The 57,671-nt window shown below is 33.9% G+C and carries 44 protein-coding genes (1 of these 44 running past the window's edge); 26 read left to right on the top strand and 18 right to left on the bottom strand.

The features are described 5' to 3' along the window. The 4 genes from HNQ90_RS16835 to HNQ90_RS16820 form a co-directional block, all read right to left on the bottom strand. Window positions 1–462, bottom strand: the 5' portion of a protein-coding gene (locus HNQ90_RS16835; RefSeq protein WP_144118095.1) for a transglutaminase family protein. The gene continues 429 nt to the left of window position 1, outside the view; 462 of the gene's 891 nt are visible here — the first part of the coding sequence; the start codon lies at window positions 460–462; the stop codon falls past the left edge of the window. 2 nt (window positions 463–464) lie between these two features. After that, window positions 465–3,026, bottom strand: a complete 2,562-nt coding sequence (locus HNQ90_RS16830) for a circularly permuted type 2 ATP-grasp protein (RefSeq protein ID WP_144118094.1) — start codon at window positions 3,024–3,026, stop codon at window positions 465–467. Between the two features lie 290 nt (window positions 3,027–3,316). Then, window positions 3,317–6,643 (bottom strand): transglutaminase family protein, encoded by a 3,327-nt coding sequence (locus HNQ90_RS16825; RefSeq protein ID WP_144118093.1) that lies wholly within the window; start codon window positions 6,641–6,643, stop codon window positions 3,317–3,319. A gap of 190 nt (window positions 6,644–6,833) precedes the next feature. Then, a complete protein-coding gene (locus HNQ90_RS16820) occupies window positions 6,834–7,874 on the bottom strand; it encodes a GMP reductase (protein WP_144118092.1) in 1,041 nt (346 codons plus the stop codon). 168 nt (window positions 7,875–8,042) lie between these two features. On the opposite strand from HNQ90_RS16820, the gene HNQ90_RS16815 reads away from it, so the two are divergent. Continuing rightward, complete coding sequence (locus tag HNQ90_RS16815; RefSeq protein ID WP_172625932.1) at window positions 8,043–9,416, top strand: ATP-binding protein; 1,374 nt, start codon at window positions 8,043–8,045, stop codon at window positions 9,414–9,416. 10 nt (window positions 9,417–9,426) lie between these two features. On the opposite strand, the gene HNQ90_RS16810 is transcribed toward HNQ90_RS16815, so the two are convergent. Beyond that, window positions 9,427–9,807: a Rid family detoxifying hydrolase gene (locus HNQ90_RS16810; RefSeq protein ID WP_144118090.1), complete on the bottom strand. Its 381-nt coding sequence runs from the start codon at window positions 9,805–9,807 to the stop codon at window positions 9,427–9,429. Window positions 9,808–9,893: 86 nt separating this feature from the next. After that, entirely contained in the window at window positions 9,894–12,641 is a 2,748-nt protein-coding gene (locus HNQ90_RS16805; protein WP_144118089.1) for a putative LPS assembly protein LptD, read from the bottom strand. A gap of 173 nt (window positions 12,642–12,814) precedes the next feature. Between HNQ90_RS16805 and HNQ90_RS16800 the strand changes: the two genes are divergently transcribed. The 9 genes from HNQ90_RS16800 (at window position 12,815) to HNQ90_RS16760 (ending at window position 24,475) form a co-directional block, all read left to right on the top strand. Next, on the top strand, window positions 12,815–13,915 hold the full coding sequence (locus tag HNQ90_RS16800; RefSeq protein ID WP_144118088.1) for an N-acetylmuramoyl-L-alanine amidase family protein: 1,101 nt from the start codon (window positions 12,815–12,817) through the stop codon (window positions 13,913–13,915). Between the two features lie 51 nt (window positions 13,916–13,966). Then, window positions 13,967–14,908 (top strand): MlaD family protein, encoded by a 942-nt coding sequence (locus tag HNQ90_RS16795; RefSeq protein WP_144118087.1) that lies wholly within the window; start codon window positions 13,967–13,969, stop codon window positions 14,906–14,908. A 5-nt stretch (window positions 14,909–14,913) separates the two neighbouring features. After that, window positions 14,914–16,227 (top strand): 4Fe-4S dicluster domain-containing protein, encoded by a 1,314-nt coding sequence (locus HNQ90_RS16790; protein WP_144118086.1) that lies wholly within the window; start codon window positions 14,914–14,916, stop codon window positions 16,225–16,227. Window positions 16,228–16,231: 4 nt separating this feature from the next. Then, window positions 16,232–16,882: a hypothetical protein gene (locus HNQ90_RS16785; protein WP_144118085.1), complete on the top strand. Its 651-nt coding sequence runs from the start codon at window positions 16,232–16,234 to the stop codon at window positions 16,880–16,882. 165 nt (window positions 16,883–17,047) lie between these two features. Next, the gene (locus HNQ90_RS16780; RefSeq protein ID WP_144118084.1) at window positions 17,048–17,839 is read left to right on the top strand and encodes a (Fe-S)-binding protein; all 792 of its coding nucleotides are present in this window, start codon (window positions 17,048–17,050) and stop codon (window positions 17,837–17,839) included. A 74-nt stretch (window positions 17,840–17,913) separates the two neighbouring features. Beyond that, a complete protein-coding gene (locus tag HNQ90_RS16775) occupies window positions 17,914–18,399 on the top strand; it encodes an ABC transporter ATPase (protein WP_144118083.1) in 486 nt (161 codons plus the stop codon). 293 nt (window positions 18,400–18,692) lie between these two features. Then, on the top strand, window positions 18,693–21,611 hold the full coding sequence (locus tag HNQ90_RS16770; protein WP_144118082.1) for a serine hydrolase domain-containing protein: 2,919 nt from the start codon (window positions 18,693–18,695) through the stop codon (window positions 21,609–21,611). Window positions 21,612–21,729: 118 nt separating this feature from the next. Beyond that, on the top strand, window positions 21,730–22,866 hold the full coding sequence (gene bshA / locus HNQ90_RS16765; protein WP_144118081.1) for an N-acetyl-alpha-D-glucosaminyl L-malate synthase BshA: 1,137 nt from the start codon (window positions 21,730–21,732) through the stop codon (window positions 22,864–22,866). 82 nt (window positions 22,867–22,948) lie between these two features. Then, window positions 22,949–24,475, top strand: a complete 1,527-nt coding sequence (locus HNQ90_RS16760; RefSeq protein WP_144118080.1) for a GH3 family acyl-acid amido synthetase — start codon at window positions 22,949–22,951, stop codon at window positions 24,473–24,475. On the opposite strand, the gene HNQ90_RS16755 is transcribed toward HNQ90_RS16760, so the two are convergent. The 3 genes from HNQ90_RS16755 to HNQ90_RS16745 all read right to left on the bottom strand — a co-directional run bounded on the left by HNQ90_RS16755 (window position 24,472) and on the right by HNQ90_RS16745 (window position 27,610). Next, on the bottom strand, window positions 24,472–25,032 hold the full coding sequence (locus tag HNQ90_RS16755) for a hypothetical protein (RefSeq protein WP_144118079.1): 561 nt from the start codon (window positions 25,030–25,032) through the stop codon (window positions 24,472–24,474). The two genes, HNQ90_RS16760 and HNQ90_RS16755, sit on opposite strands and share 4 nt — an antisense overlap. A 169-nt stretch (window positions 25,033–25,201) precedes the next feature. After that, on the bottom strand, window positions 25,202–26,917 hold the full coding sequence (locus HNQ90_RS16750; RefSeq protein WP_144118078.1) for an FAD/NAD(P)-binding protein: 1,716 nt from the start codon (window positions 26,915–26,917) through the stop codon (window positions 25,202–25,204). A 213-nt stretch (window positions 26,918–27,130) separates the two neighbouring features. Next, the gene (locus HNQ90_RS16745; RefSeq protein ID WP_092853146.1) at window positions 27,131–27,610 is read right to left on the bottom strand and encodes a hypothetical protein; all 480 of its coding nucleotides are present in this window, start codon (window positions 27,608–27,610) and stop codon (window positions 27,131–27,133) included. Between the two features lie 135 nt (window positions 27,611–27,745). Here HNQ90_RS16745 and HNQ90_RS16740 point away from each other — a divergent pair, with 135 nt between their 5' ends. Beyond that, entirely contained in the window at window positions 27,746–30,655 is a 2,910-nt protein-coding gene (locus HNQ90_RS16740) for an FAD-binding and (Fe-S)-binding domain-containing protein (RefSeq protein ID WP_144118077.1), read from the top strand. A gap of 73 nt (window positions 30,656–30,728) precedes the next feature. On the opposite strand, the gene HNQ90_RS16735 is transcribed toward HNQ90_RS16740, so the two are convergent. Continuing rightward, window positions 30,729–31,589, bottom strand: coding sequence for a UDP-2,3-diacylglucosamine diphosphatase (locus tag HNQ90_RS16735; protein WP_144118076.1), 861 nt, complete (start codon window positions 31,587–31,589; stop codon window positions 30,729–30,731). A 188-nt stretch (window positions 31,590–31,777) separates the two neighbouring features. Between HNQ90_RS16735 and aroC the strand changes: the two genes are divergently transcribed. Continuing rightward, on the top strand, window positions 31,778–32,848 hold the full coding sequence (gene aroC, locus HNQ90_RS16730; RefSeq protein WP_144118075.1) for a chorismate synthase: 1,071 nt from the start codon (window positions 31,778–31,780) through the stop codon (window positions 32,846–32,848). Window positions 32,849–33,073: 225 nt separating this feature from the next. On the opposite strand, the gene HNQ90_RS16725 is transcribed toward aroC, so the two are convergent. Beyond that, a complete protein-coding gene (locus tag HNQ90_RS16725) occupies window positions 33,074–33,958 on the bottom strand; it encodes a lysophospholipid acyltransferase family protein (protein ID WP_144118074.1) in 885 nt (294 codons plus the stop codon). Window positions 33,959–34,019: 61 nt separating this feature from the next. Between HNQ90_RS16725 and HNQ90_RS16720 the strand changes: the two genes are divergently transcribed. Beyond that, window positions 34,020–34,670 (top strand): rhomboid family intramembrane serine protease, encoded by a 651-nt coding sequence (locus HNQ90_RS16720; RefSeq protein ID WP_144118073.1) that lies wholly within the window; start codon window positions 34,020–34,022, stop codon window positions 34,668–34,670. Window positions 34,671–34,730: 60 nt separating this feature from the next. Here the strand turns inward: HNQ90_RS16720 and HNQ90_RS16715 are convergent, their stop codons facing one another. Beyond that, entirely contained in the window at window positions 34,731–35,555 is an 825-nt protein-coding gene (locus HNQ90_RS16715; RefSeq protein ID WP_144118072.1) for a hypothetical protein, read from the bottom strand. A gap of 246 nt (window positions 35,556–35,801) precedes the next feature. Between HNQ90_RS16715 and lon the strand changes: the two genes are divergently transcribed. From lon to cmk, 4 genes are all read left to right on the top strand, one after another. Beyond that, complete coding sequence (gene lon, locus HNQ90_RS16710) at window positions 35,802–38,252, top strand: endopeptidase La (RefSeq protein WP_144118071.1); 2,451 nt, start codon at window positions 35,802–35,804, stop codon at window positions 38,250–38,252. After that, complete coding sequence (locus HNQ90_RS16705; RefSeq protein WP_144118070.1) at window positions 38,236–38,763, top strand: LysM peptidoglycan-binding domain-containing protein; 528 nt, start codon at window positions 38,236–38,238, stop codon at window positions 38,761–38,763. Before lon ends, HNQ90_RS16705 begins: the two co-directional genes overlap by 17 nt. Before the next feature lie 76 nt (window positions 38,764–38,839). After that, a complete protein-coding gene (porQ, locus tag HNQ90_RS16700) occupies window positions 38,840–39,859 on the top strand; it encodes a type IX secretion system protein PorQ (protein WP_144118069.1) in 1,020 nt (339 codons plus the stop codon). A gap of 144 nt (window positions 39,860–40,003) precedes the next feature. Beyond that, complete coding sequence (gene cmk / locus HNQ90_RS16695; protein ID WP_144118068.1) at window positions 40,004–40,699, top strand: (d)CMP kinase; 696 nt, start codon at window positions 40,004–40,006, stop codon at window positions 40,697–40,699. An 81-nt stretch (window positions 40,700–40,780) separates the two neighbouring features. Here the strand turns inward: cmk and HNQ90_RS16690 are convergent, their stop codons facing one another. Then, window positions 40,781–41,158, bottom strand: coding sequence for a LysM peptidoglycan-binding domain-containing protein (locus tag HNQ90_RS16690; RefSeq protein WP_172625931.1), 378 nt, complete (start codon window positions 41,156–41,158; stop codon window positions 40,781–40,783). A 348-nt stretch (window positions 41,159–41,506) separates the two neighbouring features. Between HNQ90_RS16690 and rpsA the strand changes: the two genes are divergently transcribed. The 7 genes from rpsA (at window position 41,507) to HNQ90_RS16655 (ending at window position 47,348) form a co-directional block, all read left to right on the top strand. Then, window positions 41,507–43,339, top strand: a complete 1,833-nt coding sequence (gene rpsA / locus HNQ90_RS16685; RefSeq protein ID WP_144118066.1) for a 30S ribosomal protein S1 — start codon at window positions 41,507–41,509, stop codon at window positions 43,337–43,339. A gap of 398 nt (window positions 43,340–43,737) precedes the next feature. Continuing rightward, window positions 43,738–44,277: a bifunctional pyr operon transcriptional regulator/uracil phosphoribosyltransferase PyrR gene (gene pyrR, locus HNQ90_RS16680; RefSeq protein ID WP_144118065.1), complete on the top strand. Its 540-nt coding sequence runs from the start codon at window positions 43,738–43,740 to the stop codon at window positions 44,275–44,277. A gap of 54 nt (window positions 44,278–44,331) precedes the next feature. Beyond that, window positions 44,332–44,676: a hypothetical protein gene (locus tag HNQ90_RS16675; RefSeq protein ID WP_144118064.1), complete on the top strand. Its 345-nt coding sequence runs from the start codon at window positions 44,332–44,334 to the stop codon at window positions 44,674–44,676. Window positions 44,677–44,701: 25 nt separating this feature from the next. Further along, window positions 44,702–45,631 carry an aspartate carbamoyltransferase catalytic subunit gene (locus HNQ90_RS16670; RefSeq protein WP_144118063.1) on the top strand — a complete coding sequence of 310 codons (930 nt, stop codon included), beginning with the start codon at window positions 44,702–44,704 and terminating at the stop codon, window positions 45,629–45,631. A gap of 3 nt (window positions 45,632–45,634) precedes the next feature. Beyond that, window positions 45,635–45,967 carry a ribonuclease Z gene (locus tag HNQ90_RS16665; protein ID WP_144118062.1) on the top strand — a complete coding sequence of 111 codons (333 nt, stop codon included), beginning with the start codon at window positions 45,635–45,637 and terminating at the stop codon, window positions 45,965–45,967. A 1-nt stretch (window position 45,968) separates the two neighbouring features. Next, entirely contained in the window at window positions 45,969–46,439 is a 471-nt protein-coding gene (locus HNQ90_RS16660; protein WP_144118061.1) for a DUF3291 domain-containing protein, read from the top strand. A gap of 3 nt (window positions 46,440–46,442) precedes the next feature. Next, window positions 46,443–47,348 (top strand): ribonuclease Z, encoded by a 906-nt coding sequence (locus HNQ90_RS16655; protein ID WP_144118060.1) that lies wholly within the window; start codon window positions 46,443–46,445, stop codon window positions 47,346–47,348. Here HNQ90_RS16655 and HNQ90_RS16650 read toward each other — a convergent pair. Beyond that, window positions 47,345–47,830, bottom strand: coding sequence for a hypothetical protein (locus tag HNQ90_RS16650; protein ID WP_144118059.1), 486 nt, complete (start codon window positions 47,828–47,830; stop codon window positions 47,345–47,347). The two genes, HNQ90_RS16655 and HNQ90_RS16650, sit on opposite strands and share 4 nt — an antisense overlap. A gap of 128 nt (window positions 47,831–47,958) precedes the next feature. Between HNQ90_RS16650 and pdxH the strand changes: the two genes are divergently transcribed. Continuing rightward, complete coding sequence (gene pdxH, locus HNQ90_RS16645) at window positions 47,959–48,606, top strand: pyridoxamine 5'-phosphate oxidase (protein ID WP_144118058.1); 648 nt, start codon at window positions 47,959–47,961, stop codon at window positions 48,604–48,606. A gap of 165 nt (window positions 48,607–48,771) precedes the next feature. Continuing rightward, window positions 48,772–49,269, top strand: coding sequence for a CAP domain-containing protein (locus tag HNQ90_RS16640; protein WP_144118057.1), 498 nt, complete (start codon window positions 48,772–48,774; stop codon window positions 49,267–49,269). 361 nt (window positions 49,270–49,630) lie between these two features. On the opposite strand, the gene HNQ90_RS16635 is transcribed toward HNQ90_RS16640, so the two are convergent. From HNQ90_RS16635 to HNQ90_RS16620, 4 genes are all read right to left on the bottom strand, one after another. Further along, window positions 49,631–51,364, bottom strand: a complete 1,734-nt coding sequence (locus tag HNQ90_RS16635; RefSeq protein WP_144118056.1) for an OmpA family protein — start codon at window positions 51,362–51,364, stop codon at window positions 49,631–49,633. A 97-nt stretch (window positions 51,365–51,461) separates the two neighbouring features. Continuing rightward, complete coding sequence (locus HNQ90_RS16630; protein WP_144118055.1) at window positions 51,462–53,357, bottom strand: OmpA family protein; 1,896 nt, start codon at window positions 53,355–53,357, stop codon at window positions 51,462–51,464. 43 nt (window positions 53,358–53,400) lie between these two features. Next, a complete protein-coding gene (locus HNQ90_RS16625; protein WP_144118054.1) occupies window positions 53,401–54,327 on the bottom strand; it encodes a PorP/SprF family type IX secretion system membrane protein in 927 nt (308 codons plus the stop codon). A 10-nt stretch (window positions 54,328–54,337) separates the two neighbouring features. Further along, on the bottom strand, window positions 54,338–57,671 hold a 3,334-nt coding region (locus tag HNQ90_RS16620; protein WP_183822382.1), incomplete at its 5' end, for a T9SS type B sorting domain-containing protein.

Genomic DNA, 57,671 nt, shown 5'->3' with positions numbered 1-57,671 from the left:
AGCCGCTTCAAAAATAGGGCGATTGGGTTTAAAAGATACTTCGGCGTAAGCTCTAATATCTTTGGATATATTGGCAATTAAAATAGATTCTAATACAAACTGTTTAATATCTAAATGACCTCGATTTTCTGTTTTTAGCGCTGCTAAAGCTTCTATTAAAGTGATTTTTTGACCGCTTTCCGATTTATAAATATCTGGTTCTAGCGTATGGTCGCGTAGTATTTTACTAAGCGCAGTTACTTTTAAGGTTTTATGCTGCTCCTGTATAGAGAACCGCGTAATGGTATTACCAAAAAAATCCAGTTTCTCCGAGAATTCGGTTGGCGTTGGGCTAATTTCTAGTTTATAATCCACCACTTTTTGTCCCAACATATCCTTTGGTTTTATGGTGGCAATATTATGGCAGAAGGTTACACCAACTTCATATATATAACTTGTAGTATGCGATATTTGAAATAACATGGTTATTGTAGTGGAAAGTTTTGGTTGGTCAGTTGTTTTTGAGTGTACGAATGGTTGAAATAGGTATTTGAAACCTCCATAGATGTTTCATGCAATAGCTCGCTAATTTCGGCTAAGGCATCATCTAGATTTTGTCGTATGGTCTGGTCGTCGTTTAATGTTAAAAGATGCTCTATAGTTAAACTTTCAATTTTAGCATGTGCTTTTAAAATTTTGGCTTTACAAGCTGCAACAGCGTTAGAGCCTTCGGAATAGGGGAGTTTGTTAACATCCTTTTCTATACGTGAAATTTTATAGGTTAAAGATTTAGCATAATCTTTATCTAGTAATAACAGTTTAATTACGTTTTCTACACTAAGGTACGAGCGGTAGCTGTATCTGTAAATATTAAGACTTTCGTTACTGTTTAAAAAGGCTTCTAAAACTTCGTATTGTACTTGCTCTTCGTAGTTTATAACCAGTAGCGATCGGCATTTTTCGACATGCATCATCGATTGTTCGGTTTGCAAGCCAATAAAATATAATAATAAGCCTTGGTTTACTAATATGCTTTCTTCAATAAGTGCCATAAAAGCAATAAGGCGTGTTATAATGCGGTCTAGAAATTTTATAAGTTTATTAATGGAAAAGTCTTTAGTTCCTAAAAAGTTTTCCCATTGTTTTTTAATGCCATCAAAAACGCGCCACATGTCTTTAGACCATAAGCTTCGTAACGAGTAATAAGCGTTGTTAAAGCTATTCATGGTTTGTGCTAAGCTACCAACGCGTGTTTCGTCTTTTATTAAAGATAAAATTTCCTTTAAAGGCTCTTTTAATCGCGCTTCGGCACCTTCGCCAACAAACCCAGGGAATGTAGAGGTGATGTTGGTTATAGATTGAAACAGTAAAATTAAGGTATCTGAATCTGATTTACGTGTGGTGGATTTCTCTTGATTCATTCTATTAAGTACCACGCGTAAATAACGAGCGGTTACTAAAGAACGCCCTAAATAGCGCCCCGACCAAAATAGGTTTTCGGCGGTGTTACTCGATAAATCATTAATATCCGAAATAGTATTGTTTGAGGACGAATCCCAAGCGTAATTACGTAACGGGTTTTGAACAGCATCTGAAACTATCCAGAAATCTTTACTTATACCTCCACGTTGATTGGATACAAATATCTTTTTTCTATCGGCTGCCACACGCACTAAGCCACCAGGCATTACGCTGTAACCATCTTTTTTAGCAATGGCAAAGGTACGACAGGATACTTTTCGAGGTTCTAATTTGCCTTTTACAAAATTTGGTGCTGTTGAAAAGGATATTTTTTCTTGAGCCACAAATTGATAAGGTGCTAAGGCAATTTCGTCTTTTAATTTTTTAAGCGCATCGTCGTCCAGAAACTCGCAGAAATAAATATTTTCTCGGTTAGAACGATCTATACGTTTTACCACCAAATCCTTTAAATGCTCTATAACATAATCGAATTCCTTTTTTTGTCCGCACCACCACGATGCAATTTGCGGCAGTATTAAAGGTTCTTTAAAAAAGTACTTGCAAATGGCATTCATAAACGGAATTAAGCCCGAATTATCTAAAATACCAGAACCAATAGGATTTACTACAGCTACTTGTTGCTCTCTTACCACTTCTAGTAAACCTGCAACGCCTAAATAAGAATCTTCTCGTAGCTCTAAAGGGTCCATAAAAGCATCGTCTACACGTCTTAGAACCACATCGACCTGCTTTAGTTTTTTAAGTGTTTTAAGCCATAACTTACCATTACGCACCACTAAATCGCTACCCATTACTAAAGGATATCCTAAAAATGAAGCCAGATACGAATGCTCGAAATACGTTTCGTTATGCGGACCAGGAGTAAGGATAACTATATTAGGGTTGCTCTGGTTTTGCGGAGCCGCATCAATTAGCATTTGTTTTAAATCGTTAAAAAACGCAAGTGGTTGTTTAACATTAATATTTTCGAACATATCTGGCACGACACGGTTAAGCGCATACCTGTTCTCTAGAGCATAACCCATACCAGAAGGCGCTTGCGTACGATCGCTAACTACCCACATACGGCCATCGGGTCCACGAGCTAAATCTAACGAGTAGATTTGTAATTGTTTTGCTGTTTTATATTGAATTTGATCGCATTGACGTAAAAAACCACGGTGTGCTAAAACAACCTCTTCGGGTACAATACCGTTTTTAATTAGTTCGCGCTTCCCATAAATATCTTTTAAAATAAGGTTTAATAATTCGGCGCGTTGTTTAATACCTTTTTCTATGGTTGATTCCCATTCGGTTTGATGGATAACATAAGGTACTACATTTAAACCCCAAGAACGGTTAAGACCATGTGGATCGTTATACACGTTATAGGTTACACCATTTTCTTCCATGAGCCAATTTATCTCGTCTTGTTTAGAGAGAAGATTTTCGGTGCCGACTTCGGAAAATTTGCTTAACAGTGTTTTCCATTCTGTATTAATAGACATATCGGGTTTTAAAACCTCGTCGTAGCCTTTAAAATCAGAAAAGTAATCCTGGAATAATGGTTTAGTTGTAATGGGCATTTTTTGATATTATGGAAATGCAAAATTAATGTAAAATCTTGTTATAAGTACTAAAGATGTGATATGGTTTTTTATTTAAAGAAAATAGCCTGGGATTGCACTGTTTTTGGGTTGTGCGCACCATTGCGTTAGGGATTGAAGTGACATCCTTTTTTTGCTGCCATAAATGGCAAAAAAAGATACAACGGAAAGCCCGACCCTTTTTGGGTAACGCCCAAATTACTAAAGGATGTAATGGTAATAACCATTCCTCATAACACATGACCGCGCTATGAGGAATGGTGTTGACTTTATTTTTTACGCAGATCGAGCGTGTACGGAAATTCGAAATTAATTGGCAGCTCTTTGTAACTAAACTTCTTAGAGCTTTCTTGTTTTTCGACTTTTGATGTGCTTTCGCCACCTTGCATGATGCTTTCCTTTTCTTCGATGGTACCTTGTGTGTGCCCAAACTCCCAGAAACGGTTAATGCGTCGCGATTCTGCTTCGTAACTGTTTACTGGATAACTTTCGTACGAACGGCCTCCTGGATGCGCCACATAATAGGTGCAACCGCCAATGGAGCGTTTGTTCCAAGTATCTACAATATCGAAAACCAACGGGGTATCTACATCGATGGTTGGATGTAACGACGAGTGCGGATTCCATGCTTTGTAACGCACGCCAGCAACATATTCGCCTTTTATACCGGTGCTGTTTAATTGTACTTTTACGCCGTTACAGGTAAGTACGAAACGTTCTTCGATAAAATGATTGACTTTTACTTGAATTCGCTCTACGGAAGAATCGACATATCTAGCGGTTCCGCCACCTGACATTTCTTCGCCTAATACATTCCATGGTTCGATAGCAGCACGTAACTCTAAATGCACATTATTGATTTGAACCATACCGTGAAGCGGGAACCTAAACTCGAAGAATGGGTTGAACCAATCTTCTTGAAATTTATATCCGGCTCGGTTAAGTTGCTCGACAATATCCTTGATATCTTCTCTTACATAATGCTCGATTAGGAATTTATCGTGTAATTCTGTTCCCCAACGTACTAAATCGTGCTCGTATGGTTTTTTCCAGAACCACGCTACTAGCGTTCTTACTAATAGGTTTTGCATTAAACTCATTTGCGGATGCGGTGGCATATCGAAAGCACGAAGCTCAAGGATACCTAAACGCCCTGAAGAAGAGTCTGGTGAATATAATTTATCGATACAAAATTCTGCACGGTGTGTGTTTCCTGTTAAATCTGTTAGTAAATGGCGAAACAATCTATCGGTTAACCAAAATGGGACTTCGCCATCTTTTGGTATTTGACTAAAGGCTATTTCGAGTTCGTATAGATTTTCCATACGGGCTTCGTCTATTCGTGGTGCTTGACTTGTGGCACCAATAAATGCTCCAGAGAATAAATATGATAGTCCTGGGTGATGTTGCCAAAAGGTTAGTAAACTTCGTAATAAACTAGGTTTACGAAGTAAAGGACTATCGGCTGGTGATACACCACCTAAAGTCACGTGATTTCCGCCACCTGTACCGGTATGCTTACCATCGAGCATGAACTTTTCGGTACCCAATCTGGATTGTTTAGCGAGTTTGTATAGCGTTAAGGTGTTATGCGTTAACTCTTCCCAGTTTTTTGCAGGATGTACATTTATTTCGATAACTCCGGGATCTGGAGTGACTTTCATGGATTCTAGTCTATGATCTTTTGGAGGATCGTAACCTTCTAAAATAACCGGGATGTCTAATTTTTTTGCTGTAGCTTCAATGGAAGCAATAAGGTCTAAAAATATTTCGGCAGAGTCCATTGGTGGTAAGAACAGGTATAATTTACCATCTCTAACTTCTGAACATAATGCGGTTCTAATAAAATAGGTGTTATCTATTGGAGCACCATTGTTTACTACATTGTCGTATCGTGTGGCCGCTGTTTTTTTGAAACTTGGTAGTCGTCCTTTTACGGAAAAATTATCGGCCACGAACTGCGGGAATTCGCCATGTTCTGGTTTTCGTATTAAAGAATCTAGGGGTAAACGTAAACCAATAGGGGAGTTTCCGGGTATTAAAAACAAGTGGTTTCTTCTAAAAGTCCAGTCGCTTGTATACCAAGTTCCCATCGAGTTATTTAATGGTAATACATAACCAACGGCTTTGGATTTACCATCCTTAAGAATCTCTTTAAGTTTGTTTTTTACTAATAAGGCACCATCATCTTTTGTAGGATCGACATCTATAGGTAGTTTGCCTTCTTCCCACATAAAATAGAAGGCATCCTCGTAAGTGGGCACTATAGTGGTATCTGTAATTCCTAAATGTTTGGTTAGGGTTTCTAGGAATAGAATATCTGCATTTTCTGGAACTATAGGGTTATCTGCAAACAAGGATAATAATTTCTTGTTATGCCAAATGTTTCTGCCATCTTTTCGCCAACATAATTCTATAGACCAGCGTGGTAAAGGTTCTCCGGGATACCATTTACCTTGTGCTTGATGCAATACACCGCCTTTGGCAAACTCATCGTACAAGCGTGCCGAAAGGTTTTTGGCTAATTCTCTTTTATGCGGACCATCGGCATCGGTATTCCATTCTGGAGATTCCATATCGTCGATAGAAACAAATGTAGGTTCGCCACCCATGGTTAAACGAACATCGCCTTTTTCTAATTGTTTTTCTACTTTAAAACCTAGTTTGTAAATAGCATTCCATTGCTCTTCTGTATAAGGTTTGGTAACTCTAGGCGATTCGAAAATACGTTTTACGGAGTTTTCAAAAAAGAACTCGGTTTCGCAAACATCGGACATTCCGGTAACAGGCGCAGCGCTTTCAAAAGTAGGCGTACAGGCTAATGGAATATGTCCTTCGCCAGCTAATAAACCAGAGGTAGCATCGAATCCAATCCAACCTGCACCAGGCAAATATACTTCTGCCCATGCGTGTAAATCGGTAAAATCTTCTTCGGGACCCGATGGGCCGTCTAATGATTTTTCATCGGATTTTAATTGCACCAAATAACCAGAAACAAAACGCGCACCAAAACCTAAATGGCGCAAGGTTTGCACAAATAACCAAGCATAATCGCGACATGAGCCACTTTTACTATCTAATGTTTCTTCGCAGGTTTGTACACCAGGATCCATCCTGATGTTATAATTTAAGAACTCATATATTTTCTGATTGATATCAATTAAAAAATAAATGGTTTTTCTAGGCGTATAATCTAATGTTTTAAGGAAATCCTGAAGCAGTTTTCCTTTGTCGGTAATTTCTAAATAGGGTAGTAACTCCTTTTTTGTTTCCTCCTTATATACAAAAGGGTATTCTTCGGCGTATTCTTCAACAAAAAAATCGAACGGATTTATGGTTTTTAAATCGGCTATAATTTCCACATCTATAGTAAGCTCAGTCGTTTTTTCTGGAAAAATTAAACGCGCCATATAATTTCCAAAAGGATCTTGTTGCCAATTGAAAAATTGATTCTCGGGTGTAATTTTTATAGAATAAGCTTCTATGGGCGTTCTGCTATGTGGCGCAGGTCTTAACCTAAAAATATGAGGTGATAATGAAACTGGTCTATCATATTTATACTTTGTTTTATGAGAAATTACAATTTTTAACGCCATAGTTGTTATTTAATTATTAGATATTACAATTTAAGGGTTTTATATTAAGAAAACACTTAAAAAGTCTCAGAATTAATAGACTTAAATTATCATTTTAATATTTATACTCACTATAAATGCTAAAATTAAAAATCAATTGATTTTTTGCACTATAATTAAGATTTCACCCATTAAAAATAAGCTTAACTTTTTATTGTGTATAGGTTCTGTTTTCCTGTTCTGCAACCCTAATAAAGGTGGTGCATTTTGTAAGCTCTTTTAATCGTGCTGCACCTACATAAGTACAGGTACTTCGTATACCGCCCAAAATATCTTGTAATGTTTTTTCAACTTTACCACGATATGGCACCTCTACGGTTTTACCTTCGCTAGCGCGATATTCTGCAACGCCACCAACGTGTTTATCCATAGCAGTTTCAGAACTCATGCCATAAAACTTTCTGTATTTTTCGCCATCTCGCTCAATGGTTTCTCCGCCGCTTTCGTCGTGTCCAGCTAACATACCACCTAACATAACAAAATCTGCTCCGGCACCAAAAGCTTTCGAGATATCCCCTGGAATAGCGCATCCGCCATCACTTATTATTTGTCCGCCTAAACCATGAGCAGCATCTGCACATTCTATAATAGCCGATAACTGCGGATAACCCACTCCGGTTTTAACACGTGTTGTACATACCGAACCTGGTCCAATACCTACTTTTACTATATCGGCTCCTGAGAGTAATAACTCTTCTACCATTTCGCCAGTAACTACATTACCTGCAATAATAACTTTATCGGGATATGTACTGCGTGTTTGCTTAACAAAATCTGTAAAATATTCAGAATAGCCATTGGCTACATCAATACAAATAAATTTAAGTTGAGGATGTTTGATGATTATTTTTGATAGTTTATCGGCATCATGTTTACCAATTCCGGTACTAACAGCAATATAATTTTCTATGCCTGCAGGGGCGCTTTTTAAAAAGTCTTCCCATTCATTTAGACTATAATGTTTATGTATGGCCGAAAAAAGTTTGTTTTTTGATAGCGCTTTTGCCATTTCAAATGTACCAACGGTATCCATATTGGCTGCCATTATTGGAATGCCTTTCCAAGTCATTGGGCTATGAAGGAATTTAAACTCGCGTTCTAGGTTAACTTCCGATCGACTTTTTAATGTTGAACGTTTTGGACGAATCATGACATCTTTAAACCCTAATTTTATTTCGTATTCTATGCGCATTAAAGAACTATTTTTTATTAAATGATTAAAGCTTAAATTTAAGTATTTTCGTAATAAGTAAACCACATAATTCTAAATAATAGTCTTGCTAATTCGTATATTTATAGATAAGTTTGTTAAAAGCACTAATTAATGAAAGGATTCCCTAAGTCTATAAAACAATTAAAAATGAAAAAGAAGTTATCTTTTTTCATTTTTGGCTCTATTGCTGCCATTTTACTTATTGGATACTTTTACCTTGAAAAGAAAATTTATGCACAAAGCGCTGCGATATTTTTATTTGTTTTAGCCATATTACAGGTTTTGGCATTGCAATATTTTTTAAAAAATCAGCTTAAAAATGATGTTGTAGAAAAAAATCTTAGGGCCAGAGCCGAAGAGTTAAAAGAAAGCTTAGAACATGCGGATGAGGTTGCAAACCAAAAATCTATATATTTAGCGAACATGATTTATGAGGTGCGTACACCACTAAACACGGTTTTAGGTATGCTGAACATGTTAAGGCAAACAGAACTTAATAGCGACCAAACTGCACAGGTTGAAATAGCCGAATATTCTTCAAAACACTTGATGCAATTGGTAAATATGGTTTCGGATAATCAAGAATCTAACGATAAGGAGTTGGAGTTGAATATGCAAACTACCGATTTAAAAACCGATTTATCGCAACTCTTTAAAATATTAGAATATCAGGCTTGGGAAAAAGGCTTGGAGTTTGAATATAAATTTATATCTGAAGATAGAGGAAAGTTTTTGGTTTTTGCCGATTCGAAAAGAATTCAACAGGTATTAATTAACTTAATTAATAATGCTATTAAGTACACTAATGCGGGAAAAATTTCTATAATAGTTGATCAATCTGTAGGTATTGATAACGATCAAATTATTACCTTTTATATAAAGGATACTGGGATAGGGATGAAGGCGGAAGATGTGAAGCATGTCTTTAATAATTTTGATGGCGTTTATGATAATAAAATCAAAAAGGATTATAGAGGTGGAGGCATGGGCTTATCCATTTCGCATAAATTAGTTGATTTTATGGGTGGGGAGCTCAAGTTGGAAAGTAAAGAAAATGAAGGGTCTACGTTTTATTTTAGCCTTCAGCTTAAAAAGACTTTAAACGTTAAGAAGATTGAGGAAACTAGCGAACCTATATTATCTACTAAATTTAATGTGCTAATTGCAGAAGATAATAGAATGAACCAAAAGGTAATTAAATTCCTTTTAGAGAAGCAAGGTGCCGATTGTACGTTTGCTAAAAATGGTTTAGAGGCGGTGGAGCTATATAAAATATTGGACTTCGATATGATTTTTATGGATATTTACATGCCAGATATGGATGGGTATCAAGCTACAAAACTCATTAAGGAAACCGATAAATATTATAGAAGTAAAACACCAATTATTGGAGTATCTGCCAGTGCATTCGAGAAGGATATTGAAAAAGCAAAACAAGCTGGTATTGATGATTTTTTACCAAAACCAATTGATGTTTTAAGGCTTAAAGATTTATTACAAAAGTTTACAAGTCACCATTAAGCCTTAACTTTTATTTTACGGCTATCATGCTAATTTCTACATTAACACTTTTAGGTAATCTTGCTACTTCTACAGTTTCTCTTGCTGGTGCATTAGCATCATTAAAATAGCTTCCGTAAACGGCATTTATTGTGGTGAAGTTATCCATATTACTAATAAATATAGAAGATTTAATAACGTTTTCAAATGTCATGTCTGCGGCTTCTAAAACAGCTTTTAAATTCTGCATCACTTGCTTAGTTTCTTCTTCTATGGAGTCAAGAACTAATACATTTGTTTCTGGGTTTATAGCAATTTGGCCAGAAGTATATAAGGTGTTACCGGTTAGGATAGCTTGATTATATGGTCCTATTGGAGCAGGAGCATTTTTTGTTGTGATAATGGTTTTCATAATAGTGTGATTTTTAGTTATCCGAAAAAAAAGAATTTTCAGTTTACGTTTTTTTTAGTCTAATAGTATGATGAACCTAAACAGGTTTAGAGTTGAATATCGGCTTGCCTACGTTTTTCGTATTTAAGATCGCTTAAGATACTAGATTTAATACCAATAAAGAAATTCCAAGAACTTCTGGTACTAAAAGGAACCCAGCTAAAATTCATGCGCCAACTTAATAAATCACGTTCAAAACGTAACTGTGTATACGTGAAACCTGCATTTTTTAAATCGTAACCCGATGAACCACCTACAGACCATTTTGTGGACAATTCAATATCACCAGAGAACATAAGAGAGTGTGATGATATTTCATTTTGCCGCGCACTATTACCATAGTTTACAGCATAGGCGACCCTAAAACTCCAGGGTATTTTAAAGTTATAGAGTTCACTAGATTCTTCTTCCTTTTCACCCCGTTTATCCTCTATTTGCTGATTTGAAAAATCTTGAGAAACACCAAACAAATCATCGGCACGACCACCACTACGTCTGTTTTCTTCGAGGTCGGAATCTTTGTCTTTGTTCTTGCCGTCTTTACTAGAAAAAGACCAACTAGCATTCATGTTGGCGTTGGTTAACCTAAAAAGGCTACCACCATTATCAATATTATAGGTGTCAATTCTAGTGTTATTATTATCTAAAGCGTAAGGATCTAAAGTAGCTCCAAAATTTATGCTCATTTTGTTTTTAAACAATTGCGTACCACCACTAACACGAACGGGACTCCATTTTAATGAATCTCCTGCAAAATTATACGAGGTAGAAAAGTTTAAGTTATTAAAAATGGTTATTTTTTTATCCTCGGTAGCTGTACTATCTCTGTCTTTAACTTTTGCTTCAAGATTATTAGAAACAGAAATCCCCATAGAACTTGAAAATGTTTTATTAGGCGTTCCAAAAATGCTTTCTTCAAAACGTGTGAAATCAACATCGCTAGTAGTTAAACCATCTGCACTAACAACCTCGTAAGTATCATAATATTTATCGAAGGCAGGATTAATGTTATAACTAATAGATGGTCTAATAACGTGTCTAATAGCTTTAAGTTTCACGTCTTTACCTTCTTTTTCACGATTAAACATACCGTAAATTGTGGTTCCTAAACTGGTGCTAAAGTTATACGTTCTAAAAGCATCAAAACCATTAACGGTTTCTGTTACAACTTCTCTATCGGTAGTATCATAAGTTTTATCAACGGTTTTAAACGTCCAAACTTCATTAAAACTACTACTAGCACTAGCACTAAAGTATTTAAATAATTTAAAGTTGGTCGATATTGGAATAGAATGTTGAAAACCTGCTTTAGCTTCGTCAAACATTTCTTTTTTAAAGAATAAAGAATCGGTTGTCGAGATTCTGTTCTCTCCACGAATGTTATACTGTAAGTTTATATTCTGTATAATACCCTTTTTAGAACCATTTTTAGAGGCAAACGGATAAACTCTACCAACGCTTCCTTGAAAAGTTGGAAGTGTCATGTTTATTTCTTCAGTATTAGTGTTTTGAGAGTGCGTAGCTGTTACACTATAATTAACCTGTGGTTCGCCCTGAAACGTTTTGGAATACGATACAGAAGATGATAAGGTATTATTTAAAAAGTTAGCAACGTTTACCTGATTAACAGATTGTTGATAGTAAGAACTACTACCTAAGTTAACCGAAGCTGAAAAGCGAGAATTTGGGTTTGCTTTTGAATCTTGACTGTGAGACCACCTTAAGTTATAAATGGTATTCTTAGCGTAGTCTGAAAACCCACGTTCGCTAGTAATCAGGTTTTCATATCTAAACCCGATATTACCACTGTATTTATAGCGTTTTTTGTATTTGTTTTCTAAACGCAGTCCGTAACTACCATTGGTATAATAATCACCTAAAACAGCTAAATCGACGTAATCGTTAATAGCAAAATAATAACCACCATTTTGTAAAAAATAACCTCTTGTATTTTGCTCTCCAAAGGTTGGAATAATAACCCCCGATGTTTGTGTTTCGCTTTGCGGAAAAAAGCCGAAAGGCAACCCTAAAGGCGTTGGAACATCATATATAAATAAGTTAGCCAAACCAGTAACAATTTTTTTTCCTGGAACAATTTTAGCTTTTCTTAATTTTATATAATATTCTGGATCTTCTAAATTACTTGCAGTAGTATATTTTGCATCTTTAACAAAGTAAACCGAATCGTTTTCTTTTTTAGTAAGCTCTGATATTACGGTACCTTCACCTTGTTCTGTTTTTGAATTGTAAATTAAGGCCTTTTGGGTTTCTGTATTAAAAACGATAGAATCGGGCTCAACAACATTACTACCTTGTGTAAAAACCGGTTTTTGACTATAGGCTCCAATAGAATCTGTAATTCCTACAGCGTAAACGGTGTTGGTATTATAATCTATAGTTATACTACCTGCGGTAATATTCATGTCGCCATAATCTATTTTGGCTTCATTATATAGGTAGAGTTTTTGTTTTTTATTACTGAAAGTCGTGTAATCTTTAGCGTGATACTTCACTATGTTTTCTAACAAATCCTTTTTAGGTTTTATAGAATCTTTTGTTATGGTATCCTGTATTTTCTCTGAAGTATTTAAAACATCGAGACTGTCAACACTAGGAACTAAACTATCCTTAACAGTTCTGTTAATGCTTTTTCCTTTTTCAGGGATATCTTGAGAAAAGCTTAACGTGTTGATAAACACAGTAAAACTTAGTGCAAAAAGTATTTTAAAGTTGTTTGTATGCAACGCTTTTAAATGTATTTTTGTAAAAGTATGGCTCGGTTTTTGAAAAGTCAAAATTACATATATTTTTTTGTGATTGATTTAATAATCAACTAAAAATTTAAAATTAAAATAAACCCACTTTTTTAGCCGTTAAAATCAAATAAATAGTTCATTCTATTTTGGCATCAATAAAAGATGCTTTGTATTGATTTAAGCTGCAAACGATTTAAAATAGTATTCATCAAATGAAAACGAACAAGTTATTAATTTTCGTATCTTTTATAATAGTATTAACATTATCTTCATTTATAACAAGTGATGTTCAAACCGCTAGAAATAAGTTTGTAGTTGTGTTAGATGCTGGCCATGGTGGTAAAGATCCTGGAAATTTAGGAAATGGTTATAAGGAAAAGGATATAGCCCTTAAAACCGTTTTAGCCGTTGGAAAGGAATTAGAAAAAAATCCAGATATTAAGGTCGTTTATACGCGTAAAACAGATGTTTTTATCGATTTATTTGTACGAGGTAAGATAGCGAATAAGGAAAAGGCAGATTTATTTGTATCTATTCACTGCGATTCGCATACTTCGCAAGCCTATGGAGCCGGAACTTTTGTTTTAGGAACACACCGTAATAAAACCAATTTTGAAGTCGCTAAAAAAGAGAACTCTGTAATTTTTATGGAGGAGGATTACGAAAAAAACTATGCAGGATTCGATCCTAACTCACCAGAATCGGTAATGAGTATTTTGTTAAGTCAGGAAGAATATTTAGACCAAAGTATCCAATTGGCTGGCTTAATACAGAAAAAATTCACTAGTAAATTAAACAGAAAAGACAGAAAGGTAAAGCAAGCCGGTTTTATAGTGTTACATCAAACGGTAATGCCTAGTGTACTTGTCGAATTAGGTTTTTTAACAAATAAAAGCGAAGGTGCTTATTTAAATTCTAGTAAAGGACAAATTCAAATGGCTAATGCTATTAAAGAAGCTATTTTACAGTACAAGCAAAGTCTAGAAACTAATGTTAGCGATTATCAAATAGGTAATAGCACAATAGAAACAACTTCAAGTAATTCTGCTAATATTACCTTTAAGGTTCAAATAGCAGCAAGTTCAAAAGCTTTAGAAACTAAACCTTATAACTTTAAAGGGCTAAGTACCATTTCTAGAGATAAGGAGGGCGGATTGTATAAATATTTCTATGGTAACACTTCTGATTATGAAAGTATTAAAGGGCTAGAGCGTGAAGCTAAAAACAAAGGTTATAAATCAAGTTTTATTGTTGCTTTTAAAGACGGTAAAAAGATTGCCCTTACCGAAGCTTTAAAATCAGTAACTAATTAGAGGCATTCTTCTTAAATTTATATTAAATTTGTTTATCTAAAGCATTCAATTTTGAAAATAACAAGAGAAGTAAAAACAGGCGTACTCGTATTATTAGGCATCATATTATTATATTATGGTTTTAATTACCTTAAAGGAAGAGACCTTTTTAACTCATCGCTTACGTTTTATACAGAATACGAAAACGTTGAAGGCTTAGTGCCATCTACGCCTGTAACTATTAATGGACTTGCTGTAGGACAGGTTACCAAAATAGGCTTTAAAGGCGATGGCTCAGGAAAACTACTTATAGAGCTTTTAGTAGATAGCGATTTTAAATTCTCGAAAAATAGTAGAGCAGAATTATACGAAACGGGCTTAATAGGAGGTAAGGCTATTGCCATAGTTCCTGCTTTCGATGGCGCTGAAACTGCGACAAATAATACCGTTTTAAAAGGTTCTATAAAAGCAGGTTTAACCGAGTTAGTAAACCAACGCTTAACACCTTTACAAGAAAAAATAGAAATTATGATGGTCGGTGCAGATTCACTACTTAGTAATATAAACGATATTTTCGACGAAAAAACTAAAGCACACCTACAAACAAGTATAGCTGGTTTAAGTTCTACAATAGATTCTTTTAAAAGCACATCAAACTCATTAAACCAATTAATGTTAGCTAATGAAGCTAAAATTGACGCGGTTTTAACAAATGCGGAAAAAGCAACAAGCGATTTAACTAAAATTTCAGGATCATTATCGCAGTCAGATTTAGGACAAACGGTTAAAAATTTAGAATCTACTTTAGCAAATTTTAATACACTTTTAGCTGATTTAGAGCATGGTAAAGGTACTATGGGTAAATTATTAAAGGATGATCAATTGTATAATAATTTAGAAGGAGCAACTAGCGAATTGGAGGCTCTATTATTAGATTTTAAATTACATCCTAACCGCTACACCAGAATTCTTTCCAAAAAAGAAATACCTTACCAAGAACCAGAATCTAACTAAACACTATGGAATATATACCAAACATACTATTTGCAATAGTACTCTTTTTGGGCGTTGGCTTTTTTGCTAAAAACGTACAAAAGCTAATAAGGAATATCAAACTAGGTCAGGATAAGGATGTTAGCGATAACAAGTCGCAACGCTGGAAAAACATGGCTATGATTGCCTTAGGTCAAAGTAAAATGGTACGTCGCCCAATTTCTGGGTTTTTACACGTGGTTGTTTACGTTGGCTTTATCATTATAAACATCGAAGTTCTAGAAATTATAATCGACGGTTTATTAGGTACACACCGTATTGGGTTAAGTGTATTACCACAATCGGTTTATGGATTTTTAATAGGAACATTCGAGGTTTTAGCATGTCTAGTTTTTATTTCAGTAATTATATTTTGGATTCGTAGAAATGTTATAAAAATAGCACGTTTCTGGAAAAGCGAAATGACAAGCTGGCCTAAAAATGATGGTAACTATATTTTGTATTTCGAAATGGTATTAATGACGCTTTTTTTAGTCATGAATGCTACCGATTTACAATTTCAAGCCCTAAACTCAGGTAATGTAATCAGCCAATTTATCACACCTTGGTTTTCTGGGATGTCAGAAGGTACTTTGCATGTTATTGAGCGTGGTGCATGGTGGTTGCATATTGTAGGCATACTAGTGTTCCTAAACTATTTATACTATTCAAAACATTTACACATATTATTAGCCTTTCCAAATACCTATTACGGGAAGTTACAACCTAAAGGACAGTTTAACAACCTAGAGGCGGTAACCAACGAGGTGAAAATGATGATGGATCCAAACGCAGATCCATTTGCAGCTCCTGCCGAAGGTGCCGAAGATGACGTGCCAGCAAAATTTGGAGCTAGCGATGTGCAAGATTTAAACTGGGTACAATTATTAAATGCATATACCTGTACAGAATGTGGTAGGTGTACTAGCGAATGTCCAGCAAACCTAACAGGTAAAAAATTATCGCCAAGAAAAATAATGATGGATACTCGCGACCGTTTAGAGGAAGTCGGTAAAAATATCGATGCCAATAACGGCGAGTTTAAGGACGATGGCAAACAATTATTAGGCGATTACATCACAAACGAGGAACTTTGGGCGTGTACAACCTGTAATGCCTGTGTAGAAGCGTGTCCAGTAAGTATCGATCCGCTGTCTATCATTCTAGAAATGCGTCGCTATTTAGTTATGGAGCAATCTGCAGCACCAGTAGAATTAAATAACATGATGACTAATATCGAGAATAACGGAGCACCTTGGCCATACAATCAAATGGATAGGTTAAACTGGAAAGACGAATAAAACTATGACTCCTAAAACACAAATTATTAAAGGATTTTTATTTAGTGCCGTAATGCTTTTAAGTGCTCTTGGTTTCGCACAAAATAACGAACAAGCACTTAAGGAAGTCAATGAAATAGCCCTACAAATGTTCGCAGACATGAATAATAGGGATTACGATGCTATTATTGACATGACGCATCCAAAAGTATTCGAAATAGCACCAAAAGATGCCATAAAAGATGTTTTTAAAAGCATGTTCGAGGGGAATGAAGATTTTTCAATAAACATACCCAAAACGGTACCTAACTATAAATTATCAGAAGTTTTTACCAACGAAAAAGATAGTGTAAAGTACGTTTTTGTCTCTTACGATATGAAAATGGATATGACCTTTCATAAACAAGAATTCGACGACGAAGCTAAAACCATGATGAAAATCATGATGGCTTCAAAAGGTATGGATGTTACATTTAAAACCAATAATGCACTCGATATTTTCATGAAAGATCGCATCACCATTATCCTAAAGGACAATCACACAAATAACAACTGGGTTATGGTTAATTACGATGCCGATTCCCCGTTATTCTATAACATTGTTCCAGCTAGCTTGCTAGAAAGTGTAAAAACATATAACCAAGATTTAATGTTATTGCGTAAAAAAGAAGAGTAATAAAATAAATTTGGCGTTACCGCAAGGGTCGGGCTTTACGCTATATCTTTTTTTGCCATTTATGGCAGCAAAAAAAGGATGTCGCTACAATCCCTAACGCAGCAACCAACATTTAATAATAATCCTGCAAAGAGTAAAATCAAAGTAGGTATTAAATAAAATATTATGAGCGAATTACTAAAAGTACCAACAATGGCCGATTTTATGGCAGAAGGAAAACAACCCGAAATATTATTTTGGGTAGGATCTGCAGGTAGTTTTGATGATCGAGCAAAAAAAATAACTAAAGCCTTTGTTAAAATTTTAAACAAAGCCAATGTCGATTTTGCCGTATTAGGAACCGAAGAAAGTTGTACAGGCGATGTTGCAAAACGCGCCGGAAACGAGTTTCTATTTCAAATGCAAGCCGTTACAAACATCGAGATTTTAAACGCTTACGAAATAAATAAAATAGTAACCTGCGATCCGCATTCATTTAACTGTTTAAAAAATGAATACCCAAGTTTAGGTGGGCAGTACGAAGTTCTACACCATACTCAGTTTATAAATCAACTTATAGCCGCTGGTAGGCTAGAAGGCTTAAACGATACCTATAAAGGCAAACGTATTACATTTCACGACCCTTGCTATTTGGGTAGAGCCAATAACGAGTACGATGCGCCAAGAGAAGTGTTGCAAAAAACCAAAGCAACACTAACAGAAATGAAAAGACATAAACGTACAGCGTTGTGTTGTGGTGCTGGTGGTGCGCAAATGTTTAAAGAGCCCGAAAAAGGCGATATGGATATTAATGTACTTCGTACAGAAGGCGCTCTAGAAACCAATCCAGATATTATTGCTACCGGATGTCCGTATTGCAATACCATGATGACAGATGGTGTAAAAGCAAAAGAAAAAGAAAGCGAAGTTCAAGTTCTAGACATTGCAGAATTAATTGCAAATGCTCAAGGTTTATAAAAATAAATTCCTGCAAAAGCAGGAATCTAAATTTAAGTTTTAGTTAAAATTAAAACCCCCAATAAGTAAATTAAATGCTAGTAGATTTTATAACATTACCAGAAGAATCAAGAGTTTGGATTTACCAAGCCAACCGTTCATTTTCAGAGGTCGAACTTGAAGAAATCCGAGCTAAACTCGATATTTTTATAGGAAATTGGACAGCTCATGGTAGCGATTTACAAGCAGGGTATACAATCAAATACAAACGTTTTATTGTATTAGCTCTAAATCAAGATGTAAGTAAAGCAACAGGTTGCTCTATTGATTCATCTGTGCATTTTATCCAACAATTAGAAAAAGACTATAATGTCGATTTAATGGATAAAATGAATGTGTCTTACAAACAAGGGGAATACGTTGCTCATAAAACACTTTCAGATTTCAGAAAAATGGCTAAGGATAAAGCGGTTTCTAAAAACACCATTGTTTTCAATAATTTAGTCAACAATATAGCAGAATTTAAAGAAAACTGGGAAGTACCTGCAAGCGAAAGCTGGCATGGGCGTTTTGTTAAATAAGCCTTATTTAAATTATCAATTTTTCATTTTTTGAATGAGCTTCTTTTAGTGGGTAAAACTACTATAATTAGTTTTTTGTGCCATTTTTTAATATTCAGCTATACCATTACCTCAAGTATTTGTATTAAATATGCATCATAAAATCTTAAGCCTAAGGCAGAATTATAAAAATTGTTTTTAACTTCTTTATAAATCTATCTTAAAGTCTTTTAATCTTCTTTTTAAAAGTATTATTTTGGCATGATTATTAGTGTTTACTAGTATAACTAATAATTTCCCTTAACAAATCTTTTATGCGTCATATCTATATTACCATAATTACATGTTTATTTGTATTACCTGTAATTGCACAAAATTCAATTAATCCCTTGTTAACTAAAGACGTTGCTGCTCAAAAAAAGTGGGTAGATAGCGTGTATGCTTCACTAACCTTAAAAGAAAAAGTGGGGCAGTTGTATATGGTTCAGGTAATGTCTAATCAAGATCAAGACACAAAAAATAAAGTGGTGCAAACCATTAAAGACCATCATATTGGTGGTGTTATTTATTCTTTAGGTGGACCTAACAGGCAAGCAAGGTTAAATAACGAGTTACAATCACTTTCTAAAATTCCATTACTTATTGGTATGGATGCGGAGTGGGGTTTAAGCATGCGTTTAGATTCTACGTATGCATTTCCATGGAATATGACACTTGGGGCTATAAAAGATAACAAATTAGTAGAGCAAGCAGGAAGACAAATAGGCGAGCATTGTAAACGCTTGGGTGTACATTTTAATTTTGCCCCAGTGGTAGATATCAATACAAATCCTAAAAACCCTATTATTGGAAACAGGTCTTTTGGTGAAGATAGAGACAATGTAACCGAAAAAGCATTGGCCTTTATGAAAGGTATGCAAGATGCTGGTGTTTTAGCGAATGCCAAACATTTTCCGGGACATGGAGATACCGATCAAGATTCGCATAAAACCTTACCAACAATTAGTTTTAATGAAAAACGTATAGATTCCATTGAGTTATATCCTTATAAGAAATTAATTACCGAAGGCCTATCAAGTGTTATGGTGGCACATTTAAATGTACCAAGTTTAGAAACACGAGAAAATTATCCTTCTTCTTTATCAAAACATATTGTAGCCGACATTTTAAAGGAGCGTTTAGGCTTTAAAGGCCTTATTTATACCGATGCTTTAACCATGAAAGGTGCAGCCGATTTTAGCGAAACAGGAGATATCGATTTAGCTGCTTTTAAAGCTGGAAACGATGTTATGCTTATGTCGGAAAACGTAGGTATAGGAGTTTCTAAAATTATTGAAGCTTATAATAAAGGAGAGATTACCGAAGCACGTTTAGAACATTCGGTTAAAAAGATTTTGAAGGCCAAATATAAAGTAGGACTTCATAATTACGAACCTATTGGACTTTACAATTTATCAAATGATTTAAACAGATTAAAAGACGACATTTTATATGAAGAATTGCTTGAAAACGCAATTACTGTTCTTAAAAGTAAAGAAGACATTCTTCCGCTACGTCGTTTAGAAACTAAAAATATTGCTTACGTAAAACTGGGAGACGATTCAGGAGCACCTTTTCTTGATGAATTAAAAAAATATACCAAAGTACACGAAATTCAATCGGATAATTTGTTCTCCTTAATGAACAAATTAAAACCGTATAATACCGTTATTGTTGGGTTTCATAGATCTAATGATAATCCTTGGAAGTCTTATAAATTCAGTAGCAAGGAATTGATTTGGCTTAATGAAATGGCACAATCGCACACTGTTATTTTAGATGCTTTTGTAAAACCTTATGCACTTTCTGGCTTAAATTCTATTGAGAATATTGAAGGTATTGTGGTAAGCTATCAAAACAGTGAAATTGCGCAGCGTAAATCGGCACAACTTATTTTTGGGTCTTTAGCTGCTAAAGGAACATTACCAGTGTCTATTGGAAACTATTTTAAAGCCGGTGAGGGTATACAATATAACGAGCTTAAAAATTTAGGATATACCATACCAGAACGTGTAGGTATGAATTCTAAAAAATTAGCAAAACTAGACTCCTTAGCAAATTATGCTGTTAACGGACAAATGACACCGGGTATTCAGTTATTGGTGGCAAGAAAAGGTAAAGTAGTTTACAGTAAGAATTTCGGTAAGCATACTTACAGCGGTAAAGAAAAAGTAGAGTTCGATAATATTTACGATGTAGCTTCTTTAACTAAAATTTTAGCCACATTACCATTGTTAATGGAACTTGAGGAGCAAGGTATAGTGACACTTGACACTAAGCTTTCTACAGTTTTACCCGAATATAAAAACTCTAATAAGGCAAACATCACTTTTAAAAGCATGTTGTCTCATTATGCGCAATTAAGACCTTGGGAGCCTTTTTATTATCACACTTTAGATTCGGTTACAAAACGTCCTAGCAAAAAATATTATAGAAAAGTTCGTAGTCCAGAATTCGATGTAGAAGTGACCAAAGATTTGTTTTTAAGAACTGACTATCAGGATTCTTTACCCGAAATAATTAGAAAATCTGAGCTTCTAGAAACTAAAAGATATCGCTATAGTGACTTTCCTTATTACATTTTAAAGAAATTTATTGAATACCATTACGACAGAACATTAGATGAGTTAGTACAATCGCATTTTTATGAGTCATTAGGAGCAAATCATACCTTGTATAATCCGTATCATAAAATCAGTAGCAAAAAAATAGTACCTACAGAGATTGATGATTATTACAGATACCAAAAAGTACACGGTTTTGTGCACGATATGGGAGCTGCCATGCAAAATGGCGTTGGTGGTCATGCCGGCGTATTTAGTAATGCAAATGATGTGGCTAAGATTATGCAAATGTATCTGCAAAAGGGATATTATGGTGGTAAACGCTATTTAAAACCAGAAACGGTAGATAAGTTTAACACCTGCTATTATTGCCGAAATAATAACAGACGAGGTATAGGTTTCGATAAACCACAATTAGGCGATTCTGGACCAACTTGTGGTTGTGTTTCAATGACAAGCTTTGGGCATTCAGGTTTTACAGGAACCTATGCTTGGGCAGATCCAGAAGAAGAAATTGTTTATGTGTTTTTGGCAAATAGAACGTTTCCGCATGCGGGTAAAAACTTATTATTAAGGGAGAATATTAGAACAGATATTCAACGTTTAATTTACGAGGCTATAGAAGATTAATAAAAATAATTGAGAAGAGTTAAAGAATAAGGAAAAAAACTGTTTTAAACAGACCAGCATTTATGGTGTCTTTTTTATGGTTATATTTTCTTTACTCTGAAAATTTAGAATAAATTTTATGAAAATAGGTATTGTTTGTTATCCAACTTTTGGTGGTAGTGGTGTTGTAGCTACCGAGCTAGGTCTAGAACTTTCTAAACGTGGCCATGAAATACATTTTATTACGTATAACCAGCCAGTTAGGTTAGAGCTAATTAGCAATAATGTGCATTACCATGAAGTAACAGTGCCAGAATATCCCTTATTTCATTATCAGCCTTACGAGTTGGCTCTATCTAGTAAATTAGTAGATATGGTTAAACTACATGGTATAGAAATATTACATGTACATTACGCTATTCCACATGCTTATGCCGCATATATGGCTAAAAAAATGTTACAAGAAGAAGGCATATTAGTACCTATTGTTACAACCTTACACGGAACAGATATAACATTAGTGGGTAGCCATCCATTTTATAAACCTGCAGTAACGTTTAGCATTAATAAATCTGATGCTGTAACTACAGTTTCAAAAAGTCTAAAAGACGATACACTTCGATTATTTGATATTAAAAATGAGATTTCGGTAGTTTCAAACTTTATAGATTTAGAAAAGTATAACCATGCCTTTACCGATTGTCAACGTGGTATGATGGCGAATGATAATGAAAAAATCATAACGCATATAAGTAATTTAAGACCCGTAAAACGTGTTCAGGATGTTATTAGTGTGTTCTATAACATTCAAAAGGAAATGCCTGCAAAACTAATGTTTATTGGCGAAGGACCAGAAAAGGAACAAGTCGAATTACGTTGTCAAGAACTAGGCATTTTAAATAAGGTGGTATTCTTTGGGAAAAGTAATGAGATCGATAAGATTTTATGTTTTTCAGATTTATTTCTACTACCATCTCAAACCGAAAGTTTTGGTTTAGTTGCTTTAGAAGCTATGGCGTCTGGAGTACCAGTTATTTCGAGTAATACAGGAGGTTTACCAGAAGTTAATATTCATGGTTCTTCTGGTTTTTTAAGCGATGTAGGCGATGTTGACGATATGACCAAAAACGCACTATATATATTAAGTGATGAGGAACGTCTAAAAACCTTTAAAGCAAACGCACGTAAGGAAGCTTTAAAATTCGATTTACACGCTATTGTTCCTAAATACGAAGCTATTTATGAAGATACTTTAGCGAAGTGTTTTGTGTTATAAACTTATCCTTTTGAGTTACTTTTTCTTGTATTTAGGCTAATTTTAATCTTTGTTTTTATCGATCTTTGAATAAAAACAGATTATGGCTATACTAGGAAATATTATTAAAGGAGTAATTGAGTTAAAAGGGACTTTAACTTCAGAGACCAATCATGTTGCGTCTCAAGAGGCTGTTTTAAAACAGCTTTTAGAAAAAGCACAAGACACTCAATTTGGAACGCATTATAAATTTTCTGAAATTTTAGAATCAGATTCCATGTTATCTGCCTTTGCCAAAACAGTTCCATATTTCGATTATAATAAAATTAATGATGCCTGGTGGAATAAATTGCTTAAAGGTGAAACCGATGTGACTTGGCCTGGAAATCCGTCATATTTTGCATTAAGCTCTGGTACAACAGGTAAAACTAGTAAGCGAATTCCGGTAACGGACGATATGATTTCTGCCATAAGAGAATCTGGAATTAAACAAGTATTCGCACTTCATAATTTTGATTTGCCAGCTGATTTTTTTGAAAAAGAAATCATGATGCTAGGAAGCTCAACAGATTTAGAGGAAAATAATGATCACCTTGAAGGCGAAATTAGCGGAATAAGTGCTAGTAATATCCCGTTTTGGTTTAGAAATTATTATAAACCAGGAGAAGAAATAGCTAAAATTGACGATTGGGATGCACGCGTTCAACGCATTGCAGAACGTGCTAAAGATTGGGATATTGGTGCTTTAAGTGGTATTCCTTCTTGGATAGAATTGATGCTTCAAAAAGTTATAGATCACCACAATTTAGATAATATCCACGACATTTGGCCAAACTTACAAGTCTATACTTCTGGAGGAGTAGCATTTAGCCCATATGAAAAAAGTTTTAATGCGTTAATGGGTAAACCCGTTACGGTTATAGACACATATTTAGCTTCCGAGGGTTATGTGGCTACACAAGTACGCCCCGAAACAGATGCTATGCAATTAAATACCGACAGTGGTATTTATTTTGAGTTTGTACCGTTTAAACCAGAATATATAAATAAAGATGGTTCGCTTTCTCAAGATGCCCCTGCCTTAACTTTGGAGCAAGTGGAACGCGATCAAGATTATGTTTTAATTATGAGTACCGTTAGTGGCGCATGGCGTTATTTAATTGGCGATACTATAGAATTTACAGATGTTGAGCGTGCCGAAATTAAAATTACAGGACGAACTAAATTCTTTTTAAACACAGTAGGTTCTCAACTTTCTGTGAATAAAATGGATGATGCCATGCAAAAATTAGAAGAGAAATTCTCAACTAAAATTCCAGAATATACTATTTGTGCTAAACGAGGAGAAGACGATGAATTTTATCATTTTTGGTATATAGGTAGTGAAGCCGAAAATCTTGATAATTCTGAGGTTGCCGAAGCTTTAGATGGATTTTTAAAAGTAGCTAATAAAAATTATAAAGTTGCTAGAAGCAAAGCTTTAAAAGGTGTTAAAGTAAAGCTGGTAAACCCATCAGTTTTTCATGAGTGGAGTGGTGCCAACAAGAAAAAAGGTGGGCAAGTAAAAATGGAACGTGTAATGGGAGAAGATAAATTTAATGAATGGGAAACTTTTGTTAAGCAAAATTAATTTGTTTGTAGTTTTTCATTTCTAGTATTAACCAATTCCATGATTTCTTCAGGTGAAAGGTAAAAGCGCTTTATTCTGTTTTTATAATTTTCATTAATATCGGCATGGTTTAATATGAAGTTTTTTGTTTTCAAAATATAGGTTTCCATACCATGGTTTACAGCAAAAGTATCTGCGGCACGCTCTGCTTCTACAATATGATTTTCAGAAAACAGATATCTTATCCCAAAATTTATTAAGTTTAATTTACTTCGGTTTTGATAATCAATAATATGCCCCAATTCATGTCCTATCCAACCAATTAATATATCAGAAGGAATATGTTTGGTTAGAAATTTTTTATCAGAAATTTTAAAGGTTTCGCTAATTAAAATTAAATAACTTCTGTTTTTTCTACTTTTAAAAAAGCTACCAAAGCTTGGTCTAGCCTGCATGGTAGATTTTTTTATGTTTTTTTTAAACTTAAAACTGATTTTTGTGTGCTCTAATTCGGGGTAATAACTTAAAGCCGTTTTAACTTCATTTTCAATAGATTTCGGAATATGGTGTGTTGTCATAATTTAATAAAAAGGTTCAATAAATTTTAGATTGTTTTTCGCTGTTACTCCAATATAATCATAATCCATGAGACCTTATACGCCAAATAGCAATAGAGTTAATGATTGTTTTATATGAGTTCGTATTTCCTTTGTTTTAGGTTTTTTCTAACAAAAATGGTTGCTATTATTAAACCTTTTTAACAAAAGCATCTGCCCAATCCTCAATACGTTTACCAAAACATTCTAATATGGCATCTACACCAATAACGCTGCCTTTACATAAGCGTCCTAAAATAAAAATGGGCAAATTATGGTCTTTAATCGTGCTAATTACTTGACCGTTTTCTAAGGTGCCTATACCCAATTTCGTGTGTATAGGTTGTATTAAATCATTCTTAAGTAAACTAGTCACTAATGGTGCATTTACTTTTAATAGCTGAGGCGCATCTAAAACACTATTAATCATAATATTGGTTGATACGGTGTCACCCTCTTTATTTGTTAATTTCCATCCCTTGTTAGTCGTTTCAATGTCAGGGTTGTCTACAAAATCAAATACTAAAATGTTAGCATCGGCTAAGGCAAGCATTTGTTGCATACTTTCAATTGGTGGTCCGTAGGAGTAACGTTTACTGCGATCATCGAGTTTTATAATGTCTTCAATAACCTCATTATCTAACAAGGAATGCGAGAGTGAGGCATATAAAGTAGGTTGGCAATGGCGCCAAACTTGACCCACACAATAATCTAAACTCACAGGGGTTTTTCCTAACCCCATTTGTATATAGCGCTCTATAAGTTTGTAAGTAGAAATATTAGTTTTTTGGATAAGCTCGTGATTATAATTGTTATCCTGTAACCAATTTGAAATAATAAATTTTAGCGCTTTATCATTTAAATTATGTCGTAGCGCTCTATCTTGTAGGGATAAGTAGATGTGCGAAGCTATTTTAGATATAGCATGTATTAGAAAGTGTATATCATTAGTAGTATCTTTTTTCGAAGCTAATTCAATCTCTTTTTTAAAAGCGCTTAGTGCTTCGTTATTAGGTTTATACCAATCGTCAATAGCTTGTTTTAATGGTTTTGGAGCCATTGGATTTCCATCCAAAGAGAAAGGGACAAGGCTTAAGTTTTGTGGTTTTAGCTGAACGTATTCGGTTTTTAAAGTATGTGTATCAATTACCTTAAAATATCCAAATTCATTAATTGTTAAAGCGCGCATAACATCAATCATCGCCAATCCAAAACCTCTTATGTTTATGGTGTTTGTTTTCTGATTTTTTAGGTTTTCAAATTTGCAAACGGAATAAGGATTTTCATAAAACTGAATGTTGTCTTTTTCAGTTTCAGCAAAGTGTTTCCATTGTTTCATCTCATCAGAAAGCTCTGTGGGTTGATGGCCTATGGTAATTAAAATGGCATCAAAAACGAAGGTTTGGTTTTCGTTGGTGGATAGCTTTATTAAATTGTCCTGATAATCTAGAGCCATCACTTCTTTATTTATTTTTTTGAAAAACTTCGATGTTTTTAAAACGGTTTCCAAAGCAAGGTAGCGCTCATGCAGATACTGTCCTATTTTTTTTCTAGACGGAAAAGTATCGGAATCTTCTTGGGTTTGATTAAACTCTGACCATTCATGATAAGCGGGGAAACTGCTAATTATTTTTGAATCGAAATTAAAGGAAGGTCTTGCTTTTAAACCACTTAAAGCGCGCTCATGAATGTTTACCCAATTACTTTCAGCTTGATTTATATCCCAAACAGGGCCAGCGCCTTCGTGCGCAGTAGGTTCAAAAATGGTGATGTTTAGTTTTTTGTTTGCCTTGTTTAAATTAATTAAGAGCATTTCTAAAGCATATAATCCTCTGGGACCAATTCCAATAATGGCAAAGTTTTTCATTCCTTTTTTTTAGTTAAGATAAATAAAAAGCAGCATTTAGGGTGCTTTTTAATTTAAATAGATGCATGATGCCTTTAAATGTAAACGACAATGGTGTTTAATTAGAGCGACTATGTTGTTAGTTGGATCTAGATGTCTTTAAAACGAGAAGTACATAAACAAAAAAAGCACCTTAAAAAGGTGCTTTTAATATATTGATTTATTTATTTATTCTTAGAATTGGTAACGAATACCTAAAGCGATATCGAAATCTAAATCGTCACTAAAATCTCCAAAACCTAATTCTGGTCTAAAGTCTAATGATAATAATAACGGAATATCAAAATTATATTCGATACCTATATCACCGGCAACAAATAAAGCCGTTTCGCTAACATCATCAAAAGCATCTTTACCATCAAAAGACGCTAATCCACCACCAGCACCAACAAACCAATTAAAATTACCATCTAAAGGCATAACCCATTGGTAAATACCTGTAAGTTTAAAAGCATTATAATCATTTGAGCTTCTCCAACCTAAATCGGCTTCTAATCTATTATTGTCGCCTAATGCACGTTGGTAAGATACTTCTGCACCTAAACCATCGCTATCGCCTAAACGTAATCCAATAGCATTCTCCGAAATGTCCTGTGCATTTGAAGTAAATGCAAAACCTAATACAGCCACTGATAATAAAAATAATTTTTTCATAAATATTGTTTTTTGTTAATTGTTATAATATACGGTCGTTTATCGTTAAAAGACCATTTTTAAAAATTTAATCTTTAGCAAAAATAGAGCCAATTTTGTGTTTATATTTACGCATATCATATATATTTTAACGCAATGCATTTAAATCATTTAAAATCAGTGTTATCGGGAGAGTTATATCACGACGACTTAATAAAATCCATTTATGCCACTGATGCTTCGGTTTACAGAAAACTGCCATTGGCAGTAGCTTACCCCAAAAATGAAGATGATTTAAAAGCGCTAATAAATTTTGCCAAGGCTAACAAAACATCGATAATTCCTAGAACTGCGGGAACATCGTTAGCAGGACAATGCGTTGGAGATGGTATTGTGGTAGATGTTTCAAAATACTTCACTAAAATTATTAAGCTTAATGAAGAAGCGCGAACAGTAACCGTGCAACCCGGTGTGGTTAGAGATGCTTTAAACAATTTCTTAAAACCTTATGGTTTGTTTTTTGGCCCTAATACATCAACCTCTAATAGATGTATGATAGGAGGGATGGTTGGTAATAACTCGTCTGGTACAACCTCTATACAATATGGTGTTACACGAGATAAGGTTTTAGAAATGCATACCATTTTAAGCGATGGTAGCGAAGTTGTTTTTAATGCATTGTCTAAAGAAGCGTTTCATGATAAAATTAAACTAGAAACCTTAGAAGGCGAAATTTATAAAACAATTTATAACGAATTAAAACCGGAAGAGGTTAGAGATGGTATTTATAAACATTTTCCAAAACCAGAAATACACCGAAGAAATACTGGTTATGCCATTGACGAACTAATAAAATCTGCAGTGTTTACGGACGCTCCACAAAATTTTAATATGTGTAAACTGCTTTCTGGAAGTGAAGGCACATTGGCATTTACCACACAAATAACCTTAAAACTAGATAAGTTACCACCAACTGAGGCTATTATTGTGGCGGCACACTTTGATAGCATTGAGAGTTGTTTGAATGCTGTACAACCTGTTATGCAACATGATTTGTACACCTGCGAAATGATGGATAAAACCATTTTAGATTGCACAAAACACAATAAAACACAGCAAGAAAACAGACAGTTTATAGTAGGAGATCCTAAAGCTATTTTAATGTGCGAGGTTCGTGCGGAAACTCCAGAAGCCGTTAAGCTATTAGCTAATAAGCTTGAAAAAACAATTATCGATACGGGTTTAAGTTATGCTAATCCAAAACTTATTGGGCAGGATATTAGTAAAGCAAATAATTTACGTAGTGCAGGTTTAGGTTTATTGGGTAATATTATTGGCGATAAAAAATCGGCGGCATGTATTGAAGATACTGCCGTAGCTTTACCAGATTTATCGAAATATATTGCGGAGTTTTCAAAGCTCATGAAAGGCTATAAGCAAGATGCTATTTATTATGCGCATGCAGGAGCTGGCGAGTTACATTTGCGTCCTATTTTAAATTTAAAGAAGGCTAACGATGTTGATTTGTTTAGAAAAATAACCACCGATGTCGCCCATTTAGTAAAATCGTTTAACGGTTCTATGAGTGGCGAGCATGGTGACGGTATTGTGCGTTCGGAGTTTATTCCATTAATGATTGGTGAAGCAAACTATAATATTTTAAAACGCGTAAAAACGGCTTTCGATACCGATAATATATTTAATCCTGGTAAAATTATTGATGCTTTACCAATGGATGAGTCTTTAAGATATAAACCAAATAGGGAAGAGCCCGAACTAGATACCTTTCTAGATTTTTCTAGTTCTTTAGGTATTTTAAGAGAAGCAGAAAAATGTAATGGTTCTGGCGATTGCAGAAAATTACCAGAGTTTGGCGGTACCATGTGCCCAAGTTACAGAGCTACCAGAAACGAAAAAGATACTACCCGAGCAAGAGCCAATGCGTTACGCGAGTTTTTAACCAACTCGGAGAAATCTAATAAGTTTAATCATGAGGAATTAAAGGAGGTTTTCGATTTATGCCTTAGCTGTAAAGCCTGTTCTAGCGAATGCCCAAGTAGTGTTAATGTTGCTGCTTTAAAAGCCGAATTTCAATACCAATACCAAAAAGAAAATGGCGTGTCGCTGCGCACTAAACTGTTTGCTTTTAATAATAGACTAAACCAATTAGGGAGTAAAACTACGGGGCTTTCAAATTTTATGTTTTCTAATAATTTCACCTCGTCATTATTAAAGCATGCTTTTGGCATTGCTAAAGAAAGAAGTTTACCTTTACTATCGAAACCTAATTTAAGTACTTATTACCAAAGCTTCAAAAAAACAAGTGAATCTAATAGTTATATAAAAACGGTGTATCTGTTTAATGATGAGTTTACTAATAGGCTTGACGCTACCATTGGACAGGATGCGTTAGAGCTTTTGAAGGCTTTAAATTATAATGTTGAAATTATTGATAATGCCGAATCTGGTCGTTCCTTTTTATCAAAAGGGTTGCTAGAAGAAGTTAAAGAACATGCTAATAAAAATGTGGCTCTTTTTAAAGATAAGGTTTCAGAAGAAACGCCACTTATAGGTATTGAACCTTCAGCAATATACACCTTTAAAGACGAGTATTTAAAATTAGCAGACGATACTACTTCCGCGAAAGCGCTATCGGAAAACACATTTTTAATAGAAGAATTTATTCAAAAAGAAATCGAATTAGGAAACATAAGGCCAGAGCAATTTACCTTAGCACCTAAAACCATAAAGTTCCACGGGCATTGTCACCAAAAGGCTATGAGTAACCAGTTATCGAGTTTTGCGGTATTAAATTTACCAACAAATTATAAAGTTACCATAATACCAAGTGGCTGTTGTGGTATGGCAGGCAGTTTTGGTTACGAAAAAGAACATTATGAGGTGAGTATGCAAGTAGGTGAGCAGACCTTGTTTCCGGCGGTTAGAAAGGCTGGAGATTCTGTTTTAATTTCGGCAAACGGAACGAGTTGTAGGCATCAAATTAAGGATGGAACCAATCGCGAGGCTAAGCACCCAATAACGATTTTAAGAGAAGCGCTTGTTTAGTTTCGGTAATCAGTCTCAGTAAACAGTCTCAGTTTCAGTCGCAGTTTCAGTATTCAGTTTAACTCAAATTTTTTTATTGCTTTTTAACTTTTTTCTTTTTTTCCACTTGATCTACAATGGTTATGGCAGCAATTAAGTCTTTCATTTGCAAGTCTTCATCCTCATCTAAAACAACAAAAGGCGCTAGTTTATCTTTATTAAAATTATAGATTTTCCAACGTTTAAATTGGTATTCTAGAGCTGTAAAATTTTCTACCCAATCGCCAGAGTTTAAATACATGGTTTTACCATGTTTATTCTCAAAATATTGCATTTTTGGTTGGTGTATATGCCCGCAAATCACATAATCGTACTCGTTTTCAATGGCCAGTTCAGAAATGACTTTTTCGTAATCATTTATGTATTTTACCGCGCCTTTAACACCATTTTTAACCCGTTTAGATAGCGAATAACGTTCTTTACCGCGTTTGTCTAAATACCAATTTACACCTCGGTTTAAAAGCGTAAGCAAATCATAACCATAGCCACCTAGTTTAGCCAACCATTTGGCATTTTGCACAGAAATATCGAACACATCGCCATGAAAAAACCAAGCTTTTTGTCCATCGAGTTCTAAAACCACCTTATCTACAATAGTGATGTTTCCAATAGTGGTGCCGCTAAATTTTCTTAGCATTTCGTCGTGGTTTCCAGTTATGTAAATAACTTCTACGCCATTGGAAGCCATAGACATTAGTTTCTTAATCACTTTCATGTGCGATTTAGGAAAATAACGCTTACTAAATTGCCAAATGTCTATAATATCGCCATTTAGCACGAGTTTTTTAGGCTCAATACTGTTTAAATAGGTTAATAAATGCTTGGCATGACAGCCATAGGTGCCTAAATGCACATCGGATATTACGGCAATTTCTACTTTTCGTTTTATTTTCAAGTGTGGTGGTATTGGTACATTACAAATAACAACTTTTTGTATTATGTAATTATTACGCTATAATTAATTAAATGTCAGATGATTGTTAATTAATTGTTACGCATTTGGCTACAAAAAAGGGTAAAGCTAAATACGATTTCATTTTCGTATTTATAAGAATAGATTTAACTTAGCCAAAAATTGAAATTATGGCTGGTAATTCCTTCGGAAAACTATTTAATTTAACAACTTATGGAGAATCTCACGGACCTGCTTTAGGTGGTGTTATTGATGGATGTCCATCCGGAATTAAATTAGATTTAGATGAAATTCAAAACGAATTAAATCGAAGAAAACCAGGGCAATCTGCTATCGTTACGCAACGTAAAGAACCAGATACTGTAAAATTTCATTCGGGTATTTTTGAGGGCGTAACCACAGGAACTTCTATTGGTTTTGTTATAGAAAACACCAACCAAAAATCTCACGATTACTCGCATATTAAGGATAGTTACAGACCAAGTCATGCCGATTATACTTACGATAAAAAGTACGGTGTACGCGATTATCGTGGTGGCGGACGTAGTTCTGCGCGCGAAACCGCATGTCGTGTTGTAGCCGGTGCCATTGCAAAGCAAATGTTAAAAGGTATCGAAATTAAAGCCTACGTTTCTGGCGTTGGTACCATGAAATTAGATACACCATATAACGATATAGACCTTACACAAGTAGAATCTAATATTGTGCGTTGCCCAGACCAAGATATGGCGGCAAAAATGGAAACATATATTAAAGAAGTTCGCGCCAAAGGCGATACCGTTGGTGGTATTGTAAGCTGTATAATTAAAAATGTACCAGTAGGTTTAGGCGAACCAGTGTTCGATAAATTACACGCCCAATTAGGTAAAGCCATGTTGTCTATAAACGCCGTAAAAGGCTTTGAGTATGGTAGTGGTTTTCATGGCAGCACCATGTATGGTAGCGACCATAACGATGCTTTCAATAACGATGGAACAACAAAAACCAACTATTCAGGAGGCGTTCAAGGCGGTATAAGCAACGGTATGGATATCTATTTTAATGTCGCTTTTAAACCTGTAGCAACGCTAATCCAGAAATACGAAACCATCGATAAAGCTGGTAACACTGTCGAGATGCAAGGTAAAGGGCGTCACGATCCTTGTGTAGTGCCAAGAGCTGTACCTATTGTAGAAGCTATGGCAGCACTAGTTTTAGCCGATTTTTATTTAATAAACAAACTGTATAATTATCAGGTTTAGAAGCTATTTCCCGCTTTCCACTATATCTTTTCTGTGAAGCAGTCTCGAACTTGTTTCGGGAACTCTACATATTTAGATAATGCTTAATTAGCGTTAGGTTTGTCTTTCAATAGCTTCACAAAAAAGGATGCCGTTTCAATCGGGGCTAAACCATCTGCTAGAGTAGGTGCTTAACTCGAGCTTTAAATACATTTTTGGAAATTAGATTTTAATCTTTTCTAAAAATTATTTTTGAGGTTTCTTACCCATATGTTTCCAACGTTTATGCGTCCAGAAATAATATTCTGGAGCTTCATGAATTTGAGCTTCAACACGTTTAAGATATAAATCTGTAAGCTCAAAATCTTTGTGGTCTTTGGCGTCTCTTATAATATCTGTAAAACTAGCTTCGTAGTAACCACGTTTAACTTTTTTAACCTTTAAAAACAGCGTAACCATACCTAAACGCTTCGCCAGTATTTCGGCTCCAACATGCACAGGCACTTCTACGCCCATAAAGTCTTGCCAATATAAGGCTTTATGAAGCTTTGGCGATTGGTCGAAAACAAAACCATTTAAGGTTAATTCATTAGCTCTTTTAGCTTTTATTAATGTAGGAAAGGTTTCTTTAGTGGTAATTAAATAGCTATTATATTTTGCACGAATACGTTTAACAAGTGCATCAAAATATCTGTTAGCTAATCTTTTATAAACCGCATAGCCTTTATGGTTTATGTGGGTTTGTAAAATAAATATCCATTCCCAACTGGCATAATGTCCCATAAATAAAACAATACTGCGTTGCTCTTCTTCAAGTTTATGTATTTCTTCTACATTTGTAAACACATAGCGTTTTTGCATTTCAGCCTCCGAAATCGTGATAGATTTAATAGCCTCAAACATCATATCGCATAAATGATGATAAAAACGTTTTCTTATTTTTAAAATATCTTGTTCTGTTTTATCGGGAAAAGCAAGCTTTATATTATCATAAACCACTTTTTTTCGGTAACCAATTATGTAATACACTAAAACATAAAAACCATCAGATAAAAAATACAATATTCTAAATGGTAGTATAGATATTATCCATAAAAGTGGATAAACCAGAATATAAACTAGAAATTGCATGAATAAGTTTTAGATTTGTAGCGCAAATATATATTAATTTAAGAATAAACGTTTAGACCTTATGGGTAATTTAAGTATTGTAACCATAGTAATTATTGCAGCAAATGTTATAATCTCGTATAAGGGATTTAATGATTTTGGTTTTTTCGAGAAGTATAAGTTTCAAGTTGGTCCAGTTCAACGTGGTGAACAGATACGAATGTTTAGTTCTGGGTTTTTACACGCCGATACCCAACACCTGCTGTTTAATATGGTGTCTTTATACTTTTTTGCGGATGTGGTTATATCTAATTTAAGTTCCATTCAATTTCTTCTGGTTTATTTAGGAAGCCTTATGGTAGGGAGTTTATTGTCTTTTTATTTTCATAAAAATGAATACCATTACAGTGCAGTAGGCGCTAGTGGAGCAGTAAGTGGTATTATTTATTCAGCGATACTTTTACAACCCGGAATGAGCCTTTATATGTTTTTTATTCCTATTCCAATACCAGCGTATTTATTTGGTATTGGTTACTTGCTGTATTCTATTTATGGCATGAAAAACAAAATAGGAAACATTGGTCACGATGCCCATTTTGGTGGAGCCATTGGTGGTTATGTAATAACCTTGTTGTTGTCGCCTTGGTTGTTTGAAACTAATTTACTCATGATTGTTTTACTCGCGCTTCCTATTGCGCTTTTGTTCGTTTTAAAGAAGTTAGGGAAGATATAAAGTAAAAAAGCCAATTCAGTAATTGAATTGGCTTTTGTGTTTTGTAAAATAGGAAATATTTTATTCGTAGTTATATTCTATGGTTCCAAGAAGTTCTTCTTCATTAGGATTGGAAATATCATCATTATAATAATTTTCTGAACTTACAGGATATCCGTTTTCATTATAAGTGTATTCAAATCTTTCAGAGTTTGTAGGCCAGCCATCCTGTTCGTCATTTATTTTAGTAACATTGTTGCTTCCTCCATAAATATCAAAACCAAATTCACTATTAATATTAATAAAGTTGATAACTTCAAAACCTAAAATATTGTTGAAAATACCCTTTTTGTTATCAAACTCATATGTTTCATTATCCGTAATATCATCATAAGATAACTTGGTGATGTTTGAATTTGATATTGTGTAAGTTGTTGTTCCTATCGGCTCTGTTTGAGAAGAGAAATTACCACGTAGTACTTCCACATCAACAGTATTGTCATTATTATAAGTTAAGATTTGGTTATAAGCTATATCATCACCATCAATATCAAATAAATAATTGATATAACTAGTTAGGTTTCCCTCCGAATTATAAGATACAGTAAAGTACTCCAATAATTCATTATCTTCATAATTATCAATTCTTGTTACTTTGTTATCTGAATATGTAATTTTAGTTTCATAACCGTCATTATCTGATATACTATTTAATTTATTACCATCATAGTTAAAAGTTTGGGTAAATTCATCAGCTGTACTTTTATAGTAAACTATTTGTTTTACTAATGTATTGTCTGTAGTTTCTTCTTGATTTTCTTCTTCGTCACTATTTGAAGATTCAGAACTACAAGCAAAAAAAGAAATGCATAACGCAAAAAGTAGGATTTGTTTTAATTTTATCATAATACTATTTATAAATTTTAAGGGTCTAAATTAGTATAATTATCTTACAAAAATTATAATCAAATTAAAAAAGAGAACGTAATTTATTATATTTCATTTCATAATTGGCATAGCTATTGAAATTATAATATAGATATGCATGTTTTTTATAATGAAAACATCTAAAATTCAGTATTTTACTGTAATTATTAAAAATTTAAAAAATGATTAATCTGTATTTAATGACAGATTGACCTAAAAATATATATGAAAAAATCTAAATTTACAACCCTTGACAGTTTGTCACTACAGGAGTTTGATGAGAACTCAGAATTAATTCCTTTAATGACACCCGAGGACGAAGAAGCAATCAATAACGAAGAGCTACCAGAAACATTACCTATTTTATCCTTAAGAAATACGGTGTTATTCCCTGGTGTAGTTATCCCTATTACGGCAGGTAGAGATGCCTCAATAAAACTAATAAACGATGCTAATAAAGGCGGAAAAGTTATTGGTGTTGTGGCGCAAAAAGACGAATCGGTTGAAAAACCTGGAGCTAAGGACATTCATGAAACAGGAACTGTAGCTAGAATTTTAAGAGTTTTAAAAATGCCTGATGGTAACGTTACCGTTATTATTCAAGGTAAAAAACGTTTTAAAGTTGCCGAAGTACTTACTGAAGAGCCGTACATGACGGCTACAATAAGAGATATTCAAGAAGCTAAACCAGCAAAAAAGAACAAGGAGTTTACTGCAATAATAGACTCTATAAAAGATTTAGCTTTAGAGATTATTAAAGAAAGCCCAAACATTCCTAGTGAGGCTTCTTTTGCTATAAAAAACATTGAAAGCAATTCATTTCTAGTCAATTTTGTGTCTTCAAACATGAATTTAACGGTCGATGAGAAACAAGAGCTTTTAGAAATTGATGAGCTAAAAACACGTGCTTTAACAACCTTAAAGTATATGAATGTTGAGTTTCAGAAATTAGAACTTAAGAATGATATTCAATCTAAAGTTCAAATGGATATGAGCCAACAACAACGAGAGTACTTCTTACACCAACAAATGAAAACCATTCAAGAAGAATTGGGTGGCGTTAGTCATGATGGTGAGTTAGAAGAAATGCGTGTCAAAGCCAAATCAAAAAAATGGGACGAAAAAGTTGCTAAGCATTTTGAAAAAGAAATTGCTAAAATGCAACGCATGAATCCGCAGGTTGCAGAATACTCTATTCAAAGAAATTATTTGGAGTTGTTTTTAGATTTACCATGGAACGAGTTTAGTAAAGATAAATTCGATTTAAAACGCGCCATGAAAATTCTTGATAGGGATCATTTTGGTTTAGAAGATGTAAAACAAAGAATTATAGAATATTTGGCTGTTTTAAAACTTCGTAATGATATGAAGTCGCCAATACTGTGCCTTTACGGACCTCCAGGTGTTGGTAAAACATCCCTTGGTAAATCTATTGCCGAGGCTTTAGGACGAGAGTATGTGCGTATTTCGTTAGGTGGTTTACGTGACGAGGCAGAAATTCGTGGTCATAGAAAAACCTATATTGGTGCTATGCCAGGGCGTATTATTCAAAGTTTAAAAAAGGCAGGAACATCAAACCCTGTGTTTGTTTTAGATGAAATTGATAAATTATCAAATTCACATCAAGGCGATCCTTCTTCAGCAATGTTAGAGGTTTTAGATCCAGAACAAAACAGTGAGTTTTACGATAACTTTTTAGAAATGGGCTACGACCTATCTAAAGTGATGTTTATAGCGACTTCTAATAGTTTATCTACCATTCAGCCTGCATTACGCGATAGAATGGAGATTATAAATGTAACGGGTTATACCATTGAAGAAAAGGTAGAAATTGCCAAGCGTCATTTATTACCAAAACAATTAAAGGAGCATGGTTTAACCGATGCGCATTTAAAAATAGGAAAACCACAATTAGAAAAAATTGTTGAAGGGTATACACGCGAGTCTGGTGTACGTGGTCTTGAAAAGCAAGTAGCAAAAATGGTGCGTTATGCAGCTAAAAATATTGCTATGGAAGAAGATTATAACATAAAAGTATCTAACGAAGATATTATTAAAATATTAGGCGGCCCGAAAATGGAGCGGGATAAGTACGAAAATAATAATGTTGCTGGTGTAGTAACTGGTTTAGCATGGACCCGTGTTGGTGGCGATATTTTGTTTATAGAGTCTATACTTTCTAAAGGCAAAGGCGCTATGTCTATTACTGGTAACTTGGGTAAGGTCATGAAAGAATCTGCTACCATAGCTATGGAATACATAAAATCTAATGCAGATAGTTTTGGAATAGATATTAGTGTTTTCGAAAAATATAATGTGCATATTCACGTACCAGAAGGAGCAACTCCAAAAGATGGCCCTAGTGCAGGTGTAACCATGTTAACTTCTTTAGTGTCACTATTCACACAGAAGAAAGTTAAGAAAAGTTTAGCCATGACTGGAGAAATTACTTTGCGTGGTAAAGTATTACCAGTTGGTGGAATTAAGGAAAAAATACTAGCGGCAAAGCGTGCGCGTATTAAAGAAATATTATTGTGTGAAGATAACAGACGCGATATCGAAGAAATTAAACCAGAGTATTTAAAGGGTTTAACGTTTCATTATGTAACTGAAATGAGCCAAGTTATTGATATTGCTGTCACTAAACAAAAAGTTCAAAATGCAAAAAAATTATAAGGCAGCATTTGTTTTTATAATCGCTTTTGTGTGTAATTTAGGGTTACACGCGCAAGGTAAAGTGGTTTATAAAGATGTGCTTCATAATGGAAAAGAAGCAAAATTAAATTTAGCCACTGGCGAATTTATTTTTAAAGATTCAAAAGGAAACGATTCTATTGTAAATGCTAGAAGAAATGACAACGATAATTCAATTGAAAGATTGAATTATCATGTTGTTCAACAAGGAGAAACTTTAGATGTTGTAGCTAAACAATACGGACTTACAGCAAGTAAATTAAAGCAAGCTAACAAATTAAAATCTTCTGTTATTAGTGAGGGACAAAAACTTCGTGTTAGAAATTTCACAGATGTAAAAGAAGGCGAAGAAGCTGATGTTTGGGTAGTTGCAAGCGGAAATACCCTTTACGGAATATCAATAAAAACAGGTGTTAGCGTAGATGCTTTAAAGCGCTTAAATGGTTTAAAAAGCAATAAATTAGCTATCGGACAAAAATTATTTTTAAAGTAGATTTAATTTTACTTAAAAAAAATAAATTATAGATACCGACGTTTTAGTATAGATTCATTTACTTTGTGTCGAAAATATGCTAAGAAAAATTACCACATTTTGTTTTTTAACTATAACGGCACTCTCCTTTGGACAAATTGGAGGTGAAGCTACATACCAATTTCTTAATTTGGTATCGTCGCCACGTCAAGCTGCTTTAGGAGGTAAGGTTTTAACAAATGTGGATTACGATGTTACACAAGGTCTTTTTAATCCGGCTACCATTAATGCAGAAATGGATAATCAATTGGCCTTAAATTACACGAGTTATTTAGGCGGTATTGGTTACGGAACAGCTTCTTATGCTTATACTGTTGATAGACGCACACAAACCTTTCATACAGGAATTACTTATGTTAATTATGGTTCTTTTGATGGTTACGATGAAGAAGGCAACTCAACAGGAACGTTTTCGGGAAATGAAACCGCGTTATCCTTTGGTTATGCTACACAAATAGGCTATTCAGACTTTTATATTGGTGCAAATGCGAAAATAATTACATCAAAATTAGAACAATATAGTTCTTTTGGTGCTGCTATTGATGTGGGTCTTATTTATATAAATGAATATTTAGATTTTAATGCGGCATTGGTAATCCGTAATTTAGGAACCCAAATTACAACATATGCCGATTTAAATGAGCGTTTACCTTTTGAAGTCGCTTTTGGAATGTCTCAAAAACTAGAACATGTTCCTATACGCTGGCACGTTACTTTAGAAAATTTACAACAGTGGCCCATTGCAACATCTAATCCAGCACGATCAACAAGTGATTTATCTGGAAATCAAACCTCAGAGAAAATTGGTTTTCTTGGTCAAGTAATACGACATACTATTGTTGGTGCAGAATTATTCCCGGAAAGTGGATTTAATATTCGTTTAGGATATAATTTTAGAAGAGGCGAGGAGCTAAGAATTGTTGATGAGCGTAATTTTTCCGGACTCTCTGCAGGCCTTTCCATAAAAATGAATAAAATGAGATTTAGCTATACACACGCCAAATATACAAGTGCAGGAAACTCAAATTTCTTTGGTTTACAAATAGATTTACAGTAAAAAAGTTTTTAGTTTACAGTTGCAGTATTCAGTTTTACTCAAATAAATAAAATACTTTACCCATCTGAGGATAATTAAAGTGATTAGTATTTTTCCACTTTAGGCATTTTAAGTACTTTAGGCACTTTCAAACTTTATAGATAAATGAATAAAATAACCATAGCTATCGATGGGTTTTCATCAACTGGTAAAAGCACCGTAGCAAAACAATTAGCAAAACATTTAAGTTACATTTATGTAGATACCGGAGCTATGTATAGAGCGGTAACTTTTTATGCTATGGAAAACGGATTAATTAGCGCTACCGATTTTAATTCGGAAGCTTTAATTTATCAGTTACCAAATATTAAAATCAATTTTAAATTTAACGATGCTTTAGGGTTTGCCGAAGTGTATTTAAATACTATAAATATTGAAAAGCAAATTAGAACCCTGGAGGTTTCCAGTTTTGTAAGCAAAGTAGCTTCCATATCGGAAGTTAGACGAAAACTAGTTGAACAACAACAGGAAATGGGACAAGATAAAGGTGTTGTAATGGATGGTAGAGATATTGGTACGGTTGTATTTCCAGAAGCAGAACTTAAGTTGTTTATGACAGCATCAGCCGAAACTAGGGCAGAGCGTCGCTATCAAGAATTAATTGAACGTGGTGATGATGTTGAATATAAAGATGTGCTAAAAAATGTTCAAGAACGCGATTATATGGATTCAAATCGAGAAGATTCGCCTTTAGTAAAAGCAAAAGATGCTATCGAAATTGATAATTCTCACATGACACTAGATGAACAATTCAATAAAATACTTCAATTAGCTAAAATGACAATTGAAGATGGTGAGTAAGCATTTGTCATTTAAATATAGGCAAATAAAAAAGCGAATCTTGTATAAGATTCGCTTTTTTGTTTTATAAATAATGTCTTCCTATAAGTTAGGAATAATTAATTCTTGGTCTGGATGAATAACATCAGGATTCTTTAAAATATCAGAATTAGCCTTAAAAATAGCTTGATATTTTGATGCGCTACCATAATATTGTTTAGCAATTTTACCTAAAGTTTCTCCGCTTTTAACAGTATGTCTAGCAAAAACACTTTCATCGGCTACAGATATGTTAGCCATAATATCAGTTGGGTTTTCACCGCCAATTTCTTTAATTTTGTCCCAAAGAACATTTTTTTCATATTGTGTATTTGCAGTTCCTTTTATTTTAAGAACGCCATTCTCTTCAGATACATCTCCGTTTTGGATATTTAACGCTTCACCTAAGTTTAAAACGTCTTGATACTTTGCTTTCACCATGATTTAGTAATATTAATTTGTAAATAATTGTAGTGAACAATATACTAAAATATTCAATGCATTTAATTAAATGTTTCTAAGTAATTGTTCTAAAATTAAGACACCACCTTTATTAATTAGTCACATCTATTTTATTTGTTCATTTTTAGGTATTTATATCAATATTATGTATTTTTGCACTCCTTTTAGCGAATCGTCAGGATAATAAAAGGAATGAAATTTAAAAATAATATAACACTTCTGTGTGTTATTCGCTTAAAATCCCTGAAACATAACAGAATACAAACGCGGTAAAAGGTAATTTCGAAAACACGGAATATCTTATAAAGTATCGCAGAAATTAATTAAATGGCTGATAAAGCAAAACAAACTGAAGTTGAAGCAACAGAAGCTCCAGCGGTAGAAGCTCCAGTGGTATCTGAAGCAAAAGCAAATCCTGAAAAGTTTTTAAAAGAATTTAACTGGCACAATTACCAAGAAGGTATTGATGAAGTTGATGATTTACAACTTAAAGAATTTGAAAAATTAGTAGCTGAAAATTTCGTTGACACTTTAGATGATGAAGTTGTTGAAGGTACAGTAGTACACATTTCTGATAGAGATGCTATTATTGACATCAATGCAAAATCTGAAGGTGTTATTTCTTTAAACGAATTTCGTTACAATCCAGACTTAAAAGTAGGAGACAAAGTAGAAGTATTAATTGATGTGCGTGAAGATGCAACAGGACAATTAATATTATCTCACAGAAAAGCTCGTGTAATTAAGGCTTGGGATCGTGTAAATAAAGCACACGAAACTGGTGAAATCGTTAACGGTTTTGTTAAGTGTAGAACTAAAGGTGGTATGATTGTAGATGTTTTTGGAATTGAAGCATTTTTACCAGGTTCTCAAATTGACGTTAAACCAATTAGAGATTACGACCAGTACGTAAACAAAACTATGGAATTTAAAGTTGTGAAAATCAACCACGAATTCAAAAACGTAGTAGTTTCTCATAAAGCGCTTATTGAAGCTGATATTGAAGAACAAAAGAAAGAAATTATTGGTCAATTAGAAAAAGGTCAAGTATTAGAAGGTATTGTTAAAAATATTACTTCTTACGGTGTATTTATTGATCTTGGTGGTGTTGACGGATTAGTTCACATTACAGATTTATCTTGGTCTAGAATTAACCATCCAAATGAGATTGTTGAGTTAGATCAAAAATTAAATGTTGTAATTCTTGATTTTGATGAAAACAAATCTAGAATCCAATTAGGTCTTAAACAATTATCTAAACACCCATGGGAAGCTCTTGCAGAAGAGGTTAAAGTTGGTGATAAAGTAAAAGGTAAAGTTGTTGTAATCGCAGATTACGGTGCATTTATTGAAGTTGCTGATGGTGTTGAAGGATTAATTCACGTTTCTGAAATGTCTTGGTCTACACATTTACGTTCTGCTCAAGATTTCGTTACTGTTGGTGATGAAGTTGATGCAGTAATCTTAACTTTAGATAGAGAAGATCGTAAAATGTCTCTTGGTATTAAGCAATTAACTCCAGATCCATGGACTGATATTACTACTAAATACCCATTAGGTTCTAAGCATACAGGTATTGTACGTAACTTTACAAACTTTGGTGTTTTTGTTGAATTAGAAGAAGGAATTGACGGATTAATTTATATCTCTGATTTATCTTGGACTAAGAAAATTAAGCATCCATCTGAGTTCTGTGCTGTAGGTGATAAGTTAGATGTTGTTGTACTTGAATTAGACGTTGAAGGACGTAAATTAAGTTTAGGTCATAAACAAACTACTGATAACCCTTGGGATAAGTATGAAACTGAATTCGCTTTAGGTACTGTACATAAGGCAGCTATTACTGAAATGGTTGATAAAGGTGCTACTATAGATTTTAACGAAGATATCGTTGCATTTGTACCTTCTCGTCATTTAGAGAAAGAAGATGGTTCTAAACTTAATAAAGGTGAAGAAACAGAATTCAAAATTATTGAATTTAACAAAGAGTTTAAAAGAGTAGTTGCTTCGCATACTGCAATTTTTAAAGCTGAAGAAATGGCTAACGTAAAAGCTGCTGTTAAAAAGCAAGCTTCTCAAGCTGCCGAAGCAAAACCAACTTTAGGTGATGCTAATGATGCTTTACAAGCTCTTAAAGATAAAATGGACGGAAAAAAGTAATCCGTGAAAAAATCCTTTGAAAAAAGGAATCTCATTAATCTATATTAAAAAGCTTCTCGATTTTCGAGAGGCTTTTTTTATTGCTTATTATTTATAGATGGCTTCTGTGTTATAATTTTTTAACGTATTACACAAACAGCTCTAAAGTCTTCACAGTCGTATTTGTTTTATTTTTAAAAGCTAATTGTGGTAAACAAGTTTTATACTTTACGTTTTGCTTATGTAGTTAGTGCGCAAGGGATAGTAGAGGAAAGCCCAAAGCCCGACGCAGGAGGAGCGAGGATTTGCAACGGATAGCCCGACCCTTTTTTGGGTGCGCCCAAATAAAGATAGTAGTATTGGTTTTTACTTCTAACTTTTTGCATTATATTTGTTCTCCAAATACGTTTGGATACAATATGAGTCAAAAAGTTTTACTTAACGCAAAAGAGGTAAACATCATTCTTCACCGATTGGCTTGTCAACTTATTGAAAAACACAACGACTTTTCTAACACCGTACTTATTGGTTTACAGCCTCGTGGTGTATTTTTAGCCAATAGATTAGCTAAAATTTTGAGCGAAGATTATAAGGTTAAAGATATTAAATTGGGTCATTTAGATATTACTTTTTTTAGAGATGATTTTCGCAGAGGAGACAAAACACTAGAAGCCAATAAAACCAAAATAAATTTTATAGTTGAGGATAAAAACATTGTGTTTATTGACGATGTTTTGTATACCGGACGAAGTATAAGAGCTGCTTTAACAGCAATTCAATCGTTTGGGCGCCCTAACGAAATTGAACTTCTTACATTAATTGATAGACGTTTTAGTAGGCATTTACCAATACAACCTAATTATAGAGGTAGGCAGGTAGATGTTATTAATAACGAGAAGGTAAAAGTAAATTGGAAGGAGCATGATAATGAAGATGCCGTTTACTTAATTGAAAAGTAGGATTTATAGTAGAGCGCATATGTACACTGAAAGATTGAAATAAATAAGGAACTTTTGAAAATTAATGAGTTAAATTTTAAGCAAGTTGAAAAGCAAGATTCTGTAATTATAGAATTCGGAAAATTTGATAGCTTAGAGGTTGTTCAAGAAATAGATGCTAAATTAATGCGGGTTATTCCTTTGGAATTAGGTAATCATGATATGCATGAAATAGCTTTGGATGACTCTCATGGACGGTTTTTTACATATGGTAAAAATGCCGAAAAATTATTTAAGTGTATGCTACCCGTATTGAAACAATATGATTTTTTGAAGGAAGCAACGGTGCATCTCAATTTTACGGGAGGCGACAAAGAGAGAGATATAGATTTTAAATTATCGAGTGTAACTGCAGACTAATACTGCCAACTGAATATAAAATACCATGAGCGAATTAAGTGTAAATCACTTATTAGGAATTAAATATCTTAAAGAAAAAGATATCCAACTTATTTTTGAAACTGCCGATCATTTTAAAGAAGTTATAAATAGGCCCATTAAAAAAGTTCCATCGCTTAGAGATATTACCATTGCCAATTTATTTTTTGAAAACTCTACAAGAACAAAATTATCTTTTGAGCTTGCCGAAAAACGATTATCGGCCGATGTGCTTAATTTTTCGTCTGCACAATCGTCTGTAAAAAAAGGAGAAACTTTAATTGATACCGTAAACAATATCTTATCTATGAAAGTAGATATGGTTGTTATGCGACACCCAAACCCTGGTGCTGGTGTATTTTTATCTAAACATGTTAACGCAAGCATTATTAATGCTGGCGATGGCGCGCATGAACATCCTACACAAGCCTTACTAGATTCGTATTCTATACGCGAAAAATTGGGTGAAGTTAAAGGTAAAAAGGTGGTTATAGTAGGCGATATTTTACATAGTAGAGTAGCCTTATCTAATATATTTGCTTTACAATTGCAAGGTGCAGAAGTTATGGTTTGCGGACCAAAAACACTTATTCCTAAATATATAAATGAACTTGGTGTAAAAGTAGAAACTAACCTTCGTAAGGCTTTAAACTGGTGCGATGTTGCCAATATGCTACGTGTGCAAAACGAGCGTATGGATATAAGTTATTTCCCTTCAACTAGAGAGTATACCCAACAGTATGGGGTAAATAAAGATTTACTAGATTCTTTAGATAAAGAAATAACAATTATGCATCCAGGACCAATAAATAGAGGTGTTGAAATTACTAGCGATGTTGCAGATTCAAAACAATCTATTATCTTAGACCAAGTGCAAAATGGTGTTGCAGTAAGAATGGCCGTTATTTATTTGTTGGCCTCTAAAATAAAACAATAGATTATGATTTTCGATCAAGATGGAAATACAGTAATAATCACTCAAGAAAAAGTTTCGCTAATTGAGTTGGTTAAAAAGCTTCAAACGCTTTACCCTAAATATAAAAACAATAATATAATTGTGGCTTTAACAAGTTTAGATAAACTTACTAAAGATGACATTGTAGAATTTTTAGATTTATCTAATACACATAAGGCAGCAAAACACTCTTTCGTTATAGTATCCAATAAAATAGATATAGACACCGTGCCAGACGAATTGGTAGTTGTACCTACTATTTTAGAAGCTCACGATATTATTGAAATGGAGGTTATGGAACGGGATTTAGGGCTGTAACATGGACCATTATCATCTAGCTGAAGTAAATATAGCCAAACGATTGGCACCAATGGACGATCCAATAATGCAAGATTTTGTCAATAATGTTGATAAAATGAATGCTATTGCAGATGCCTCTGAAGGCTTTATTTGGCGTTTAAAGGATGAAGATAAAGACGAAGCTATTTTCGTTTTTAAAGATGATTCCATTATTATAAACTTATCTGTTTGGGAAAATTTAGATGCTCTTTTTAACTACACTTATAAATCTGGACATATAGAAGTTTTTAAACGAAAAAAAGAATGGTTTAGTAAAATGAAACTGATGCACATGGCGTTTTGGTATGTGCCAAAAGGCTACGAACCTACTTTTCAAGATGCTAAACACCGTTTAGATTATTTAAACACATATGGGGATACGCCGTATGCGTTTAGCTTTAAAAATAAATTTTCATTAGCCGAAGCCTTAACTTATAAAAAGCAATTGTAGCTTATGAAATTATCTATTTTAGGTTGTTATAGTGCAACGCCTCGAACTTTAAATAATACAACATCTCAGGTTTTAGAAATTAATAACCACATGTTTTTAATTGATTGTGGCGAGGGTACCCAAGTACAATTACGAAAACATAAAATTAAGTTTAACCGTATTAAACATATTTTTATTTCGCATTTACACGGCGATCATTTTTTTGGTTTGGTAGGGTTAATTTCAACGTTTAGGCTACTTACAAGAGAAACCGATTTACATATTTATGGACCCAAAGGCATAAAAGAAATTGTGGTTTTACAAATGAAATTAGCCGATTCCTGGACAAACTACAATCTGTATTTTCATGAATTAACCTCGAAAGAATCTGAGTTAATTTATGAAGATGATAAGGTTGAAGTACATACCATTCCATTAAATCACAGAATTTATACTAATGGTTATTTGTTTAAGGAAAAGGAGGGGTTACGTAAGCTAAAAATGAATGCGGTTGAAGATGCCAATATAAACGTGGCATACTATAGAAAGCTTACGCAAGGGTTTGATGTTGAAAATGAAGATGGCATCTTGATAGACCACAAAACCGTAACAAAACCAGGGGCTAAACCTAAAAGTTATGCCTTTTGTAGCGATACCATGTATAAAGAGGATATTGTACCTATCATAAAGGATACGGATGTATTATACCACGAATCTACGTTTTTAGATCAACATGCTCATTTGGCGGTTAAAACAAAACATTCTACAGCTAAAGAGGCAGCACTAATAGCAAAACAGGCAAATATTGGCACCTTAATATTAGGGCATTATTCTACACGATATGGCACTATTAATCCTTTTAAAGATGAAGCTAAAACTGTTTTTGATACGGTAGAATTAGCAGAAGACGGTAAGACTTTTCAATTTTAATTAAACTCCTTTAAATTTTCTACCCAGTCTATAGCTTGCTTTAAAGACATACAACGCTTAATACTTATATTCGTGAATTTTTTTTCTATTGAAGCATTCATATAACTAGAGTTGTTATATATAACAATTGCGCTAGCAAAAGGATAAAAATTACTTTGCTCAATTTTTGTCCAATTACTTGGGTCAATGGAGTAGTGGTTTATTCTATTTGAAATATATGCGAACTTGCCACCTTCGCCATAAAAGTTTTGAATTTTATCAAAAACCTCTACAATGTTTTCCCATTCAAAATGAATACCTTCATTTAGTTCTGAAATGCAAAATTTATCACACAAATAAAAATTTCCAAAAGGCATTTCTAATTTGGTAAAATTATAGGCTTTAAAAAAGGAATATTTTTCTATAGTCATAACTGTAGTTAGGGATTGCGAAATTACTGAATTTGACAAACAAGAGCATATTAAATTGCTTGTTTCTATCATAATTTAACACTTATAAACGCTGAAATGCACGACCTTTTTTTTTCATACAACAACTGTTTATAAATGAGAATATTAAAAAATATAAAAATGTTTACTAGATTTTTTAAAAATGATTTAATTTGCAGTCTATGGAAAAGGATTTAAGTAATTATAGAAAATCTTACGAAAAAGGCGAGCTGTTATTAAATGACGTGCCAGAAAACCCTATGGAATTATTTCAAAAGTGGTTTTATGATGTAGATAAACATTTTACAGAAGATGAAACTAATGCTATGACTATAGCTACTATAGGTTTAGATGGTTTTCCTAAAAACAGGGTAGTTTTACTTAAAAAATTCACCTTCGAAGGGTTTATATTTTACACCAATTATAATAGTGAAAAAGGTAAGGCTATTGCTGCTAACCCTAATGTCTGTTTATCTTTTTTTTGGCATGGAGCAGAACGGCAAATAATAATAAAGGGGAAAGCCGAAAAGATTGCACCCAATTTAAGCGATGGTTATTTTGAATCTAGACCACGAGGTAGTCAATTAGGAGCTATAGCGTCAAACCAAAGTGAACCTGCACCTAATAGAGCATTTTTAGAAAATAAACTGAAGGATTTAGAAACAGATTATACGGGTAAAGAGATTGAGCGACCAAATTATTGGGGCGGCTATATGGTTAAACCAGTAGAAATTGAATTTTGGCAAGGGCGTCCAAACAGACTTCATGATCGTATTCGATATCAGCTTCAAGAGGACTATAATTGGTTGATAAATCGATTATCTCCTTAAATCAACGATGAAGTACATGTTTTTAAGTTTTTAAATTGCGTTTCAACGATTAAAAACATAAAAAACCGATGAAATGCATGTTTTTCATCGATTTTAACATTTTATTAACAATTATTTCATAGTATAGGGTTAATTTTACAACTCCAAATCTAATTAACTTAACCTATGAAGTTATTTACAAAATTACCTGTAGTAGTCTTATGTGCTTTATTAACGCTTAGTTCTTGTAGCACAGAAAGCGATGAAAACGAATCTTCAGCAATAGAATTGAGTCTTGTGCAACAAGAGGCTAAAGCTATTGAAGTTGAAATTTTAGAACTTATTAATACTCATAGATCGTCTTTAGGTTTAAATACTTTATCAGAAATGAATATTGTAAAATCTGTAGCTTACAGCCATACAGATTACATGGTAGACAGCGGAGAAGTATCGCATCATAACTTTTTTACGCGTAGTGAATATTTAAAGGCTAATGCTGGAGCCAAAAATGTTTCAGAGAATGTAGCATTTGGATACAGTTCTGCCGAGTCTGTTGTTAGAGCATGGTTAAAAAGTGAAGCACACAAAGATAATTTAGAAGGCGACTACACCAATTTTGATGTATCGGCAGAGAAGAATGCAGAAGGAAGATGGTATTACACTAATATTTTTATAAAGAAATAACCTTTTTAATAGAGTAATTTAATAGCTTAAATATGTTTTAAACTGGTTATGATTGATAGCCCCAAATCTAAAAACCTCTCGATTTATTGAGAGGTTTTTTTCTGCTTGAATATTAGATAAGGTACATTTTATTACTGTTTTTTTTGTTTCATATATTAATTATGGAAAGTTTAGCAGGGTTTTATATACTGTTTAGTGGATTACCTTCCTTTTGTTTAAAAAGAATGGCAGAGGTAATTAAAATAGTCCCTATTTAAACGTTACTAAAACTGAATTATAATGCAACGAACAAATCAATGGAATAAAAAAACCATAAAAACTATTTAGGCTTTAATGGTATTTTAACTATTTGTAAGTGTAATTAATTCATTTGAACAGTAAATTCTGTGCGTCTATTTTCTTGGTGCTGTGCTTCAGTACACTTTTTAGCACTATTGCAGTCGTTTATTAAATTTTTCTCTCCGTATCCCATATAACTTGTAATACGCGAGGCTAGTACGCCTTTAGATAGTAAATAGTTATAAACGTTAGTTGCTCTTTTTTGAGATAACATATCATTATAAGTCTCCGTACCTCTGGCATCAGAGAACGATTCAATGTCAATACTCATATTTGGGTATACATCTAGCATAGTATTTACTAAATTATCCAAAGCTATTTTGTCTTGATTTCTAATAGAAGCACTATTAAAATTAAAGTAAATAGGAGAGAAGCTAACGTCTTCTATACTTTCTGTTTTAAGAGTATTACTTGGTGCTGTAGAAATTGTGTTGTCTTCTGCTATTTCTAAATCAGTTTCATTTTTAGTCTCTTCAAGTTCTAATGTAGAAACTCTTTCAAAGGCATAAATATCGTCGCTACCAGCACCACCTTTTCTATTGGACGCGAAATAACCAGATAGTCCATCTTCATTCATAAAAAACGAAAAATCGTCTTTACTCGAATTAACAGGTGTTCCTAAATTTATAACGCTAACGATATTTTTATTTTCATCTGCAACAGTTCCGTAAATATCTAGTAAACCTAATCCTGGGTGACCATCAGAAGAAAAGAAAAGAGCGCCTTCCCTATTTACAAATGGAAATTTTTCATTTTTACTTGTGTTTACTGTAGCACCAAGATTTTGAGGTTTTCCGAAAGTCCCATTATATATGTCTACATAATAAATATCTGAACCACCATGTCCTCCAGATCTATCCGATGCGAAATATAGTTTAGTCTCATCCTCACTTAAAGCAGGGTGTCCATTAGAAAAATGATTGCTGTTAAACGGTAATTCTTCAATGTTTTTCCATTTTCCATTTACTAAGGTAGCCTTATATATTTTAAGGTTCGATATACCATTACCATTACGACCTAAAACATTTTTTATAAAATCTGTTCTAGAAAAATACATAGTTTTTCCATCTTTAGTGATGGTAAGCGGACCATCATGATAAACCGAATTCACGCGACCTTTTAATTTGGCTTTGTTACCAATAAGGGTATCGTTAGAGTTTGCATTAATGGCATAAATATTAAGAAAAGGTTCTTCATCCCATGCATTTATGTGCTTTTTTATATCACCTTTATCTCTAGCCGATGTAAAATATATTTTATTACCATGTTTATAGGCACCAAAATCGCTGTACTTAGAATTGAACTTAACATCTTTTAACGTAAAATGTTTTTTTGCGTTAAAAATAGCATTTAAAAAATCTGAATCTTTAAGATAACGTGCCTCTTCAATATCACCACCAGCGTCTTTAAATTGTTTCATTAAAGTTCTAGACGTTTTGTAGTCTTCAACACCACGTAAGGCTTGTGAGTAATTATAGTAGTAGGCTGTAGGTACGTTATTTTGCTTAATAACTTTTTCGTAGTAAATTACCGCGCTATCTGGGTTTCTTAAATACGAATAGCTATCTGCTAATTGTCTTGTAGCATAGTTTGTATTAATACCTTGGTTTATTAATTTATGATACGCATTTGTGGCTTGTACAAAAGCAAAATTATTAAATAGGTTATCGGCTTTTTGTTGCTGCGCATTTTGTGCATAAGTGCACAATGTAATTGACAGCATTAATACTGTTGCTATATAGTTTTTTAATTTCATTTGGGGTATTGTTTAATTAAAAAAAATATTCAAAATATATACTACCAAACACTTACTTATGGTTTGGCAGTATTTAATCGGTATAGCGGTAAATTAACTATTCCATTTTTACCACTATAAATTGTGTACGTCTGTTTAATTGATGCTGTTTTTCTTCACATTTTTGACCATCTTGACAACCATTAGTCAACTTACGCTCACCAAAACCTTGATGCTCTGTAATTCTAGAAGGATCAATACCTTTAGAAATTAAATACTCGTAAGTGCTATTGGCTCTATCAATTGAAAGTTTATCGTTGTAAGATAATGTACCTCTAGAATCGGTATGCGATTCAATACGGATTACCATTTCCGGATAATCATTTTGCATTAGACTTACAATTTTATTTAATTGTGCTTCAGCATCAGCTCTAATAATATGACTATCGAAATTAAAGTATATAGTGTTTAAATCTATTTCAGCAAGTTTAACAACATCTTGAACTGGGTTAAGTAATAAGTTGGCACCAATAGAAGTTAATTCGGTTTGTAAATCTTTTGAAGTAAATTCTCTATAATCTTCAATGTATTTATCTTGATTCGCAACAATTTTATAATCTTGGTTTCTATCAATATTTATTTGGAAATACCCGTTGTCATCAGTTTCCATAAAGGCAATCTGATTATCGTTCTCGTCAAACAAAGTAATTTTGGCGCCAACAATAGGGAAGGTGTTAATAGCATCTGTTACTACGCCTTCTACATGTAGGGCAGGTTCTCTATGAAAGGCATAAATATCGTCACTTCCTCTACCACCTTGGCGGTTGGAAGCAAAATATCCAGTAATTCCGTTTTGATTCATAGAAAAAGCAAAATCATCCTTATTAGAATTTACAGGAACACCTAGATTAATAACATCGACAATACTTTCTTCGTCTTCACCTTTAATGGCAGCATAAATATCTAGTAAACCTAAACCTGTATGACCATCAGAAGAGAAGAACAAAACGCCCTCATTATTTATAAACGGGAATCCTTCTGCTTTTTCTGTGTTAACAACATCTCCCAGGTTTTGAATATTTCCTAAAGAGCCATCTGGAGCAATATCGGCTGTCCAAATATCCGATCCACCATGTGTTCCTGGTCTGTCCGATGTGAAATATAATTTTGTTTCATCAACATTTAAAGCAGCATGTTGTGTTGAATAATCGTCGCTATTTATGGAAAGGTCCTCAACGTTTGTCCATAAACTATCCACCTTTGTAGCGCGATAGATTTTCATATTTGTAAGTCCGTTTTTATCTTTCAGCTCAATATCGTCTTTGAAGTTGTTTCTAGAAAAATACATGGTTTTACCATCTTTAGTAATAGTAACAGGACCATCGTGATAGATAGAGTTAATATCACCTTTTAATTTTGCGGTGTGATCTACATTTCTTTTAGAACCCGCTTTGGTTACATAAATATCTAAAAAAGGTTGTTCATCCCAGCCATATAAGCGCTTAATGGCTACACCTTCGTCTCTAGAAGAGGCAAAGTATACTAAGCCATCATGCTCAAAAGCACCAAAATCACTATATTTTGAGTTGAAGCGCACACGATCTAGAAAGTATTGTTGTTTTGCTCCAAATACACTGGTTATAAAATTAAGATCTTTTGAAAAATCATCGGTATCTACAACACCTCCCGAATCCTTATAGCGTTGAAGCCAAATTTGAGATTCGTCGTATTTTTTCATACCACGTAGCGATTGTGCGTATTTATAATAATATTCAACAGGCACATCTTTTTGTTTTACGGCACTTTTATAATATCTAGACGCATTTCTTGGGTCTCTTAAAAGGGCGTAACTATCCGCAAGTTTTCTTGTAGCGTAATTTCTATTGTAGTTATCTTGAACAAGTTCTCTGTAAAGCTTTGCGGCTTTAACAAACGAAAATTTATTAAATAAAGTGTCTGCTCTCTTTTGTTTTCTTTGTTGAGGGAACAGAGATAGGCTTAATAATAAAGCCATACAAACTAATATGTAATTTTTAGTGTTCATAGATAAGTTAGGATTAGAAATATCTTGGTGATTTTAGTTTAGAACTTAAGAATTTAAACTCATACATAAGCAAAATTTCGTGTGTTCCTGTTGTATAGTCAGCAATTTCTGATGTTGGTTTCTCATAAGCATAACCAACACGTAATTGTCTAGATAATTGAAAGTCGACAATGCCACCTATAGCGGCTGTTCTCTCGTTGATTCTATATGAACCACCTATCCAAAATTTCTCGCTAAATAGGAAGTTAGCAGTTAAATCGTATGAAACAGGAGCTCCGTTAGTAGCTTTAATTAAAGTAGCTGGTTTAAATTTAATACTTTTTGTAAGATCAATAACACCACCAGCAGTAAAATAATAACTTATATTATCTAAAGCTTCGAATGATCTGTTATTGTTACTACCATTATTTAATATTCTTGGGGCAGATAAACTTGCGTATACACGGTTTGTACTCCAATATACACCAGCACCAATATTTGGAGACCATCTATCTTCAGTTCCATATATTAAAGGATCATTTTGGTTATCTTCATCTAGTCTAAAATTAGTATCGAAGCTAAATTGTGTAAATCCAGCTTTTAAACCGAAAGCTAATTTACCATTTCTTCCTGTTGGGATATTGTATGCAAAATCTCCATATAAATATGTGAAATTTTGAGGGCCTAAATCATCTTCAATTAAAGATAAACCTAAACCAATTCTATCATTTCTTAGCGGCGTATGCACCGATAGGGTTTGAGTAATTGGTCCGCCTTTAAAACCAACCCATTGACTTCTATGTAAACCTACAACACTTAAAACTTCTCTACTTCCTGCATAGGCTGGATTGATTGAAATAGTGTTGTACATGTACTGGGTAAATTGGGGTAGTTGTTGTGCAACTCCAATTGTACTGCTAAATATTACAATAGCGATTATATTAAATTTAATAAACTTCATAGGTTAAGTTTTATTTGGTTCCTAAGTATACAGGACCAGTAATTGGGTCCAATCCACTATTTCTTAAATTAATGATATAATAATAAGTTCCATTAGGTAATTTTCCATTGTTACCAAATGATGCTTTGGTTGATGATCCATTCCATTTTCCGAATACACCAAAAGCGTTTCCTTCTCTTTCGCTTCCTAAGGTATATTCATTAGATTCATAAACTAATGCACCCCAACGGTTAAATATTTTAACTTCGGCAACAAATCCACAAAGTGTTATTCCTTCAATATCAAATGTTTCATTGAAATTATCACCGTTTGGCGTTATTGCTGTAGAGATACTAATGTCTTTTTCACCACAAGGTAATACTCTACATTTAGCATCTACAACCATGATTACATCCGTGATATTTAAACATCCAGATTGGAAACCTGTGTGTCTTAAGATATACTGAATACCTTCGGTATTAGGATTAAATTCTTCAGAATAAACACTGTCTAAATTAGTAGGATCGAAGATGCTTCCGTTTATTGTTGCTACCGGGCTACCTTCTATAAGCTCCCAAGAACCGCCAGTTACTTCATTAGATAAAAAGCCATCTAAGTTTACAACACCATTATCAAAGCAAATATCTTCGGCAACAACCTCATTTATTATTTCATCTAGGGCTACGTTTAATGTTTGTGTATAAACTTCTTGATTACCACAAGCATCGCTTACTGTCCATGTTCTTATAATTTGGTAATCTGCTATTACGCTTTCATCAAATGTATTAGTTTCAGTAAATTCTTGGATAACATTTGAAGAACAATTATCGGAAAATGTCATTTCTGGTGCTTCTGGAATATCCGTACAACTTACATCAAGAACTTCTTCAAAGTCTGATGTAGGAATTGGAGCAGTGGTATCTTGAACTGTTATAATTTGAACATGTGGCGTTGTTAAACCACATTCATCAGTTGCTAAATAAGTACGTGCAATTATATAATTAGATGGACAATTACCATCAGTTCTAACATCGCTTACTGTTACTTTAGCCTCACCACAATTATCTATTGCTGTTATTGTAGATGCTTCTGGTATCATATCACACTCTACCGTAATGTTTTCTGGTAAAGCATCCACAAACGTTGGAGCAGTAGTATCTTGTACAATAATATTTTGAGTGTGTGTTGTTGTTATTCCGCAGTCATCTGTTGCTACCCATCTACGTGTTATGGTATAGTTGCTAGGACAATTTCCGTTAGTTCTAGAATCAGTTACACTTACTGTAGCATTACCACAAGTATCTGTAGCTGTTAATATAATAGCTTCTGGAATGGCATCACATTCTACAACAATATTCGGACTTGGTAAATCTTCAACAAAAACTGGAGGAGTTGTGTCTTGTACTGTTATATTCTGAACATGTATGTTTGCTACACCGCAATCGTCTGTTGCAATATATGAACGTTTTATTACATAGTTGTAAGGACAGTTTCCATCAATTCTTTCATCTTGAACGGTTACAACTGCAATTCCACAATTATCTGTAGCTGTTAAAGTTTCCGGTAATGGAATATCATTACATTCTACAACAATAGATCCAGGTAGTGTTTCTTGATCGAATGTTGGAGCAATAGTATCTGCTATAGATATTACTTGATCTTTACTAGTTGCGTTACCACAAGCATCTGTTGCTGTCCAAGTACGAACTATAGTGTAAACACCGCTGCATGTACCATTTGTTCTTACATCGTTATAAGTGATAATAGGATTAGGATCACAATTATCTGTAGCTGTAGCTTCATCAAGTGTTAACGGAGAAAAATCATCACTACATTCTGCGGTTACACTCTCAGGTATTGAAATTACTGGAGGCGTGTTATCCTTAATAATGTATGTATATGTATAAACGATTTCATTTCCAGCACAATCGGTATAGGTAAAGGTGTATATTTTTTCACCTTCACAAACAGGATCTTCGTTTTCAGTTATAACAGGAGTTATGTTATTTCCACAAGCATCTGTTAGTACAAGCGCTGTTGGTTGTAAAGCTTCTTCAATACATTCAACAGTAGTACTTTCGTTAATAGGTGCATCTGGAGCTGTTTTTTGAATAGTATAAGTGTAAACGTAAACAGATTCGTTACCAGCACAATCTGTAAACGTGAACGTATAAACTTTATCACCTTCACAATCTGGGTTTGGACTTTGTGTTATTACAGGTGTAATATCGTTTCCACACGGATCTGTTACATCTGGAATTGATGGTTGTGTAGCATCTTCAATACACTCCACAATAGAACCGTCGCTATCAGGAACCACTGGTGCATTTATTACATCAATAGTATAAGTATATGTGAAAACAGAAATGTTATTGGCACAATCTGTATATGTAAATGTATATACTTTTTGACCTTCACAGTCTGGATCTGGACTTTCTGTAATTACAGGAGTAATCACATTTCCACAAGAATCAAATACCTCAGATATTTCAGGAATAGTTGCATTAGCAAGACATTCTACGGTAGAACTAGCATTTTCTGGTACTACAGGTGCGGTTGGTATTTCGATTGTATAGGTATATACATAAACTGATTCGTTACCAGCGCAGTCTGTATACGTAAAGGTGTAAATTTTGTCACCCTCACAATTTGGATCTTGATTTTGTGAAACTGTTGGAATAATTGCATTTCCACATGTATCAGAAACTACTGGTGCGTCTGGTAAAATAGCATCAGTAAGACAGCTTACGGTAGAACCTGCATTCGTTGGAACAACAGGTAATTCTGTAAGATTAATTTCATAGGTGTATTCCCAAATATCCGTATTACCAGCACAGTCCGTATAGGTAAATGTGAATGTTTTGTTTCCTTCACAAGCAAGATCTGTGCTTTGAGTCATCACTGGTGTTATTTCATTACCATTAGCGTCGTTAACTGTTGGAGGTGTTGGAGCGACAGCTTCAGAAATACATTCTACACCAGAAGTTTCATTTTCAGGCACTGTGAAAGGAGCTAATTCTATGGTGTATGTGAATGTCCAATCTGCTGTGTTATTAGCACAATCGGTATACGTAAACGTGTAAATAACCGAACCTTGACAATCTGGAGTTTCAGATTTTACAGCTTCAGAAGGCGTGATAGGATTACCACAATTATCATTTACTGTTGGTGGAGTAGGCTCTACAGCATCATCAATGTTATCGATAATCATGATACCATTAGTTGGTAAAACAAAAGCTGTAAGTTCAATATTATATGTGTAGGTATAAACCGCTTCGTTTCCAGCACAATCAGTATAGGTGAAGGTATATATTTTTTGACCTTCACACTCAGGGTTTGCACTTTCAGTAACTACCGGAGTAATA

It is taken from the genome of Algibacter amylolyticus (assembly GCF_014202225.1).
In the GTDB taxonomy this organism is placed as follows: domain Bacteria; phylum Bacteroidota; class Bacteroidia; order Flavobacteriales; family Flavobacteriaceae; genus Algibacter_B; species Algibacter_B amylolyticus.
The sequence above is the reverse complement of the archived record's forward strand: the minus strand, read 5'-3'. Positions and strand labels throughout refer to the sequence as shown.

What these genes read in the sequence shown, in the direction of transcription:
- HNQ90_RS16830 (WP_144118094.1), bottom strand. Translation starts at nt 3,026, where the DNA reads ATGCCCATTACAACTAAACCATTATTCCAGGATTACTTTTCTGATTTT.
- HNQ90_RS16825 (WP_144118093.1), bottom strand. Translation starts at nt 6,643, where the DNA reads ATGGCGTTAAAAATTGTAATTTCTCATAAAACAAAGTATAAATATGAT.
- HNQ90_RS16820 (WP_144118092.1), bottom strand. Translation starts at nt 7,874, where the DNA reads ATGCGCATAGAATACGAAATAAAATTAGGGTTTAAAGATGTCATGATT.
- HNQ90_RS16815 (WP_172625932.1), top strand. Translation starts at nt 8,043, where the DNA reads ATGAAAAAGAAGTTATCTTTTTTCATTTTTGGCTCTATTGCTGCCATT.
- HNQ90_RS16810 (WP_144118090.1), bottom strand. Translation starts at nt 9,807, where the DNA reads ATGAAAACCATTATCACAACAAAAAATGCTCCTGCTCCAATAGGACCA.
- HNQ90_RS16800 (WP_144118088.1), top strand. Translation starts at nt 12,815, where the DNA reads ATGAAAACGAACAAGTTATTAATTTTCGTATCTTTTATAATAGTATTA.
- HNQ90_RS16790 (WP_144118086.1), top strand. Translation starts at nt 14,914, where the DNA reads ATGGAATATATACCAAACATACTATTTGCAATAGTACTCTTTTTGGGC.
- HNQ90_RS16785 (WP_144118085.1), top strand. Translation starts at nt 16,232, where the DNA reads ATGACTCCTAAAACACAAATTATTAAAGGATTTTTATTTAGTGCCGTA.
- HNQ90_RS16780 (WP_144118084.1), top strand. Translation starts at nt 17,048, where the DNA reads ATGAGCGAATTACTAAAAGTACCAACAATGGCCGATTTTATGGCAGAA.
- HNQ90_RS16775 (WP_144118083.1), top strand. Translation starts at nt 17,914, where the DNA reads ATGCTAGTAGATTTTATAACATTACCAGAAGAATCAAGAGTTTGGATT.
- HNQ90_RS16770 (WP_144118082.1), top strand. Translation starts at nt 18,693, where the DNA reads ATGCGTCATATCTATATTACCATAATTACATGTTTATTTGTATTACCT.
- bshA (WP_144118081.1), top strand. Translation starts at nt 21,730, where the DNA reads ATGAAAATAGGTATTGTTTGTTATCCAACTTTTGGTGGTAGTGGTGTT.
- HNQ90_RS16760 (WP_144118080.1), top strand. Translation starts at nt 22,949, where the DNA reads ATGGCTATACTAGGAAATATTATTAAAGGAGTAATTGAGTTAAAAGGG.
- HNQ90_RS16755 (WP_144118079.1), bottom strand. Translation starts at nt 25,032, where the DNA reads ATGACAACACACCATATTCCGAAATCTATTGAAAATGAAGTTAAAACG.
- HNQ90_RS16750 (WP_144118078.1), bottom strand. Translation starts at nt 26,917, where the DNA reads ATGAAAAACTTTGCCATTATTGGAATTGGTCCCAGAGGATTATATGCT.
- HNQ90_RS16745 (WP_092853146.1), bottom strand. Translation starts at nt 27,610, where the DNA reads ATGAAAAAATTATTTTTATTATCAGTGGCTGTATTAGGTTTTGCATTT.
- HNQ90_RS16740 (WP_144118077.1), top strand. Translation starts at nt 27,746, where the DNA reads ATGCATTTAAATCATTTAAAATCAGTGTTATCGGGAGAGTTATATCAC.
- aroC (WP_144118075.1), top strand. Translation starts at nt 31,778, where the DNA reads ATGGCTGGTAATTCCTTCGGAAAACTATTTAATTTAACAACTTATGGA.
- HNQ90_RS16725 (WP_144118074.1), bottom strand. Translation starts at nt 33,958, where the DNA reads ATGCAATTTCTAGTTTATATTCTGGTTTATCCACTTTTATGGATAATA.
- HNQ90_RS16720 (WP_144118073.1), top strand. Translation starts at nt 34,020, where the DNA reads ATGGGTAATTTAAGTATTGTAACCATAGTAATTATTGCAGCAAATGTT.
- HNQ90_RS16715 (WP_144118072.1), bottom strand. Translation starts at nt 35,555, where the DNA reads ATGATAAAATTAAAACAAATCCTACTTTTTGCGTTATGCATTTCTTTT.
- lon (WP_144118071.1), top strand. Translation starts at nt 35,802, where the DNA reads ATGAAAAAATCTAAATTTACAACCCTTGACAGTTTGTCACTACAGGAG.
- HNQ90_RS16705 (WP_144118070.1), top strand. Translation starts at nt 38,236, where the DNA reads ATGCAAAAAAATTATAAGGCAGCATTTGTTTTTATAATCGCTTTTGTG.
- porQ (WP_144118069.1), top strand. Translation starts at nt 38,840, where the DNA reads ATGCTAAGAAAAATTACCACATTTTGTTTTTTAACTATAACGGCACTC.
- cmk (WP_144118068.1), top strand. Translation starts at nt 40,004, where the DNA reads ATGAATAAAATAACCATAGCTATCGATGGGTTTTCATCAACTGGTAAA.
- HNQ90_RS16690 (WP_172625931.1), bottom strand. Translation starts at nt 41,158, where the DNA reads ATGGTGAAAGCAAAGTATCAAGACGTTTTAAACTTAGGTGAAGCGTTA.
- rpsA (WP_144118066.1), top strand. Translation starts at nt 41,507, where the DNA reads ATGGCTGATAAAGCAAAACAAACTGAAGTTGAAGCAACAGAAGCTCCA.
- pyrR (WP_144118065.1), top strand. Translation starts at nt 43,738, where the DNA reads ATGAGTCAAAAAGTTTTACTTAACGCAAAAGAGGTAAACATCATTCTT.
- HNQ90_RS16670 (WP_144118063.1), top strand. Translation starts at nt 44,702, where the DNA reads ATGAGCGAATTAAGTGTAAATCACTTATTAGGAATTAAATATCTTAAA.
- HNQ90_RS16665 (WP_144118062.1), top strand. Translation starts at nt 45,635, where the DNA reads ATGATTTTCGATCAAGATGGAAATACAGTAATAATCACTCAAGAAAAA.
- HNQ90_RS16660 (WP_144118061.1), top strand. Translation starts at nt 45,969, where the DNA reads ATGGACCATTATCATCTAGCTGAAGTAAATATAGCCAAACGATTGGCA.
- HNQ90_RS16655 (WP_144118060.1), top strand. Translation starts at nt 46,443, where the DNA reads ATGAAATTATCTATTTTAGGTTGTTATAGTGCAACGCCTCGAACTTTA.
- HNQ90_RS16650 (WP_144118059.1), bottom strand. Translation starts at nt 47,830, where the DNA reads ATGATAGAAACAAGCAATTTAATATGCTCTTGTTTGTCAAATTCAGTA.
- pdxH (WP_144118058.1), top strand. Translation starts at nt 47,959, where the DNA reads ATGGAAAAGGATTTAAGTAATTATAGAAAATCTTACGAAAAAGGCGAG.
- HNQ90_RS16640 (WP_144118057.1), top strand. Translation starts at nt 48,772, where the DNA reads ATGAAGTTATTTACAAAATTACCTGTAGTAGTCTTATGTGCTTTATTA.
- HNQ90_RS16635 (WP_144118056.1), bottom strand. Translation starts at nt 51,364, where the DNA reads ATGAAATTAAAAAACTATATAGCAACAGTATTAATGCTGTCAATTACA.
- HNQ90_RS16630 (WP_144118055.1), bottom strand. Translation starts at nt 53,357, where the DNA reads ATGGCTTTATTATTAAGCCTATCTCTGTTCCCTCAACAAAGAAAACAA.
- HNQ90_RS16625 (WP_144118054.1), bottom strand. Translation starts at nt 54,327, where the DNA reads ATGAAGTTTATTAAATTTAATATAATCGCTATTGTAATATTTAGCAGT.